The organism is Allobrachymonas chironomi DSM 19884, from assembly GCF_000374625.1.
GTDB lineage: Bacteria > Pseudomonadota > Gammaproteobacteria > Burkholderiales > Burkholderiaceae_C > Brachymonas > Brachymonas chironomi.
On sequence record NZ_KB894774.1, the window covers coordinates 1 to 56,686 of the forward strand.

A 56,686-nucleotide genomic window follows, 5' to 3' on the forward strand; every position below is an offset into this window, starting at 1 on the left:
GACAGTCCATGCGCCGTCTTGCCATCAGCAGCAAGCGCACGGAATTCCACGTTCAGCGGCAGACCGATCAGGCGTTTTCCACTCGGGATGATCTTCACCAGCTTGGACAGCTTCGGTGACTGCATCACCATCTTGCTTGCCAGGCTGAACACCAGGGCGGCTTGATCGCGTGACATGGCTCCACTGACGATCTGGCTGTTTTGCTTCGCCTCCGGCCCAATCAGATGGGCCAGCAGCAGACCAGCAATAAGGCCACTCTTGCCGTTTTTGCGGGCAATCGATAGATAAGCCCGGCGAGTACCTTGCTCGTTGTCATAGACAGCACGGATAAACCCCTTCTGAAAATCGGCCAGCAGCAGCGGCTTGCCCACATGCGCACCCTCCGGGGTCACACAATGGCGCTCGATGAAGGCAATCACACGCTCAGCGCGGGTCATTGCAAACCCATCGGGATCAGATCATCATCCTGCTCGGCACGCGCTTCACGCTCGGCAGTGGCAGCGTTCACCATGTCGGCAGCACGTCCTACTGTTGCCGTCGGATGCACGGCCACCGAACGGGCCAGCGCCATCGCCAGACGCGTCAGCTTCGCGTGCTCATCAGAACCGACCTCCATCCCTTGAATGGCAAAATTGACACGCGCCAGATTCGCGGCCAGCACCAGGTCAGAATCTGTCCAGGTATCACGCGGGCGGCTCGTCACAACGGCCTTCCAGAACGGTTTGCAGGCTTCGGGCAGGGCTACATACTCGGGCGGCTCGATAGGAGCACTGGCAGCATTCTGGTGCGCTTGCAGGGCTATTTCGCAGGTCGAACTGGTACGCTTAGGTGTTAACTTCATGATTGCCTATTTTTTAAGCAGATTCCATTGATTCAAGGGGTACCGTGCGGTTCGTGCGCCTCGGTTGCTGGCGATTTCTTGAGAATCGCTATCATCTGCACCCATGGGCCACCCAGCGGAATACCACTTTCATCGTATCCAGTCGGCAGCTTGCCGGTCGCAGTCTTGATGCTGTGACACTCGTGCGCAAGGCCCATCAGGTTGTCCATGCTGTTGTTGGTCGGATCACCGTCCACATGGTCAACGTCCGTGCTCGGAGCACCACAGCCACAGCAGCACAGCGGATCACGCGCCAGGACAGCTTCGCGCAAATGCCTCCACGCCTTGCCGTTCAGCGCCAGCGTGCGGCCTGTCTCCAGTTGGCGCGCCTTCAGCGTCTTGGGTGCAAACAGCCTCATTTCGGCGGCTCCATCGGCTTGAACAGGTCGGACTTGATCGCGGGCAGGTTCTCCAGCTTGCGAACCTCGGCAATCGTCATCCATCCGGAATTGATGGCCTTCTCATAGAAGTTGGCACGGTTGGCGGCATCACCGCGCAACAAGCCTTCTGCACCGAATTCCGCGAAATAGATGCGCCGGCCTGCACTGCTCAACAGTTGGCGGCTGATAGCCCCCTCCCATGCGCTCATGTGGCGTTGCAAGCTGTGCACGACAAACCAGCGGTTCATCTCCACGCTGTTGCTGAAGTTCGCATGGCTCAAATCACCGATCAGGACGGGCGGCACCTTGAACACGCGGGCCACCTCCTGCACGCTGAATTGACGCGCTGCAATCCACTCGGCATCTTCCAGCGTCATGCACATGTGCCGGAAATCCGTACCGGCCTCCAGAACAGGAACACGGCCAGCATTCGCTGCACCGGCATATTGCGCCTGCCAGGATGCTTTCAGTGCTTCGCGCTGCTCGGGCTTCAGGACACCGGGGACATTCAGCGTACCGGACAAGCGGGTACCGTTGTCGAAACTGGATTGACCGTGCTCCTGTTCGGACAGCGCCAGCGCGAACACGCCACGCGCTGCGGCAATCGGGGACAAGCCCACCAGCGGGTCACCGCCAGCACGATGGCGCAGATGAAACACCTCATCAGGCAATAGCTTCTCGCTTCTGCCGTCAAGATTGATGTACTCGTACCCGGCAATCACATCACCATGGCGCTTGATGTTCACGCGATCCGGGGCCAGCGGGAACAGACTTCTGACCTGACCGTCATGCCCTCGGGTGATGCGTGCATAGCCGTTGCCGTGCAGCAGCATGGATGCCGTCAGCCACTCGACGAATTCCTGCGCACTCTGGTACTCATTCGGCGCGTGATGCAGCACCGCGTACAAGGGATGCGAGTCGGCACGCTCGCGCTCGTCACCGTCGCGCTTGTACAGATGCAGCGGCAGGGAACCCACCGCCTCCGAGATCACGGACACAGCCGCATAGCACGCGGCAAGGGACTGCGCAGCATCTACTGTCACGGTACCTGTTCGCTTGGCAAGGAAGTCAGACCAGTACGGGTCAAAGTTCCGTTGCTCGATGCCCAGCAGGGACTTGATGCGGTTCATCATTTACACGTCTCCAGCCACATGCGGGCAGGTGTACGGGCCTGCTTCATGCGCAGGGCCACCGATGTTTGCGGATAGGCGGGCCAGGACTGCACCACGCACACTTCGTGCAATTCCACCTCGCGCAGCTCGCGGGTGTCGCCTGTCCATACCTCATCTGCCGGAACGAAACCGAAGGACATGCCACCCAGATCGCCACGCGCTGCCAGGGCAGCAAGATCACGTCCGGCAGTCGTGTCCGGCAGCGTCAGCGTGAAGGCCAGACCGTGAGAATCCTCCGACAGCGCCAGCGTGCCGGACGATGTGCGACCCAGCACGGTCTTTGGATCATGGTCAGCCAGCGCCAGAACATCGCGGCCACTCTCCAGCGAACGGATGAAGGCACCGGGTGCAATGCGCTCGATGAAGTCACCCACACGGGTATCAGCGTTGAACACGGCGGCATAGCCGGTCAACGTGCGGCCACTGGCTTGCAGGCCAGTCGCCATTCGGTGTTCGATGTTCGGCGCGGCCATGGCTTACACCACCAGGTCAGAAGCCAGCACGAAGGCTTCAGGGCGGCGCACCACCGCATCAGCCGTCATCAGGGCGCGAACCTGCACAGCACCACGGCTGTACGGGCCTTCTGCATACGGGTTCGCCAGAATCTGCACGCAGTCCCACACGCCAATCAGCAGTTGGCGGAAGTCACCCAGCAGGACTTGCCCGGTCGCACCGCTCAGCTTCATCTGGTTCGTGATCGCCACCGGCAGGTCAGCCATGCGGCCACCCTCCATCAGGTAGCTGGAACCGGCAGAAGCCGCTTTCAGCGTCGTGCGCAGCTTCGTGGCGCTCTGCGGCTCGGTAATCCAGGCATTCGGCGTGATGTTCTTCAGCCCCAGCCCGGCCAGCATCCCTTGCACAGCAGACCAGGACAGGGTCGCCAGCGTGCCGGTCTGGATGCCGGTCGTCTCCAGGATGCCCAGCGGCTCCTTGAGGCCGCCACCCGCCAGCAGTGACAGGTCAAACGAACAGGCCATGACTTCGCCCAGGTCGTTGCGCACCAGGACTTCGATACTCGGGCTTGACTGTTGCAGCAGTTGGCGGCTCAGCTCGGTGAGCGCACCGATGTGGCGCGGCTTCAGACCGATGGTGTCGAACGTCATGCCGGTATCGCTCAGGGCATCACCTTCAGCGATCCAAGCGGCAGACATGCCAGTCTTGTGGCGCGGGATCACCACATCACCGCGCAAGCCGGTCAGCACCGTGGCACCAAGACCCTGCACCAGACGGCTGTTGCGCAGCGGCCCCACAAACAAATCCTGTCGGAAGTCCTCGGGCACGATGCCTTCAGCGGTCGTAGTGGTCTGCGCGGCGCGGCTCTCGAATGCGGACAGCGGCAGGTGAACACCACGTTTGCCTGTGCGGCGCTCGACCTCTGCCGAATACTCAGCCGTGGCACCAGTCAGGGCACGGGATTCCACTTGGGCACGGATCGCCTCGAGGATGGACACGCCACCGGCCAGCTTCTGTTCGTGCTTGTCAGCACCCAGGGCGCGGCGCTCGGCATCTTGCAGATACAGGGCGCGTTCCTCTTGAGCCTCCAGCTTCTGCACTCCGCCCTTCAGGGCGTCAAAACGGGCAGTATCGTCACCGGTCATCTCGGCCTTGTCGGCCAGGGTACGCATTTCTGCCACCAGGGCAGCGCGGCTTTCGCGCAAATCGTTCAGTTTCATGGTTTTCTTTGCAAAGAAGTTGAAGGTGCTTAAATTTTAATCAATCTCTACCATAAACGCAACTCAGTTGCAATAGTGCGTCAGACGTGAAAAAGCCCACCAAGTGGGCAGGTGGGGGCATCCGTTCCATCCGTTCCCAATCGTTCCCGTCGGTTCCCACTGGCTTGGGAATGGAAGGATAGGAATGGGGGAAATTAATCCCCATTCCATCCGTTCCCTCCGTTCCTTACTATAGGGGAACGGATGAAATGGGAACGGATGAAACCGGCATCAGCAAGCGCCTTCGGAAACCCCCATTTCGACGGCATCACCGGCATCCCCGGGAACGGATGAAACCGACTTTTTCCAAGTCACAGGGATCACCATCTTGGCATCTGGCAAAACCCCTGCACTAGTGAACAGGTCGTGTTCCTCGGCAGTCAGGCAGATCAGATACGAATCGCGCCGGGGGTGCTGCTGCTGACCTCTTGGCACCTGAACTTGATGCAACCAGCCATCGGCTATAAGCGCTTGGATGGTGTCGGATACTGTTTGCGCTTTGCCAGACACCTTGCCGCGCAGGCCGCTGATGTTCAGCGGGTTGCCGATGTTCCAGGCGGTAGCCACTGCATCCATGATGGATTGCCGCATGTTGGCCACTGCGGCTTTTGCTGCGGCGTCCTTGGCCTTCTCGGCAGCGGCAGCACGATCACCGTTGGTTACTGGCTCCGGCCAGCCCCACCGCATATATACCCGTTCAGGGTCACCAAACACGTCCCGGCTCTCAACTTCAGCAGTTCCAGAGTCGAATTGCAATTCATTCCAGCGGGCTTCAAAACGGGTCTTGCCTCGCACCAGATACCGGGTGCCTTCATCCTCCACCATAAACAGGCTCTGGTTTGCATCTGCTGCAAATGCGCCAGCACCGCGCACGGAAAGCCCTTTCACATTGGTACGTGTCAGTTCGGTTTTGGCCAGATGTCCGATCAGCCACACCGGCAGGCCGTCGAACCCTTGTTTCAATACCGACATGGCACCGCTGGCCTCGGCGTTGTCATTCTCGCTCTCTAGCTCCAGCGTTGCCGCCATCGTATCGATCACCACCAGCGGCAGTACCATCACGCCCCCCACCTCGCGGGTAAACCTTGCGCGGTACACCACGCCGGCAGCGGCCACCATGGCGGGCGGCAAGCGCTTGGCATCCACTACGTGCAGACGCTCCTTGACTGCCTCCACCGTGATGCCCTTGCCGCCATACCGAACCACGCCAGCAATGATTCGCTCTAGCTGATTGGTGTCCTCGGTGATATACACCACATGCCGCCATTGTTTTGGAGCCAGCGGGTTGCCAGCTTCGTGCAGGCCAGCGGCGATCATCGCCAGCGGGGCAAGCCCGGTTGTTTTGCCCACGCCAGGCGCACCGGCAATGACGGCCACGCCAGCGGCGACAAAACCAGGGATCACCCACACAGGCGGCTTCGGCTCAAGATCAAAGTCCAGAAATTTGGCAAGCGGATGATGCTCGGGACTGTAGGCAAGTGCATCCTTCGCGCCGTTGCTCGTTTCTGCGGCACTTCTGGCAATGGATGCGACTTCAGTAGCGGGCAGTGGGGGTTGGCATTTTTCCGAGTTGTGCACCTGCAATGCGGCCTCGATGGCGGCAGCACTTATGCCGGCGCGGGCCAGGTCGCCACCTTTGCGGTACAGCGCATCATTGCGGCCACCCTCGGCAATGGTGTAAGTGTTTGCTGTCTGCTTGCTCTCCACCTTCGGCGCATTCGTGAGCATCTCGCGCCATACCGTCAGAAGCCCATCGGGCAGGGTCGGCAAGTTGTTGAAGTCACCATTGCCACCCCATTGATACGGTTTGCCGGTGTCCGGGTGAATGGTCGGCGGCAGCACGTCTTGGACAGCATCTGACCCCCCCTTGCCGGGCGCGCAGCGGAATTCCAGCATCATGGAACCATCAGGGCACTGCACCTTTTTTGTGGGTAGCGGTTGGCATCCATCGGGCAGCTTGTACAGCAGCTTGCCGCGGTTCGGGCGGCCAGAAACAATCTGCACGCCATCATCTGCATTCAGAAGCGCACTCAGGTCGATGCCCTTGATCTGGAGCCATTCAGCAGCTTGATGCAAGTCGTCCAGATCGATGGCACACGTCCGGGATGCCGTGTGTATCAGGCCCAGGCCATGTGCTTGTTTCGCGTCCTCCAGTCGGGCGGGCGTACCCCATTCCTTGTAAGTCGGGAACTTCCTGCCAGCGGAAATCAGGCACAAGCCAAAACCGGCGCAATCGTATTGCTCGGCGTAGTCGGCCACGGTTGCAGTGGTAGAATCGGCGTTGGAACTTTCTTTGACCGCCTCGGTGTCACAACCCAGGCGGTTTTCTTTTGGTTGGATCATGGTCAGCCCTCCAATTGCGCGGCGGCTTCGGCGTTGATCCAATTGTCAACATCTGACTTGCGCCAGCGTGACGTTTTTCCAAATTTCAGGGGGCGGGGGAATCTGCCTTGTCGGATAAGGCTATAGACGCGCGTACGGTTCAGCTCGGTGTACGCGGAAAGGGAATCAAAAGAAAGAAGTGCAGGGGGGTAGAAGTGAGATTGTCGCCGGTCTGACTCTCCATCATCTTCGCCGTCATCGTCGTCGTCGGACGCGCTCGGAGCATCATTGCCAGTGGTCTGGCTCTCTCCGGTTTCCTCGGCGCAGGGCGCGGCCTCGGACGGAAACCCGTTGGAAATTGCCAGATTGGGTTGATCACGAAAGACGGAACGGCCGAAACGGCGGTATACAGAATCCGCAACCTGCGGAAGTATTGACTCAAAAGATGGATCATTCAAAACGCGTTCAAGATGTTCAAGATGGGTCATTTTTCAATCTTTGCGTGTGCGGTTTCAATATCCGTTGCGTCTGCACACGGTAAAACACAACGGGATTAAATATACCTTGTTTTCTCGCTGGCGTCAGCCCGTCAACATCGCCAGCGCATTGGCAGCGTGATCGGCACGAAGATGCCCATAATGCTTTTCGATCATCGCCACGGAAGTGCCGGCCAGCTTCGCCACCGTCAGCAAGTCCAGGCCACCCACCACCAAATCAGTGATGACGCTGTGACGCAATGTATAGGCGGATGTGCCGGCGGGCATACCGGCCTTCTCGGCAGCTTCGCGGATCGGGCTGTACCAGCTATCTTTGTTCCATGCCACGCCATCGGCGCGGGTGAACAGCGGCACGGATGCCAGCTTGTTGGTGCTGGCAGCGTCGAATATGGCGGCGGTAGTTCCAGGCAGCTTGATATTGCGGTCTGCTCCGGACTTGTCGTGTCCGATGGTCAGCACCCTTAACGCCTTGTTGTAGTGCTTCACCGTGAGTTGCGCCAGCGCACCAGGGCGCAGGGGCAGGGCAGACATGCCGCGCAGGAACAGGGCAATGTCAGGGGCGGCAGCGGCAATCATGGCTTCACGCTGTGCCCGGTCAAGATAGATGTCCCGGCGCGTACCTGCCCCCTTGACCGGCACCAGCTTGGAGCGCCACGCAAAATCGCTTGTCACCCAGGCGTCAGCGTAAGCCAGATTGAGCGTCGCGCGGAAAACCGTCATGTCCCGGTTTAGCGTAGCCGCCGAACGTGGCTGACCTTTGCGGGGGCTATATCCCGTGATCGGGGTTTTTGCAACCTTCTTGCGCCAATCTTCGATGATGGCCGGCGTCAGCTTGGACAGTTCCAGGTCGGCAAGCTTCTTGTGGCGCAACACCAGATTCGCCAAACGGTTCTTGGCATCCTTCGCGGGCTTTTCGCCTTTCGTGCTCTCCAGGTGCTCAACATAGTGTTCACAGGCATCACGAACGGTCTTGGCAGCGACTATGCCGCCCTTGTCGGCGTGTTGCTGGCGCTCCATCGCCATCTTCATGGCCTCGTCAAACCGCTGATGATCCGGATACTCGTCCAGCGGCCCCAAACCTTGCTTGCTGTACTTGCCGGTTTCCCTGTCCGTCATGCGTACCCACCATGTCCCGGCGGTCTGTAGGGACATTTTGCGGAAGCCAATGTATAGTCCGGTGCTGGCGCGTTGCCAGTATGGTTCACGCTGCGGCTTGAGTTTGTTCCGTGCCGTGACTGTGCTGATGATCGTAGCCATGTGGGTAAAAAGTGGGTAAAACAATACCGCACAATCTACCACATGGCGGAACAGGTAAGCACCTAAGTTGTTGATTTTATTGTGCCGTTGTGTTTCACATTGTGCACAGACTAGCCTTCACACGGCAGGGGTCAGTGGTTCGAACCCACTATCACCCACCAAAAACAAAAACAATAACAAAAACAGGCGCTTACTGGAAACGGTAAGCGCCATTTTTGTTTTGCATGTGCGCTTTTCGGAGACACCCGACATGGATCAGAAGCAGATCGAACCACCCGAATCCGGTAATCAGACTCCAGACAGGAAAAGTCCCTGGAACTGGATTCTCCCCGCCATCGGCATCATCCTGGCGATCCAGATCCTCGGCCCGGTGGCCGGCCTGGCCGCGATCGTGGTGTATGTGGTGGTGTCGAAGTCCAAATTGGGCCGTTTCTGGGCCGCGGTGCTGGCTATCGTGACCGGGGTGGTGGTGCTGGCGGGGCTGATGCAGTTTCTGGGCATGGGGCCAGGCATGACTGGTTGAGCGCTGTACTTGGTAAAAATAATACTATAAGGTTCATTATTGTTCTAGGAATACCGATTGTGCTCTACAATAGATGTTATCTAAAGTTCTAGAGATAACAGCATGAAGCACGCACTTTCCATTATTCTTTTGTCCAGCGCCAGCCTGAGCGCTTGTACCGCCGTCACTACCGGCTATCGCCAGATCGACGCCAGTGTCAGTGCCGATATGGCACGTGAATCGGTTCGAATCCGGGAAGCCGAGCGCCAGGAGCGTGCCGAATTCCGTCAGGAAGATCGCGAATCCCTGATGGACCAGGCTGATGCCATCCAGCGGGCCACGGGCGGTAACGCTGCCGCCTATCTGGTGTATTGAGCGGGAGCAAGAACATGAGCTACCGTCTGATCACCACGGCACTGCTGGCCAGCCTGTTGGCGGCCTGCGCCACGGAAAATACCGCCAGCCATTACGCCACCGGTGATGATGCCGCCGTTGTCAAGCAGGGGCGCAATCGCAGTGTGGCGCAATTGTCCGAAAGCGAATTGCGCCAGCACCGCCGCCAGCGTGTCGATGCTGCCGAGGAAATGGCACTCGATGTCGTCAAGCGGCGCGCGCAGAACGAACAGCTGCAGGACGGACTGAGTACGGCCAACCGTGCGCTGGAAACCGTCAATGGTGTGATCGGCACCATCCGCAATCTGCGCTGGGGATTCTGAAAAATCCTTTCAGAACACACCCATGACCAGCCCGGCTGCCATGGCCTCTCCCAGTTCGTGGCAGCGTTCCAGCTCTTCCGGCGGAATCTGCTTGGGCGCCAGAATCGCTTCCGGCTCCTGCACATGGGTACACACAATGATCGGCTCGGCCACCGGCTTGAGCCTCCAGCCGGTGGCAATGCGGGCGATCTGCCGCGCCGCATTGCTGCCGTCACTGCCGGCGCAGATCAGCGTGGCATAGGGGCGGCCCTGGATCCGGTCCAGCGCCGGGTAGTAGCAGCGGTCAAAAAAGTCCTTCAGCATGCCGCTGATGCTGGCCAGGTTTTCCGGCGTGGCAAACACCAGGCCGTCGGCCTGCAGCACCTCATCGGACTGGGTGGCGCTGGCGTGCTGCAGTCGCACTTCCACCTCGCCAGCTGCCGCAGCGCCGGCCTGGAACGCCTGCGCCATCTGCAGCGTGCCGCCAGTCAGGCTGTGGTAGACGATCAGCAGGATCGGCATATGCGGCTGCGTCAACGTGTGGCCCAGGGCACGCGCGGGGCGATCAGGGGCGGGCCGTCAAAGCCATCGACCTGGCCAAAGCGGCCGTTGCCACTTTCCCAGTCCTGTTGTGCCTGGGCAATCGCTTCGCGGCTGTAGCCGACAAAGTTCCACCAGATGGTGGGGGTGGATGGCGGGGGTTCGCCGCCAATCAGCAGGGCGCGCGTGCCGGCAGGCAGTTGCAGCTGCAGGCTGTCATGGCCGGGTGGCAGGTAGAGCAGTTCATCGGCTGCCAGGGCCTCGCCGTTGACGTTGGCCGGCCCGGTCAGCGGCATCAGCCCGTATTCGAAATCGCGCTGCAGTGGCAGGCGCAGCGCCACGTCCTGTTGCGCCAGCAGGTCCACCCCCAGCAGCGGTGAGTGCACTTCCACTGGCGAACTGTAGCCCAGCCAGTCGCCTACCAGCAGGGTCTGTTCCAGTCCCGCCTGACACCAGTGCGGCAGCTCCGGGTAATGCTGGAAATCGGCCGGCATGTGCGCCAGCTCCTCGGGCAGTGCGATCCACAGCTGTGCCGTGTGCAGGTGCGTCTCGCCCGACGCCGATTCCTCGGTATGGCTGATGCCGTGGCCGGCGGTCATCAGGTTGACCTGGCCAGGACGGATCAGCTGCACATGGCCCAGGCTGTCGCGGTGCAGTACCTGGCCTTTCAGCATCCAGGTAAAAGTCTGCAGGCCGATATGCGGATGCGGGCCGACGCGCAGACCCTGTCCGGGGGCAAACGTAGTCGGACCGGCATGGTCCAGAAAGCACCAGGCGCCAATCGTGCGCTGCAGGCGCGAGGGCAGGGTGCGCGCCACGGTCAGGCCGTCGCCGAGCTCGGCCTTGCGTGGAGGAATGCGTTGCGGGGTCTGCATGGGGGGTGTTCTCCTGGGTCAGTGTCCGCCAAGGCCGTGTGTGCCGTGCACATGGCTTGCGCTGGACGTGGGGGTGACGGTGTCGGCATCCTGCCGGGCGGCGTGCTGCTGCAGCGTGCGCAAAATGCCGCATTCGCATACCTGGCGTGCCTCGCGGCAGGTTTCACGCAGGGCATGCAGCTGAATTTCCAGCGCCTGCAGCTCGCGGATGCGTGCCGCCACATGCGCGATATGCTCGTCGAGCAGATCGTTGATCTGGGCGCAGTTCTGCAGCGGCTCCTGCTGGAAGCGCAGCAGCGCCCGGATTTCGTCCAGCGTCATGTCGAGATTGCGGCAATGGCGTATGAAGGACAGCCGTTCCACATGCGCCGGCGTGTAGATGCGGTAATTACCTTCGCTGCGCGGTGGCGCATCCAGCAGGCCGCTGCGCTCGTAGTAGCGGATGGTTTCGGCCGTGGTGCGCGTGGCACGGGCCAATTCACCGATTTTCATGGCTCTCCTTGTGGCAGGCTGGCTGGTCTTGCATGTCCAGTGTCCGGCTTCCGCGATGACATGATCCCGGACGAGGTTTTTCTGTCTGGCTTGACCTTGACATGATGGCAAGGCTTACCCTAGACAGCAGTTTCCGACAAACACCACCATACAACAGGAAAGCCCGATGCCAGCCGAAAAAATCAGCCTGCCCGTGGAGGGCATGACCTGCGCCTCCTGCGTGGGACGGGTTGAGCGTGCCCTGAAAAAACTCCCCGGTGTCACCGATGCGGCCGTGAACCTGGCGACCGAGCGCGCCGATGTCACGGTCGACGGTGCGGACCGCGCCAGCCTGATTGCCGCGATCGAGAAAGCCGGTTACCAGGTGCCGCAGCAGACGCTGGAGCTGTCGGTGGCGGAGATGACATGTGCTTCCTGCGTGGCACGCGTCGAACGCGCGCTGAAAAAAGTGCCTGGCGTCAGCAGTGCCAGCGTCAACCTGGCGACCGAACGCGCCACCGTACAGGGCAGTGCCGATGCCCGGGCCCTGATCGATGCCATCACGCGCGCTGGTTACCCGGCCCGGCTGGCCAGCTCTTCGGCTGCCATGCAGCAGGAGCTGGAGCAGCGCAAGCAGGCCGAACAGGCGGCGCTGAAACGCGATCTGCTTCTGGCTGCCATGCTGACGCTGCCGGTTTTCATTCTCGAAATGGGATCGCACATGATTCCGGCGATGCACCACTGGGTGCAAGACACCATCGGCCTGCAGAACAGCTGGTATCTGCAGTTCGTGCTGACCACGCTGGTGCTGATCGGGCCCGGACGGCGCTTTTTCACCCTGGGTTTCCCGGCCCTGCTGCGCGGTGCGCCAGACATGAACAGTCTGGTCGCGGTCGGGGCCTCCGCCGCCTATGCGTTTTCCATCGTGGCGACTTTTTTCCCGCGCCTGCTGCCGGCCGGCACGGTCAACGTCTATTTCGAGGCGGCAGCGGTCATCGTCACGCTGATCCTGCTGGGCCGTTATCTGGAAGCGCGCGCCAAGGGCCGCACGTCCGAGGCGATCCAGCGTCTGGTCGGCATGCAGGCGAGGACGGCGCGGGTGCGTCGCGATGGCCGTGTGCAGGAGGTGCCGATTGCCGAGGTGCGTCCCGGCGATATCGTTGAAGTGCGTCCCGGCGAACGTGTGCCGGTGGATGGCGAGCTTGCCGAGGGGGAAAGCTGGATCGATGAAAGCATGATTTCCGGTGAACCCTTGCCGGTGCAGAAGCGCCTGGGTGCCAGCGTCACGGGCGGCACTGTCAACCAGACTGGCGCCTTTGCCTTCCGCGCCACGGCGGTCGGCGAGGCCACCATGCTGGCGCAAATCATTCGCATGGTGGAGCAGGCTCAGGGCGGCAAGCTGCCGATCCAGGGTCTGGTGGATCGCATCACCATGTGGTTTGTGCCGGCAGTGATGACGCTGGCCGTGCTGACCTTTCTGGTCTGGCTGATCTGGGGGCCGGAGCCGGCGCTCACCTTTGGCCTGGTCAATGGCGTGGCCGTGCTCATCATTGCCTGTCCCTGCGCCATGGGTCTGGCGACTCCCACATCCATCATGGTGGGCACCGGCCGGGGGGCCGAACTCGGCGTGCTGTTCCGCAAGGGCGAGGCGCTGCAGGCCTTGCAGGAAGTGCGGGTGGTGGCTTTTGACAAGACCGGCACGCTGACCGAAGGCCGTCCGGAGCTGACCGATCTGGTACTGGCCAGCGGTTTTCGTCGTGAAGCGGTATTGCCGCTGCTGGCCGCCGCCGAAGCCAGATCCGAACATCCGATTGCGCGCGCCATCGTGGCTGCCGCTGACGGCATGGATCTGCCCGAGGTCAGCCGATTCGATTCCGTCACTGGCTTCGGTATCGCGGCCGAGGCGGGCGGTCAGCGCGTGGAGATCGGAGCGGATCGCTACATGCAGCAGCTCGGCCTGCAGGTGGATGTCTTTGCCGACGAAGCCCGGCGCATGGGGGACGAAGGCAAGTCGCCGATGTACGCGGCGATCGATGGCCGCCTGGCCGCCGTCCTGGCCGTGGCCGACCCGATCAAGCCGAGCACGCCAGCCGCGATCCAGGCGATGCACGCCATGGGCCTGCGCGTGGCCATGGTGACCGGTGACAACCGCCGCACCGCCGATGCCATCGCGCGCCAGCTCGGCATTGACGAGGTGGTGGCCGAGGTGCTGCCGGAAGGCAAGGTGGCCGCCATTCAGCAGCTGCGCCAGCACGGCAAGCTCGCCTTTGTGGGCGATGGCATCAATGACGCGCCAGCACTGGCCGAAGCCGATGTCGGCCTGGCAGTAGGTACCGGCACCGATATCGCCATCGAAGCGGCCGATGTGGTGCTGATGACTGGTCGCCTGACGGCAGTGTCCGATGCGATTGCATTGTCCCGTGCCACCATGCGCAATATCCGCCAGAACCTGTTCTGGGCCTTTGCCTACAACACGGCACTGATTCCGGTGGCAGCCGGGGTGTTGTACCCGGCTTTCGGCATCCTGCTGTCGCCGGTATTTGCCGCCGGGGCCATGGCGCTCAGCTCGGTGTTCGTGCTGGGCAATGCGCTGCGCCTGCGGCGCTTCCGGCCGGCAGCCGCCTGATCAGAGGGATGCCGGGGCGATGCCCTGGTGCCCTTCCATGGGCAGATCCAGCATCAGTGCCCTGGCCTTGTGGATCAGCAGGTCATCGAAGGAGTAAAACCCCTTGTCGCAGCTGGCCAGCTCTTCCAGTGCAAAGGCGGCACCGGTACCGAAAGCCTCGCGGCGGATGGAGTCGTGGATCAGACGCACGGTCTGGTGCGGGAAGCCGAAAATCACCTCGTGATGGCCCACGATGCCGCCCACGCGCAGCGAGGTCACATTGCTTTCCTCGATGTTCAGGCTCTGGGCAATCTTGCGTGCCGTGCCCGAGACTTCCGGCTTGTCACGGAAATGCTGCTCCACGATTTCGACATCGGCAAATGGTGCAATGGAGCGCAGCATCTTGGCCGCCAGCAGCAGGATGTTGATGCCCAGCGTGATATTGGGCGAGCTCATCACGCGCGTATCTTCGCCCAGGCCGCGCAAATACGCCAGTTGTTCCGGGCTGTAGGCCGAGATGGCCGTGACCAGTAGAATCTCGCGCTGGCGCACCTTTTCGGCATAGCGTTCCAGCGTAGAGGCATCCGAAAAATCGACGATGGCATCGACCGGATGCGTATCCAGCCACTGGTCCAGATCCAGTTCGTCCAGACCCATGACCGGAATGGCCGGCTGGCCTTCCATGTGGCCGCCAGACGGCGCCGAGCGGCGCATGATCCACTGCAGCGCATAACGCGGGTCTTCGGCCAGTACGCGGGCAACGGCCTGTCCGGCCTTGCCATAGCCCATCAGGCCGACTTTCATTTTTGCTTTGGGCATCGTGTGTTTCTCCTTTGCGTGACCGGGACTGCAACTCCGGTCTGAATGGGGGCATCACGGTGGGCGGGAACGTCCCTGGGGGTAGGGATCGGTTGGCATGCGAACCTTGCTGACACAGCACCGGCATGATTTGGCATCCCGCAATCGGGCGTTACCCTGTGGCTAGGATAAACGCCGGAAGCGCATTATGTGCGATAAGGCCGCTGCCTGACAGGTAGCCGGCGTCAGCCGCCAAGTAGGGCATAGATGTCGGAATTGGCCCAACAGATCATGCATATGGCAGAGCTTTCAGTCTGCTGCTGGTTCGCAATGTATATCTTTTTTCTAGGTGAAATTCCTCGGAAATTTTTTTGTAGATTGCAGAAAATTGCCTGCAATTGCCGCACGATGAGGGCCAGTTGACGTCAAATGCTGTTGGCAGGCGGTTCAGGTAGCGGTTCCCAGCCGCAGCGTCACACGGTCCACGGACTTGCCAAAAAAGTGCAGCCCCGAACCGCCTTCGGCCAGCAGATCCAGCAGGGCGTCCGGATCCCGTACCCGGGTGCCACCCAGCACCGTGACGCCGCGCCGCGCATAGGGCTGCGCCAGCAGGGTGGCCGTGGGGCCCACCACGGCCGCTTCGGCTCCGGGCTTCAGGCCTTGCAGCAGGGCATCCAGCGAGTCGTTGACCAGGGTGGTGCCGGTGGTGATGAACACATCGGCATGGGGCACCAGCTCGCCAGCCCGGTGGGCCGGCACGTAGTAGGGCATCTCCTCCGGTTGCAAGGTAGCCGGGTCCAGCTCCAGCACCTTGAAGTCCTGCCCCCGTTGCCGTAACTGCCGCAGATAGGGCGGAAAGGCGCCGACCAGCACCACCTTGTGCCAGGGTTGCAGTTGCAGCGCATCAAAGGCATCGCCCACGCCGGCGCTGACCCCTGCCGGCAGTCCTTCTTTCTGCCACAGGGTTTCGGCCAGGGCGTTGAGCGTGGCAATCGCCAGGGCGCGGCGCAGATCCTGGGGCCGATGCAGATCGCGCAGCAGGTCGCGGGCCAGCTGGCCGCGGCCATGGCGGGTCCGAGCGACGCCGCCACTACTGCCGTGCAAGAGGCGGCGCAGACCCCAGCACCCATCGCCGCAGAGGATGTCCAGGGCAAGGCCAACGAGACTGCCGAGGCCGTGGCGCAGGGCGAGGCCCAGCAAGCCGTTGGGCACAGCGCCCAGGCACCTGCCGAGCCTGCAGCGCCGGTCGAGCGGAAGACGCTCACTATTCGGAAAAATGCGCAGGGCGAACAGCCTGCATCTGTCGAGCCTACTGTAGAGCAAACCGCCGAAGCGCTGGTTGCACAAGCCCCCGTGGCGACCGAAACGCCCGCAGCCCCTGCGGCTGCCCAGGCCCCGTGGCGACCGAAGCCCCAGCAGCCCCTGCGCCTGCCCAAACACCTGCAGCGGTCGAAGCCCCAGCAGCCCCTGCCCCTGCCCAAAAACCTGCGGTTGCCCAGGCTCCTGCAGCGGTCGAAGTCCCTGCGCCTGCCCAGGCCCCTGCGACCCCCAAGTCACCCAACGCAGCCAAGCTGAAGACGCGTCTGGCGGCGGAAGATGTATGGCCAGCGGCGGACAAGGACCACGCCACGCAGGAGGAGCGATCCCTGGACGTGGTGAACGCCAGGTACGGCAACTCCCCAGCCATCGACAAGGTGCGTGCCATGGTGGCTGTAGTGCGCGGGCGCACGGCGACTACCGGCATCGGCAAGCGCACGGTCAACAAGTACCAGGACCACGAAGGCAACGACATCGCCATGACGGCTATTGCCGCCAAGATCAACGAGCGCCTGAAGGTGGCAGAAGGCTCGCCCGGTGCGGTGACCGCTTCCTTGGTAAAGGCCAACCTGCCCCAGGTGATGTCCGACATCGAGCACTACGCCACCATCAACGTGTTCGAGCCGGGAACCCGCAGCGCCCCCGTGCAGGAGACTACCGTGGGCGAAGATGGCATGCCCACCTTCGTCGGCGACTACATGCGCTCCGAGGGAATCCCCGCCAACCAGGTAGCCTCTACCTGGGCCAACGTGCAACGTGCCGGCAAGGCTGAAGGGCTAGTCCAGGAGGCGGAGCAGTGGCGGCGAAGCCGAGGGTACGAGGTTGACGCTGCGGACTCCCATGTCGCAGATGGTGGCGCAACGGTGGCCGCAGAGTTCGAGGCGCTTGCGCAAGGACAGGAGCAAGGGCGTCCTGACAGCGACGGCGCAGTCTCCGACACGGACACGGACCCCAACGTCAACATCTCCAGCCACGGGCGCGGGGAAGGTGCCATCGGGGTGGACAGCGCCGAATACGCGCAGATGCAGCGCCAGCTCGGCACGCCTGCCGAGCAGAAAGCCCTACAGGCCAAATGGGACACGGCCTCTACCATGCACGCCCCGATTCACGAGCGCACCGGCTGGTCCGAGCGTGGGCCGAACAACGCGTCTGCGCTGAATATCGAAGGCCGGCTGGCGTTCAAGGGGGCCACTGACAAGGGCATGGACCTGGGCAAGGCGTACAAGCTGGCGCTTGCCGTGTCCGAGGCGACCGCATCCGAGCAGCACAACCGAGGCAACCTCGGACTTGGCGAGGCCAGCGGCGAGGCGAGTGCCCGCACGCTAGAGGCCCACACGCCCGAGGAAGCCACGGCCATGCTCAACCAGCAGCTGCCTGCTACTGGGGTGACGCCTGCGCAGCTGGACACGCTGCGGGGCCACTACGGCCTGCCCACGACGGGACAGGCCACCATCGAGCCGGAGCTGGGGGCCAAACTCCAGCCGGACATCGTGCGCCTGGGCCTTGAGGGCAAGACGGCTTTCAAGAACACCGCGCCCGAGGTCAAGACGCCGCTGTTCAGCCTGGGCGCAGGCCGCGACGGCGCTGGCAGCCGCGTGGGGGTGTTGTCTTCCGGGGTGGAAGGCGAGTTCTCCGGCCAGTGGGGTCAGCAGCCGCTGGTCAGCGCCGAGGACATGCCCAAGGCTGAGCGCCTGGCCGCCAGGGCCTTCGTGCCCAGCGCCAACACCGTGCGCAACAGTGCCAGGGAGAAGATCAAGACCGCCAGTGAGGCTGGTGATTACGAGGCCGTTGCGCAAGCGCAGGCTACCCTGGACGCCACGCCGAACCTGTCCGGCGAGGAGAACTCCCGTGCCAAGGCGGCTATCGCCAACGCGCTGAACTCGCCGTCTGCCAACATCGTGCGCTGGGGCCGGGACAACGTCACTGACGTGATCTTCGATGACCTGGGCAAAGGCAACGAGGGTCTGTACTCCCCGACAGAAGGCAAGGTATACGTCACGCGTGACGCTCTGGCTGACGACTCGCCGGAGAACAAGGCGCACGCCACGGCCACTACCATCCACGAGTTCAGCCACGCCTTCGACTATGGTGCGGGTGATGGCGATTACGCCAGCTCGCTGCCGACCAGCCCGTTCAACGTGCGCGTTGGCGCTGACGGCGGGTTCGAGTTTGGCGCTGCGGCGCAAGAGCTGTACGATGCTTCCCAGGGCATTGACCTGGACTTGGTGAAAGCACTGGATCAGGCGTTTGGCGCTGTTAGCTCGCACCTAGCGGGTGAGCGGGTGGTGGGTGAGGACAAGAACCCTGTGGTTGCTGCCGGACGGTCTGCCCGAGAGGCTTTTGCCCGCGCCGTGGAACTCTACAACCGCGACCCGGCTCTGTTGAAGACGGACGCTCCCATAACCCACGGTATTATCGAAAGCATCAACCGCGCCGAGAGCAAGGAACAGGCGCAGAACATTCTGAGAGGCGACAATGGAAAACAACAAGGTTCAACCGCTGCCCGTGGAGGAGGTGGAAAAGATGCCTCCAGCCGCACGGTTGCGGGCGATCAGAGCGGTGTTCAAGGTGGAAGTGGATACGTGGTCCAGCACGCACAACAACCCGGAGCTGCAGCTGATGTGGAAGCACATGATGGAAGCGCTGTTCAACAGCCTGACAACGGGCAAGCTGGACCCGCGCCTGATAGTCAAGCCGCTGGGGTGGGCAGCGAAGCAGCAGGACGATCTGGAAGCCAGGGGGCTGATCCGGTAACAACCGCCGTAGCCCGCGACCTGGGCTTCGACTCGGTGGATGAGATGCCGCCCGTCACCCGCGTCGAGGGGATGAAAGGGTGGATCAATTCTGTCATGCAGCACAAGTGGCGCACCAAGCCTGGCGTGCTGGGCATGGTCACGCCTGAGCAGCTGGGCAAGGTGTTCAAGCACGCCCAGGTCAAGCGCTTCACGGATACCAACAACCGCATGGCATCCCGCCTGCATGAAATCCAGCAGGCTGCCGGCAGGATCATCAAGCATTGGGATGGGTTGGCGCGGCGTCATGGCAAGGTCAGTTTTCCAGCCGGTTTTAAAACGGGGTTCCAGTTGTGAGCCAAACCTTAGCAGAGGGGGTGGGGGTAGGGGCGTTGGTCCCACCCCCCGGTGGGCAGGGGGGTCTGAAAAATTCACCCGGCCAGCAGGCCCAGCCCCGGCAGCAAGCGCATTCTGCAGCGCAGCAGGTGTTAGTTACTCCACCCAGTGCCAGTAAAGCGCCAGCCTAACGGCGTTAGTAATAGCACTAACTTATTAATAGACGTGGGGTTATAGCGGTTTGATATAAGAAAATAGTAGTTGGAGCCCGTTGCGCTGGGTGGCACACTGCCTGCAGTAACAACCAACGAACGAGAGGAACCCCATGCATCAGGATCAAGCCGCAATCGTCACGCACCTGTCACGCACCCAGCTGGTGCATCGTCTAGTGGAGTGGCAGTTATTTTTCCTGACTGGTGAGGAATCCACAGGCCGCCTGTCCCCCTGCGATGACGGTCTGCCCTTTGACCTGCTGGCCGATGCGGCACACGGCACGGATGACCCCATGCTGCAGGAGCTGGCCGATATGGTGGACGGTCTGGCAGCGTTGCACTGTGCCGCACTGGATGCCATAGAAGCCGCGCAGGCGTGACGTTCTGAACCCTGAAGGGGTAGCCCCAGCCCCTGCACCTAACGGCCCCTGTGGCCGTTTTTTCGTTGGTGGCACCGTGCCGCACCAGAAGCTGGCGAACGTTGCAGTAACGAGACAAACGAAAAATATTTTCCGCGTGGTGGCACTGGTGCCGGAAAGTGCCCTGTCCGTTATAGACACTATATAGACACTGACGGGGTAAAACAGCCTTAGAACGGAACAAGGGCCTAGCCCTTGTGAGGCTAAGCCCTTGATTTTATTGGTCGGCGTGGCGGGATTCGAACTCGCGACCCCTTGCACCCCATGCAAGTGCGCTACCAGGCTGCGCCACACGCCGAAGACATAGATTATAGGCTGTTTTTGAGGATTTTTACAACAGGCTGAAAAAATCTTGTGCGGCTGAATGTCAGGACAGAAAACCGAGGATGGCCTCGAGCTCCTTGCGCAGGCTGCCGACATCGGTAATGGGGGGCAGATCAGTGCTCTTGACGTCGGGATGCGCGGGCAGGGACGCGGGCTTGGCAGCGACTGCTGCGGCGGCGGCAGACTTGCTGCTGTTCTTGCTCATCTCCAGCTGGTGTCGCGCACCGCTGATGGTGAAACCCTGTTCATACAGCAGATTGCGGATCTGGCGCACCATCAGCACTTCGTGGTGCTGGTAGTAGCGGCGGTTGCCGCGGCGCTTCATGGGTGTGAGCTGGGTGAACTCCTGCTCCCAGTAGCGCAGCACGTGCGGCTTGACGCCGCACAGCTCGGCCACCTCACCAATGGTGAAATAGCGTTTCGCCGGAATCGGGGGAAGTTCGGTACTGCTCATCTGCCTGTTTCTTGGACAAAAACCCCATCATCATACGCCAAAGCTGACGCAACGCGGGGACTTGGCTGCCACACTCCATGTGCTGCGTGAAGCCGCCTGCTCAGTCTTCGTCGCCGGGGGAGGGTTCGTCACCCTGCACGATGGCCTTGAGCTTGTTGCTGGCATGAAAGGTCACGACACGGCGTGCCTCGATCGAGATCAGCTCGCCGGTACGCGGGTTGCGTCCCGGGCGCGGCGACTTCGAGCGCAGCTGGAAGTTGCCGAAGCCGGAGATCTTCACGTCATTGCCCTTGACCAGTTCCTGCACGATCAGGTCGAAGAAGGCATCGACCATGTCCTTGGCCTCGCGCTTGTTCAGACCGATGTTGTCGAACAGCTTTTCGGCGAGCTGGGCCTTGGTCAGGGTCGGGGTTTCGAGGGAATCGAGAGCAATATTCATTGTCGTGCAACAAGAAGGTCAGGGCGTAATGGTAGCGTGTTCTGCGATCAGCCGCGCTGACGTGCGTCAAGGCTGTCGATCAGCTGGTTCAGCACCGCCAGGCGGGCCTGCTCCAGCGCCTCGTCCGTCAGGGCGGCGGCATCGTTCTGCAGCAGCAGGCGGATTGCCACGCTCTTCTCGTCGGCAGCCAGCCAGTCCACGGTCTGGCCGGCCTTGGGGCGGAAAATGTCGAACACGCTGGCGCTGCGCAGCAGGCCCTGGGTGGGCGCAGCCTGCGCTGCGGCGATCAGCTGATCGTGTGTGACCGATTCCTTCACGATTACGGCAACGTCGCGTTCGGCGGCCTGGTACTTGGGCACCGGCTGCGACTTCGGCAGCGGACGCTGCAGCACGGCTTCCCAGTCCAGCTCGAACAGCACCGGAGCCTGCGGCAGATCGTAGGCCTGGCGCCAGCGCGGGTGCAGTTCGCCCAGCACACCGATCTCGCGGCCATCCAGCAGGATGCGGGCGCAGCGGCCCGGGTGCAGTGCCGGATGCTCGGCGGCTTCGAAAACCGGACGCTGCGGCGCCAGCAGCGCTTCCACATCGCCCTTGGCATCGTAGAAGTCGGCTGCACCTTCCTTGGCATTGCTCCAGTGCGGCACGTTCAGCGGGCCGTAGGCCATGCCGGCAACGCGCATCGGCTGGTCGAATCCGGCCACGGTGGTATCGCTGTCCACCACGGTATCGTCGCGCAGGAAGATGTGACCCACTTCGAACACGCGCACACGACTGGCCTTGCGGTCCAGGTTGAACTTGACCACGTTCAGCAGCGAGCCGATCAGCGAGGTACGCATCACGCTCATCTGGCTGGCAATCGGGTTCAGCAGGCGGATCGGCTGGTCATTGCCGGCCAGCTCGCGTTCCCAGCGTTCCTCGACAAAGCTGTAGTTGATGGTTTCCTGATAGCCCAGCGCGGCCAGCTGGCGGCGCACGGCAAATGGATTGCGGCGGGTTTCCAGCGGTGCCTTGGGTGTGATCGGGGCCTGTGGCGGCGTCGTCGGCAGCTTGTCGTAACCGATGATGCGGATCACTTCCTCGATCAGATCCTCTTCGCAGGACAGGTCAAAGCGGTAGCTCGGCGGCGTGACGGTGATCAGGTTGCCGTCGAGTTCGCTCGGCAGGCCGAGGCCGCGCAGGGCAGACAGGCATTGTTCGGCGCTGACCGGCATGCCGATGACCTTGCTGGCGCGGTCCACGCGCAAACTGACGGGCCTGGCCTGCGGCATGGCCGGCTGCACATCGCTGGCCGGGCCGGCCTGGCCACCGCAGATCTCAAGGATCAGCTGGCTGATGCGCTCCACCACCTGCAGCGTGCGTGCCGGGTCGACACCGCGCTCGTAGCGATGGCCGGCATCGGTGCTGAAGTTGTAGCGGCGCGAACGGCCGGCGACGGCCTTGGGCCACCAGAAAGCGACCTCGACATAGACGTTCTGCGTGTCATCACCGACGGCAGAGGCATCGCCACCCATGATGCCGGCCAGCGATTCCACCTCGCGGGCATCGGCAATCACGCCGACCTGGCTGTCCAGAGCCACCGTGTTGCCGTTGAGCAGCTTCAGCTGTTCGCCTTCACGGCCCCAGCGCACGTTCAGTTCGGAGCCGTGGATCTTGTCGCGATCGAAAATGTGCGAAGGCTGGCCCAGTTCGAACATCACGTAGTTGGAAATGTCCACCAGCGCCGAGACGCTGCGCTGGCCGCAGCGCGCCAGACGATCCACCATCCAGGCCGGGGTGGCAGCTTCGGTGTTGACGCCACGGATCACGCGACCGCTGAAGCGGCCGCACAGGTCGGGCGCTTCCACCGTGACCTTGACGGCATCCTCCGTGCTGACGGGGACGCTGGCTTCCGGCAGCGCTTGCAGCGGGGCTCCGGTCAGGGCAGAAACTTCACGCGCGACACCGTAGACGCTCAGGCAGTGCGCCAGATTGGGTGTGAGCTTGAGCGTGAACAGGGTGTCGTCCAGATCCAGATAGGTGCGAATGTCCTGGCCGATCGGTGCATCGGCCGGCAGTTCCAGCAGGCCGCCGTGGTCTTCGGACAGGCCCAGCTCACGCGCCGAGCACAGCATGCCGAAACTCTGCACGCCGCGCAGCTTGCCGACCTTGATCCTGAACGGCTTGCCGTCTTCACCGGGCGGCAGTTCGGCACCGACCGTGGCGCAGGGAATCCGGATGCCGGGGCGGGCGTTGGGTGCGCCGCAGACGATCTGCAGCAGTTCGCCGGTGCCGGCATCGACCTTGCACACGCGCAGGCGATCGGCATCGGGATGCTGTTCCGCATCCTTGATTTCGGCCACCACGATGGACGTGAAGGGCGGAGCCACCGGGCGCAACTCCTCGACTTCCAGACCAGCCATGGTCAGGGTGTCGGCCAGCTGTTCGGTGCTCAGGGACGGGTTGCAGAATTGACGGAGCCAGGATTCGGGGAATTGCATGGGATATTCAGGACAGGAATGCGGTCAGCGGGGAGGACGAAGGTGCGGCCAGCCGGATCAGCGGAACTGGCTCAGGAAGCGCACGTCGCCATCAAAGAACAGGCGCAGGTCATTCACGCCATAACGCAGCATGGTGAAGCGGTCCAGACCCATGCCAAAGGCAAAGCCGATGTACTGCTCCGGGTCCAGGCCCATGTTGCGGATCACGTTGGGGTGGGTCTGGCCGCTGCCGGCCACTTCCAGCCACTTGCCGGCCAGCGGGCCGCTCTGGAACTGGATGTCGATCTCGGCGCTGGGCTCGGTAAAGGGGAAGAAGCTGGGGCGGAAACGCAGCACCAGGTCATCGCTTTCGAAGAACTTGCGGCAGAACTCGGTAAACACCACCTTCAGGTCCTTGAAGCTGATGTTTTCGCCGACCCACAGGCCTTCGCACTGGTGGAACATGGGCGAGTGCGTGGCATCGCTGTCCACGCGGTAGGTGCGGCCGGGGGCAATCACGCGCACCTCGGGGATGCGCTGGCCGGCGTCCAGCAGGTTCTGGTGACGCTTGACGTGCTGCACCGCATGGCGGATCTGCATCGGGCTGGTGTGGGTGCGCAGCAGGCTGCCTCCTTCGACATAGAAGGTGTCGTGCATGGAGCGCGCCGGGTGGTCTTCCGGCGTGTTCAGCGCAGTAAAGTTGAACCAGTCGGATTCGATTTCCGGGCCACGCGCCACTTCAAAGCCCATGGAGCCGAACAGCTGCTCGATGCGCTCCATGGTCAGCGTCACCGGGTGCAGGCCACCGGCACCGCGCTGGCGGCCGGGCAGGGTGACATCCAGTGCTTCGGCCTGCAGCTGCGCCTGCAGCTCGGCCTCGGCCAGCGCCTGGCGGCGTGCCGTCAGCGCGGCTTCGATCGCCTGTTTGGCCTGGTTGATGGCGGCACCACGGGACTTTTTCTCGTCCACGCTGAGCTGGGCCATGCCCTTCATCAGCTCGGTGATCTGGCCGGACTTGCCCAGGAAGCGCGCCTTGGCGTTTTCCAGGTCGTTCGGGGTAGTGGCTTGATCGAAACTCTGCTGCGCGCTGGCAACGATGGCTTCCAGGTCGTTCATGAAGGATTCTTGCAATGGTGGCAGCGCGGCGGCGCTGCCTGGGTCTGACAAAGGAAATACGGGGTGGTGCTGCAGGGCAGCACGCCGCGAAACGGCATGCAGCCATTGTCGCCGCATTGGGTGACAGATGGGTGGATGCGGTCTCTTGGTACGGAGACAATGAAAAAGGGCTGGACCCTTGTGCAGGACCAGCCCTTTGCTTTGGCCAGCGGGTTCGCCGGGCGTCAGTTGGCAGGCAACAGGCGTCGCGGGGAACCCGTCGTGACTCAGGCTGCCAGCTTGGCCTTGACCTGGTTCACGATGCTGGTGAAAGCAGCCGCATCATGCACGGCGATATCGGCCAGCACCTTGCGGTCGATCTCGATGGCGGCTTTCTTCAGACCATTGGTGAACTGGCTGTAAGTCAGGCCATTGGCACGGGCAGCGGCGTTGATACGGGTGATCCACAGCTGGCGGAACACGCGCTTCTTGTTGCGGCGGTCACGGTAGGCATACTGGGCAGCCTTCATGACTGCCTGCTTGGCTACGCGATAGACGTTACCACGACGACCACGGAAACCCTTGGCCAGGGCGAGGACTTTCTTGTGACGGGCACGTGCCGTTACACCACGTTTGACGCGAGGCATATTATTTCTCCTTGTTCGTCAGTTGATTACAGGCCTTGCTTGGGCAGCATCTGTGCCATGTGACCCATGTTGGTCTCATGGACATCCACTGCGCCGCGCAGGTGGCGCTTGTTCTTGGTGGTCTTCTTGGTCAGGATGTGGCGCTTGAAAGCCTGGCCACGCTTGACGCTACCACCCGGACGAACGCGGAAACGTTTTTTCGCGCTGCTCTTGGTCTTCATCTTGGGCATTGGAATGCTCCTTTTTTGTTGTGCTCGTGAGGCGGAATGTCACCTTGACATCCTCTTGCTGGCCCCGAGCCACTTGTTGTTGCCGATTCCGTTGCCGGAACGACTGAATGGCAGACCGCTTGCGCCGCCTGCCAGACGGGGTGCGACAGCCTTACTGGCCGTCGGCTTCAGCTGCAGGCGCGTCGGCGGCCTGCGGCTTGGTGTCCTTGGAACTGCTTGCCTTCTTGCGGCCAGGTGCGATCATCATGATCATCTGGCGGCCTTCCAGCTTGGGGAACTGTTCTACCACGATGCTGTCGCCGAGTTCGTCACGGATGCGCTGCAGCAGGTCCATGCCCAGCTGCTGGTGCGTGATCTCGCGGCCGCGGAAGCGCAGCGTGATCTTGCACTTGTCGCCGTCTTCGAGGAAGCGGCGGATGTTGCGCATCTTGATGTTGTAGTCGCCATCATCGGTGCCGGGGCGGAACTTGACTTCCTTGACATCAATGACTTTCTGCTTGGCCTTGGCTTCGGCAGCTTTCTTCTGTTCCTGGTACTTGAATTTGCCGTAGTCCATCAGGCGGCAGACCGGTGGATTGGCCGTGGCGGCAATTTCCACCAGGTCCACATCCAGGTCTCCGGCCATGCGCAGGGCTTCCTGCAGGGAAACGATGCCGAGAGGCTCGTTGTCCGGGCTGGACAGGCGTACTTCAGGAGCCGTGATTTCACGGTTCAGACGGTGCTTGCGTTCTTCACGGTGGCGGCGGTCACGATATTCGGTAGCGATGGTAGATATCCTTTTTTCAGTTACGGTCAATCACGCAAGACAGGCGACCACCCATTGCTGGCTGGCCACCGAAAGCGGTCAGACAGAAGGGGTTTCTGCCTGCAGGGACTTGCGGGCGATGTCCTGCTGGAGCAGTTCAGTGAATGCATCCACCGACATCACGCCAAGATCCTGGTTGCCTCTGGCGCGTACGGCTACGCTGTTGTGCTCTTTTTCCTTGTCGCCAACGACCAGGATGTACGGCAGCTTCTGCGTAGCATAACTGCGTATTTTATAGGTAATCTTGTCGTTGTGCAGGTCCGTGATGACCCGAATGCCTTGTTTTCGCAGCGTTTCTGCCACGTTTCGGGCGTAATCGGCCTGTGCATCGGTGATATTGAGCACGGCAACCTGCACCGGAGCCAGCCAGGAGGGCAGGGCACCCGCATATTGTTCGATCAGGATACCGATGAATCGTTCCATGCTGCCAACAATGGCGCGATGCAGCATCACCGGGCGGTGGCGGTTGCCGTCCTCGCCCACGAACTCGGCGTCCAGGCGTTCCGGCATGGAGAAATCGACCTGGATGGTACCGCACTGCCATTCACGGCCGATGGCGTCCTTCAGCGTGTATTCGATCTTGGGGCCGTAAAAGGCACCATCGCCGGGGGAGATCACGTAGTCGCAGCCGGAAGCGCGCAGGCTTTCCATCAGCGCATGTTCGGCCTTGTCCCAGACCTCGTCGGAGCCGATGCGCTGCTCGGGACGGGTAGACACCTTGTAGATGATGTTGCTGAAACCGAAATCGGCATACACCTTCTGCAGCAGGGCGGTGAAGGCGCTGCATTCGGCCAGGATCTGGTCTTCGGTACAGAAGATGTGGCCGTCATCCTGCGTGAAGGCGCGCACGCGCATGATGCCGTGCAGGCCGCCGCTGGGTTCGTTGCGGTGGCACTGACCGAATTCGCCGTAGCGCAGCGGCAGGTCGCGGTAGCTGCGCACGCCCTGCTTGTAGATCAGGATGTGGCCCGGGCAGTTCATCGGCTTGAGGGCGTAATCGCGCTTTTCCGATTCGGTGGTGAACATGTTTTCACGGTACTTGTCCCAGTGGCCGGTCTTTTCCCACAGCCCCTTGTCGAGCAACTGCGGCCCCTTGACTTCCTGGTAGCCGTTGTCGCGGTAGACGTTGCGCATGTATTGCTCCACCTGCTGCCAGATGGTCCAGCCCTTGGGGTGCCAGAACACGGTGCCGGGGGAGTGCTCGTCGATGTGGAACAGGTCGAGTTCGCGTGCCAGCTTGCGATGGTCGCGCTTTTCGGCTTCTTCCAGCATGTGCAGGTACTGCTTGAGCTCGTCCTTGCTGGCCCAGGCGGTGCCGTAGATGCGTTGCAGCATCTCGTTCCTGCTGTCGCCGCGCCAGTAGGCACCGGCCACCTTCATCAGCTTGAAGTGCTTGAGCTTGCCGGTGCTGGGCACGTGCGGGCCGCGGCACAGATCCTCGAAAGCGCCTTCGCGGTAGAGGGAGACATCTTCGTTGCTGGGGATGCTGGCGATGATCTCGGCCTTGTAGTCTTCGCCCATGCCCTTGAAGTAGGCCACGGCCTCGTCACGCGGCAGCACACGGCGCTGCACCGGCTCGTCCTTGTTGGCGAGCTCGGTCATTTTCTTCTCGATGGCGACCAGGTCTTCCGGGGTGAAGGGGCGCTTGTAGGAGAAGTCGTAGTAGAAACCGTTGTCGATCACCGGGCCGATGGTGACTTGCGCATCCGGGAACAGTTCCTTGACGGCATAGGCCAGCAGGTGGGCGGTGGAGTGGCGGATCATGTCCAGGCCGTCGGCGTCCTTGGCGGTGACGATGGCCAGGTTGGCATCCTGCTCAATCAGGTAGCTGGTATCGACCAGCTTGTCGTCCACCTTGCCGCCCAGGGCGGCCTTGGCCAGACCGCTGCCAATGCTGGCGGCGACATCGGCCACGGTGACTGCCTGTTCGAAACTGCGCTGGGAACCGTCGGGAAGAGTGATCTGGATCATGGTGTGCATCAATGAGGGCAAGAAAAAAGCGCGGGGTGCCGCGCTTGTGGGGGAGGGTTTTCCGGGTCAGGCCGGGAAAACCGGGCGCGCAGGCAGCTTGCCGGCAGCCGTGGTGCGGTTGCCGTGCGTGGATGTGGTGCTAGTTCGCGGTGTCATAACCCGTACTGCCTTTCCTGCTCTTGTAGGTTGAAGGGAATACCTGCATTTTACCCCGTCTGTGCCAGACTGGCATGACACGGCCTGCATGGGCGTGGCAAATGTGTACAAATCATGACCCGCGGCCGGATGGGCTCCGGTACACTTGCGGCATCGGGTGCCTGCAGCCAGCGCACCCTTGATGATGAAAGCAAGAGAAATCCTATGGCACATTACGATCCCCCCTTTGAAATTCATGTGCACGGCGAGGTCTCTCTGCACCCCGAGGTGACGACTGACGATGTGGCAGAGGCGCTGCGCCCGCTGTGGCAGTACGCCGGTGCGCGTTCGCTGGCCGAAGGCGCTGCCAGTGCCTACGACGAAGAGCCCGGTATCCAGTACGACCAGCGCCAGAACCTGTTGCGCATGTGCTGGACGGTCCGCGGCGACGAGGCGTTTCGTCGCAGCATTGATGACATGTGCATGAACCTCAACGAGCTCGCCAGTACCGGCGCGCCCATCGAGGTCACCTTTTACGATACCGAATATGACGACGAGGACAGTGAGAGTCGCGGCGAGGAAGCACGCGATGATTTCATGATCGTGTTCGTCGGGCCGACGCCTGCGGCCATCATGCAGATCCAGCGCGATCTGCTGGTGCAGGACGTGATTGCCGTGATGGAGCGCCATTTCGACAGCAGCGAGCTGCGCGGCGTGGTCGAGGAAGTGGACAAGCTGTTCACGCAGCGCTTTGACGCGCTGGTCGAATCGCTGGAGCTGGGCAAGCCGCCGAGCGGCTCCGGCCCGGCCGGGCATCGCGGAAACGGCCGCAACAAGCGCCACCTGCACTGATCGTCCATGTTCGCCTTGCTGCCTGACGGGGCGCTCAGGCCCGGAGTGCGCCGGCGCGAGGTGTTTGGCTGGGCACTCTACGACTTTGCCAATTCCGGCTACACCACGGTGGTGCTCACGGCGGTGTTCTCGGCCTATTTTGTTTCGGCCGTGGCTGGCGCTGCCAGCTGGGCCACGCTGCTCTGGACGCTGGCGATCGGTCTTTCGAACACGATCGTGATGCTGCTGATGCCGGCGCTGGGGGCCTGGGCTGACCAGAGCGCGGCCAAGAAGCGGCTGCTGATGCTGGTGACGCTGCTGTGCGTGCTGTCTACCGCCGCGCTGGCGCTGGCGCAGCCGGGCATGGTGCTGCTGGCCGTGCTGCTGACCGTCATCTCCAATATGTTCTACAGCATGGGCGAATCGCTCACGGCGGCGTTTCTGCCGGAGCTGGCGCAGCCAGAGGCGATGGGGCGAGTCAGCGGCCTGGGCTGGGGCTTGGGCTATGCCGGCGGCATGCTGACGCTGGCGGTCTGCCTGGCCTTTGTGCTGTGGGCGCAGGCCCAGGGCATGCCGGCGGGCGAGTACGTGGCCATCACCATGCTGATCACGGCGGCGCTCTATGGCCTGCCGGCACTGGGCACGTTTGCACTGTTGCGCGAGCATGCACAGCCCCGGCCGCAGACGGCGCGCACCGGCATCGCGCAGGCATTGGGCCAGCTGCGCGACACCTGGGCGCAGACGCGGCAGCTGCCTGATCTGCGTCTGCTGCTGGGCAGCACCGTGTGCTATCAGGCCGGGGTGGCAGTGGCGATCACGCTGGCGGCCATTTATGCCGAGCAGGTGATCGGTTTCGAGTCGCAGGAAACCATGATCATGGTGCTGGCGCTGAACCTGGCGGCGGCGCTGGGGGCACTGCTGTTTGGCCAGCTGCAGGACCGCATCGGTCACCGGTTGGCGCTGGGGTTGACGCTGCTGGGCTGGATCGCGGTTTGCCTGTTGGCGGCATCGGCCACGGGCAAGCCGCAGTTCTGGGTGGCTGCCACGGTGGCCGGGCTGTGCATGGGTAGCAGTCAGTCGGCCGGGCGTGCCATGGTCGGGCTGTTTGCACCGCCACGGCAGCTGGCCGAATACTTTGGCCTGTGGACTACGGCGACGCGGCTGGCCAGCATCCTCGGGCCGATCAGCTATGGGCTGATCACCTGGGTGGCTTCGGGCAACCAGCGCGTGGCGATCCTGGCCTGCAGCCTGTTTTTCGTGGCCGGCCTGGCATTTCTGTGGCCAATGCGGGTGCAGCGTGGCCGGCAGGCGGCGCTGGCGGCCTGAGACCGCTTGGCCGCTTCAGAACTGTACCTGTTCCACCCGGGCCTCGTGGATGCCCAGCCACTTGTCGGCGGCGAGTGCCAGCCGTTCGGGCGCGGCGGTGCAGAGCCAGGACAGCTGGCGCTGGTGGCCGCTGTCCGGTTCCGGGAGGGTCAGCCGGGTTTTTTCCAGCAGACGGCGCGTCTGCAGTGCTACCGACTCACCGGGATCGATCAGGGTGACGTCCGGCCCGACCAGCTTTTGCAGTGTGCGTGCCGCAAACGGGTAGTGCGTGCAGCCGAGAGCCAGGGTGTCAATGCCCTGTACCGGATCCTGGCCGACAAAGGGCTCCAGCGCCTGCACATAGGTGGCGCAGAGCTGCTGCACCAGCGCCAGTCCGGCCGGGCCATCCAGCGCATTCTCGATTGCCAGTGCCAGCCCGTTGCAGGCCTGCACGCGCACATCGTGCTCGCCGCGCCAGGTGTGCAGCAGCTGCTGGAACTTGCTGCTGGCCACCGTGCCATGTGTGGCCATGATGCCGATGTGGCCGGTGCGGGTGAGGGCGGCAGCCGGCTTGATGGCTGGCTCGATGCCGATCAGTGGCAGCGTCGGGTAGCGGAGGCGCAGCTCCTGCGCCGCCTGTGCCGTGGCGGTATTGCAGGCCACCACCAGCGCCTTGATGTGGTAGCGCTCTACCAGATAATCGGCGATGGCAAAGCTGCGTGACTGGATCTCGTCGGTGCTGCGTTCGCCATAGGGTGCCCAGGCGGTATCGGCCAGGTAGACCATGTCCTCCTGCGGCAGCACGTGCAGCAGCTCGCGCAGCACGCTGAGCCCGCCAACGCCGCTGTCGAACACGCCCACCGGCTGGCGGGAAAAATCGGTCTCGCTCACCATCTGCCGGGGCTGGTCAGGCGGCAGGCGCGATGGTCAGGTCGATGCTGCCCACGCCTTCGACTTCGCCATGCAGCTGGTCACCCGGCTGCACCGGGCCCACGCCTTCGGGCGTGCCGGTGTAGATCAGGTCGCCGGGCTGCAGCGTGTAGTAGCGCGACAGGTCGGCAATCACTTCGCGGATGTTCCAGATCAGCTGGTTCAGATTGCCGGCCTGGCGCTGCTCGCCGTTGAGCTGCAGCGTGATCGCGCCTTGCTCCAGCACCTGCTCCGGCATGGGCACGATGGGAGACAGCACGGCGGCACCCTCGAAGTTCTTGCCGGTGTCCCAGGGGCGGCCCTTGTCACGTGACTGGTATTGCAGATCGCGGCGCGTCATGTCAAAGCCGCAGGCATAGCCGTAGATGTGCTGGTGCGCATCGGCTTCATCGATGTTGCGGCCCGCCTTGCCGATGGCCACGACCAGCTCCATCTCGTAGTGCAGATTGCTGGTGCGCGGCGCGTAGGGCAGGCTGCTGCCAGACGGGATCAGGTGCGCATTCGACTTGACGAAGTAGAAGGCCGGATCGACCGCCTTGTCGACGGTAAAGCCCATCTCGATGGCGTGTGCCAGGTAGTTGCGGCCAACGCAGAAAATGCGGTTGACAGGGAAGCGGCGGCCGTCACCGGCAATGGCTGCCGAGGCGACCGGGGGTGGCGGGAAAAGATAGGTGTCCTGGGTCATGGCATGGCCTCGCAAGGGGGAAAAGGGCGGTAGCCGGAAGGCCACCGCCCGGAGCGCTCCGGCAACAGAGCGATCAGGCGCTGGTGATGTCGATGCCCTTGAATTCGCCAGTGGCGATGCGCTTTTCCCACTCGGCCGGGCCGGTGATGTGGGCGCTGGTGCCGCCGGCGTCTACCGCCACGGTGACCGGCATGTCGACCACGTCGAATTCGTAGATGGCTTCCATGCCCAGATCCTCGAAGCCGACGACCTTGGCCTGCTTGATCGCCTTGGACACCAGGTAGGCGGCACCACCCACGGCCATCAGGTAGGCCGACTTGTGGTTCTTGATGGATTCGATGGCGACCGGGCCGCGCTCGGCCTTGCCGATCATGGCGATCAGGCCGGTCTGCTCCAGCATCATGTCGGTGAACTTGTCCATGCGGGTGGCGGTGGTCGGGCCGGCGGGGCCGACCACTTCATCGCCCACCGGATCGACCGGGCCGACGTAGTAGATCACGCGGTTGGTGAAGTCGACCGGCAGCTTTTCGCCCTTGGCCAGCATGTCCTGGATGCGCTTGTGGGCGGCATCGCGGCCGGTCAGCATCTTGCCGTTGAGCAGCAGGGTCTGGCCCGGCTTCCAGCTGGCGACTTCTTCCTTGGTCAGGGTGTTGAGGTCGACGCGCTTGCTGGTTTCGGTGTTGGGCGTCCAGTTGACCTGGGGCCACAGATCCAGGCTGGGTGCCTCCAGGTAGACCGGGCCGCTGCCGTCCATGACGAAATGGGCGTGACGGGTCGCAGCGCAGTTCGGAATCATGGCTACCGGCTTGGAGGCGGCGTGCGTGGGGTACATGGCGATCTTGACATCCAGCACGGTGGTCAGGCCGCCCAGGCCTTGTGCACCAATGCCGAGTGCGTTGACCTTTTCGAACAGCTCCAGACGCAGCTCCTCGACCTGGTCCAGCTTCTCGCCCTTGGCGGATTTTTCCTGCAGCTGGTACATGTCCAGATCTTCCATCAGGCTTTGCTTGGCCAGCAGCATCGCCTTCTCGGCGGTACCGCCGATGCCGATGCCGAGCATGCCCGGCGGACACCAGCCGGCACCCATGGTCGGCACGGTCTTCAGCACCCAGTCGACCAGGCTGTCGGACGGGTTCAGCATGACGAACTTGGTCTTGTTCTCGGAGCCGCCGCCCTTGGCTGCGACGGTCACGTCCAGCTTGTCGCCGGGCACCAGCTCGACAAAGATCACGGCAGGCGTGTTGTCCTTGGTGTTCTTGCGCGCGAAGTGGGGATCGGCCACGACGGATGCGCGCAGGCGGTTTTCGGCCAGGTTGTAGCCACGGCGCACGCCTTCGTTGATGGCGTCATCAAGCGAACCGCTCAGGCCCTCGAAGCGCACGTCCATGCCCACCTTCAGGAACACGTTGACGATACCGGTGTCCTGGCAGATCGGGCGATGGCCGGTGGCGGACATCTTGCTGTTGGTGAGGATCTGCGCCATGGCGTCCTTCGCCGCAGGGGATTGCTCGCGCTCGTAGGCGCGCGCCAGGTGCTGGATGTAGTCAGCCGGGTGGTAGTAGCTGATGTACTGCAGCGCGCCAGCAATCGATTCGATCAGATCGTCCTGCTTGATGATGGTCGTCATGTGTGTCCTCGTTATGGGTATGGAATGGGCTTGCCTGGCGCGTGGCCGGGCAACATGACGGATTTTAGCGCTTGGTGCAGGGGATGGTGATCGATTGGGGCTATGGGCGGGATAACGTGGAGCCGGCGGTGACAGTGCGCAAAAAACCGCCATCCGGAAATGGCGGTGGCTTGCCTGCAGACTGGTGCCGGCTCAGGTGGCCGGCCGCTTCAGCCACAGCGGAAAGCGTCGCTTCTTCTCCGGCAGCACCTCGGCCACCCGGGACGTGACCGGCCCCGGCAGCGCCGGCACATGGCCGGCCTCGAGGCAGACGCGCACGCATTCGCGGATGTGCTGCTCGCCCAGATAGCGCAGCGCCGCATAGCCCAGCGAGGCGGCGGCCACCTGGCCGGCAATCGGCACGTAGCGCACGGCCTGCTTGGTGGTCAGGCGCACGCCCACCATCTTGATGGCGCGCAGTACCAGGTCACGCGTGACCATGCGGCCGACCATCACGGCACCCACGGTGGCGATCGCCTTTTGCAGTTTCTCCTGACGCTCCGGATCCATGCGGCTGATCTGCTCCGGTGTCAGGCCGAAGGCCTGGTTGATCTGCGGGATCAGCTTGCTCATCAGCGTGGCATCGACAAACAGGTCCATGCCCGGAATCGGCACCATGCTGGTCACGGCACCAGTCATGGCCTTGCGGTGCAGCATGGCGCGCGAGCGCCTGACGGCCTTTTCCAGTGTCGGGTGGCCCTGTGCCATTTCCAGTGCATTCATGTTGCAGACTCCTCAAGCGGTGGTGAACAGCGGATTAGATGGGTCAGGATGCCTGCAGGTTCAATATCCGGGACAAATCCTGCTGTAAGCAGATGCTATTTTCCGGCCGATCACGTGATGCAGTGCACGGATTTACACTTGGATCATCACCCACTGTCCGATTGTTCATGCGAGCCCTTGCCCTGTATGCCGGCCCTGCCGCGCTGCGCCATATCCAGCAACATGGTCTGCAGCCCAGGCACGTGCTCGCGCTGCCGGCAGCAGCCGGTGGTCCCAAGGGGCTGATGTTGCTACGGCTGGACCGCTTCCTGTTTGGTGACTGGTTGCCGCAATCGCAGCAGCCGATCGACCTGATCGGGGCCTCCATCGGCGCCTGGCGCTGGGCCGCGGCCTGCATGCCCGATCCGGTGGCGGCGCTGCAGGAACTGGAGCGCATCTATGTGCAGGGCGACTTTGGCCAGCAGCCGGGCGAGCGCACGGTGGCACCGCAGCAGGTCAGCGCCGCCTTTGCCCGCTTTCTGCAACAGATGTTCGCCGGACACGAGCAGGCCATTGTGCAGAATCCGCGCTATCGCCTGCATGTACTGGCTTCGCACGGGCGCGGCCTGCTGCAGCGGGAAAGCGGCCGCTGGCAGACCGCCGGCGGCTATCTGGCCGCTTGGGCTGGCAATGCCGTGCAGCGCCAGATGCTCGGGCGCTGGCTGGGGCGGCTGGTGTTTTCCAGCGGCGGTGCGGTATTGCCGTTTGGTGATGACCGATTCCCCACGCAGCAGATTCCGCTCGATGCCGGCAACCTGCTGACCGTGCTGCAGGCCAGCGGGTCGATTCCGTTTGTGCTGCAGGCGGTGCACGATATTCCGGGTGCGCCGGCGGGTGCCTGCTGGGATGGCGGCATTACCGATTACCACCTGCACCTGCGCTACCGTGGCGGGCAGGGCGGCGAGAGCGGCATCGTGCTCTATCCGCACTTCCAGCGTGCCGTGATTCCAGGCTGGCTGGACAAGCCGTGGCGCTGGCGGCACGGCAGCACGGCTGCGCTGGACCATGTGCTGCTGCTGGGCCTGCGCCCGGAATGGGTGGCCACGCTGCCGCGTGGCAAGCTGCCCGACCGCAGCGATTTCCGTTTTCACCTGGCCGATCCCGCTGCGCGCATGCGCGACTGGAACCAGGCCATTGCCGCCAGCGAGCAGCTGGTGGATGAATTTGCCGCCTGGCTGGAGCATCCCGATCCCGGCCAGGTTTTGCCTCTTTGACATGACCATGCAAGTCCCTGATCCCCGTATCGATCCCCACGCCTGGGCGCGCCTCAAGCCGCATGTGCGCGAGCTGCTGATCCGCATCAACCGCCACCCGCGTCCGCCCATGGAAAGCCTCCCGGCAGAGCAGGCGCGGGCCGCTTACGCTGCCGGTTCCGGCGTGCTGGAAATCCCCGCGACACCGCTGCCGCGTATCGAAAACTTCACGATTCCGGCGCGCGACGGCTACCTGCTGCCGGCGCGTCTGTACGCGGCCAGCACCGAAGCGCAAGGCGTGTTGCCGGTCCTGCTGTTCTTCCATGGCGGCGGTTTTCTGGTGGGCAGTGTCGATACGCACGATACGCTGTGTCGTACGCTGGCAGCGCAGAGCGGCTGTGCCGTGGTCTCGGTCGATTACCGCCTCGGGCCGGAGCACCAGTTCCCGACCGCCTTCGAGGATGCCTGGGACAGTCTGGCCTGGCTGCACGACTATGGTGCCGTGCTCGGCCTGGACCCGGCACGCCTCGCCGTGGGTGGTGACAGCGCTGGAGGCACGCTGGCTGCCGGCTGTGCCGTGCAGGCGCGCGATACCGGTCTGCCACTGCGCCTGCAGCTGCTGTTCTACCCGGGCATGCAGGCGGCGGCGCTGACGCCATCGCGTGCCCGCTATGCCTACGGTTTTCTGCTGACCGAGCCGCAGATCCAGTGGATGTTCAACAGCTATGTCGGTAGCGAGGAGCAGTTTCTGGACTGGCGCTTTGCCCCGGTCCATGCCCACGATGTCGATGGCCTGGCCCCGGCCTGGATCGGTCTGGCCGAGTGCGATCCGATTGTCGATGACAGCATGATGTGGGCGGACCGCTTGCGCATGGCCGGCGTGCCGGTCGAGCTGGAGATCTACCACGGTACCATCCACGAATTCATCAAGATGGGCCGGGCGCTGCCCGAGGCGCTGGAGGCCCATCGCGATGCCGCTGCGGCCTTGCGCGCAGCGCTGCTGCCGGAGCTGCGATGAAACCGCTACCCGACCATGAGTGCCAGTTGGGCGGCTGGTTCGTGATGCGCCAGGCTGCCATGCAGGTGCGCGATGCCGTCTTCGTTCAGGAGCAGGGTTTTACGCCGCAGGAAGAGTACGACGAACTGGATGCGGATGCGCTGCATATGGTGATCCGTCTGCCGGATGGTGCCGTCATCGCCACGGCGCGTCTGCTGCAGGAGCCGGTGGCTGCCGATGAGCCGCCAACCGGCCGCATTGGCCGTGTCGCCGTGCTGAAGGAGTGGCGCGGTCAGGGCTGGGGCCGCATGCTGCTGCTGGTGCTGCAGGATGAGGCGCAACAGCGCGGTGACCAGCGTCTGGTGCTGGGCGCGCAGCAGGTGGCCGCACCGTTCTATGCCCGTCTCGGCTACCAGCCCACGCCATATACCTATGATGAAGGCGGCATCCCGCATGTGCAGATGGTGCTGGACATGACAAAGCCGTCATGATGCCGGACGAGAATCACCGGCATGTCCGCACCCTCCCACCATCCTTCGACTGATTCCCGCTGGCAGCGCAGCTGGCAGGTGCTGCTGGTGTTCCTGCGTCTGGGCCTGACCTCGTTTGGTGGGCCGAGTGCGCATCTGGGCTATTTCCGCGAGGCCTTTGTGCAGCGCCTGCGCTGGCTGGACGAGAGGGCGTATGCCGATCTGGTGGCGCTGTGCCAGTTTCTGCCCGGCCCGGCCAGCAGCCAGGTCGGCATGGGGATCGGTCTGATGCGGGCTGGCCACCTGGGCGCTCTGGCAGCCTGGATCGGTTTTACGCTGCCTTCGGCCATCGTGCTGATGCTGGCGGTGCTCGGCATGACGCAGTGGGGCGGCCTGCCGTCCGGGTTGATGCATGGCCTGAAACTGGCGGCCGTGGCCGTGGTGGCGCATGCCGTCTGGGGCATGGCACAGGCTTTCTGTACCGGCTGGCGACAGCGCCTGCTGATGCTGCTGATGACGCTGGCCGTGCTGCTGACACCACAATGGCCGGCACTGGTGATCCTGTTCCTGCTGCTGGCAGGTCTGGCCGGCTACATGTGGCTGCGTGCGGCGCCAGCACAGCCGGGTCAGGCCATGGCCATACCGCTGTCGCGCAAACAGGGCATCTTCTGGCTGCTGGTGTTTGCCGTGCTACTGGCGCTGGCCTGGCTGCCCTGGCTGGATCTCCATGCCAGCCTGGCGGCAGCGTTCTACCGCGCCGGCAGTCTGGTATTTGGTGGCGGTCATGTGGTGTTGCCCTTGCTGGAAACCGAAGTGGTGCAGCGCGGCTGGCTCGATGCCGACATCTTTCTGGCCGGTTACGGGCTGACGCAGGCCGTACCGGGGCCGCTGTTTACCTTTGCCGCCTTTCTTGGCGCGGCCATGCAGCCACCGCTGGGGGGATGGTGGGGCGGCCTGCTGGCGCTGCTGGCGATCTTCCTGCCGGCCTATCTGCTGATCGTGGGGGCATTGCCGTTCTGGGAACAGTGGCGACATCTGTCCGGTCTGCGCGCAGCGCTGCAGGGCGTCAATGCCGCGGTGGTCGGGCTGCTGCTGGCCGCGCTGCTGCAACAGGGGACGCTGGCACTGCGCCAGCCGCTCGATGTGGTCTGGGTGCTGCTGGTCTGGCTGTTGCTGTGGCGACGCCTGCCGCCCTGGCTGGTGGTCCTGCTGTCCGGCCTGGCCGGACAGGTGCTGTCGCAGCTGGCATAAGCTTATGTCCAATCTGTCCGTCCCGGCAGCGGGGTGGACTGGCGGAAAGTGCTAGCATCAGAAACTTTCCGCCATTCCGCGATACCCCCTTGCCCCGAGGAGATTCCCATGACGCTGGACCCATCCAAGCTCAAGCCCGAAACCCAGGCCCTGCACGCCGGCTACAAGTCCGATCCGACCACGCGCTCTGCCGCGGTGCCGATCTACCAGACCACCTCCTACACCTTTGACGACACCCAGCACGGCGCCGACCTGTTCGACCTCAAGGTGGCCGGCAACATCTACACCCGCATCACCAACCCGACCAGCGGCATCCTGGAGCAGCGCATTGCCGCCATGGAAGGTGGCGTGGGCGCGCTGGCCGTGGCCTCCGGCATGGTGGCCATCACCTATGCCATCCAGACCATTGCCGAGGCCGGTGACAACATCGTCAGCTCGGCGCGCCTGTATGGTGGCACCTACAACCTGTTTGCCCACACGCTGCCGCAGTACGGCATTGAAGTGCGCTTTGCCGATCCCGACCGTCCGGAAGACTTTGCCGCCCTGATCGACGACAAGACCAAGGCCGTGTTCTGCGAATCGATCGGCAACCCGCTGGGCAATGTGACCGATTTCGAGAAGCTGGCCGAGGTGGCGCATGCTGCCGGCGTACCGCTGATCGTCGACAACACCGTGCCCAGCCCCTACCTGTGCCGTCCGTTCGAGCACGGTGCCGATATCGTGGTGCACTCGCTGACCAAGTACATCGGCGGCCATGGCACCAGCCTGGGCGGCATCATTGTGGACAGCGGCAAGTTCCCCTGGGCCGAGCACAAGGCGCGTTTCAAGCGCCTGAACGAGCCCGAGGTCAGCTACCACGGCGTGGTCTATACAGAGGCCCTGGGTCCGGCGGCCTTCATCGGCCGTGCGCGCACCGTGCCGCTGCGCAACATGGGCGCGGCAATCAGCCCGCTCAACAGCTTCCTGATCCTGCAGGGCCTGGAAACGCTGGCACTGCGCATGGACCGCATCGGCCAGAACGCCATCAAGGTCGCCGAGTTTCTGCAGAAGCACCCCAAGGTCAACTGGGTCAACTACGCCGGCCTGTCCAGCCACAAGGACAACCCGCTGGTGCAGAAGTACATGGCCGGCAATGCTTCCGGCATCATGAGCTTTGGCGTCCAGGGTGGCCGCGAAGCCGGTGCCCGTTTCCAGGACGCGCTGCAGCTGATCCTGCGCCTGGTCAACATCGGTGACTCCAAGACCCTGGCCACGCACCCGGCCAGCACTACGCACCGCCAGCTGTCGTCCGAAGAGCTGGAAAAGGCCGGTGTGTCCGAAGACATGATCCGTCTGTCGATCGGCATCGAACATATCGATGACCTGATTGCCGATCTGGAGCAGGCGCTGGCTGCGGCCTGATGCGGCCCGAGCCGGAGCGTTCGCGCTCCGGGCAGACAAAAGGCGAGGGGTCTCCTCGCCTTTTGCCGTTTCAGGGGCTGGCCGGATCAGCCGCCGCGGCGCATCACCTTCTCCACCTCATCCGCCAGATCGATCACCGACTGGGCGTAGTAGCTGCTGTTGTTGTAGCGCGTGATGACGTAGAAATTCTGCGTGCCGGCGCGGTAGCTGGAGGGCGCGTTGCCGTTTTCCAGCTCGATCAGGGCCAGCTTCTGGTCAAAGCCGCGCGGCAGCTCGACGATCGCACCCAGGTCGGCAAACTGTTGGGGCGTGAACGTAGGCACGATGTCGGGGCCGAGCAGGGTAGGCAGCTGCAGGCGGCTGCTGTCAAAGCGCACATCGAACACCGGCTCCAGCCCGGTGATCCAGCCGTACTGCTTGAAGTAGTTGGCAACCGAGCCAATCGTGTCGGCGGTGTTGCTGATCAGGTCGATATGGCCGTCATCGTCAAAGTCCACGGCATGTTTCGCCCAGCTCGAGGGCATGAATTGCGGCAGGCCCATGGCACCGGCATAGCTGCCGCGCAGCGCCAGCGGATCATCGCGGTTGTCCCAGGTCAGTTGCAGATAGTGGTCCAGTTCGCCCCGGAAGAAGGCATGGCGATCGACGGCGCGCGGGTGCGCCTGCGGGAAATCGAACGTCAGCGTGGACAGCGTATCGATCACGCGCATGTCGCCCTTGTTGCGACCGTAGATGGTTTCCACGCCGATGATGCCGACGATGTACTTCACCGGTACGCCATATTCGCGCTCGGCGCGCAGCAGCGTGGCGGCGTTCTGCTGCCAGAAGTTGACACCGGCGCGGATGCGGATCGGCTCGACAAAGCGGCTGCGGTAGACGCGCCAGTTGCGGCGCACGCCGCGGCCGGCCGGCAGGATCAGGCGCGGTACGCTGGACAGGTAGTTGGCGTTGCCAATGGCATTGCGCACATAGGTTTCAGGCAGGCCGGTGCGGCGTGCAATTTCCGGAACTTGCGCCATGGCATCGGCACGCTGGGCATAGCTGCCGTTCAGCGCGATCGGCTGTACCTGGCCGCTGCGGGCACGGCGCGGCTGGGCATGGCTGGCTGCCGGCTTCGGCTGGGCCGGGCTTTCTGTCCTGGTCGAGCTGCAGGCAGACAGGCCGAGTGCAGCGGTGCCGGCCAGGGCACCGAGCAGCGCCAGGCGCTCGCGTTGGGGAAGGGCAGGGGAAGAGGGACGGGATGCAGTCATGGTCGGGCCGGTCGGCATGGCAGTAGAGTTCCCAGCAGTGTAGCGGATGCCAGCCGGCGACTGCCGGCACGTCTGCAGTCTAGGGTTTCGCATGATTGTCACTTGTTCAACAATCTACTAAACTCGGAAAGATACAAAATGTTAACAAGCGACACCGGAGACAGACAATGGGTGCCACGGGCTACTATTTTCATAACGATTGCAAGCTGCACAACATGGGCGAGGGCCACCCCGAAGCCCCTGAACGCTTGGACGCCATTGAAGACCGCCTGCTGATTACCGGCGTTGCCGACGCCCTGGAGCGCCGTCAACCCAACCCGGCCAACCTGGCCGAGATCAAGCTGGCACATCGCCGCATCCATATTGCGGCCATGCGTGGCATGAGCGAATGGCTGGAAGAAGACGACGTGGCGGCCGGCACTACGCAGCACTTCTCGCTCGATACCGACACCTCCATGAACAGCAAGACCTACCGTGCCGCGCTGCTGGCTGCCGGTGCTGCGGTCGAGGCGGTGGATGCCGTGCTGGCCGGCGAACTCGAAAACGCCTTCTGCGCCGTGCGCCCGCCCGGCCACCATGCCTGCGGCGACAAGGCCATGGGCTTCTGCTTCTTCAACAACATCGCCATTGCCGCCAAGTATGCCGTCGCGCGTCACGGCCTGGAGCGCGTGGCCATCATCGATTTCGACGTGCACCATGGCAACGGCACGGAAGACATCGTGGCCGGCGATGATCGCATCCTGATGGTCAGCTACTTCCAGCACCCGTTCTATCCCGAAGGGGGTGCGCTCAAGAGGGACAGCAACCTGCTCAACGTGCCGGTGCCGGCCTACACCAAGGGCATGGACATCCGCGAGGTGGTGGATGGCATCTGGATTCCGCGCCTGGAGGAATTCAAGCCGCAACTGATCTTCATCAGCGCCGGTTTCGATGCCCACCGTGAGGACGACATGGGCCAGCTGGGTCTGGTCGAGGCCGATTTCCAGTGGATCACCAAGCGCATCAAGTACGTGGCGCAGCGCCACTGCGAAGGCCGCATTGTCAGCGTGCTGGAGGGGGGCTACAACCTGAGCTCGCTGGCACGCAGCGTCGAGGCTCACGTGCGCGTACTGGCAGACGTCTGACGCGGCACGCGCAGCGCGCAGGACAAGGGCTGGCCCTATACACAGGCCGGCCCTTGCTGTTTCTGCGGCCGGTCGCAACGCCTGCAGGGCGGCAGCAGGGTATGTGAGAATCGGAGTTTCTCGCAACAACACCTGTCATGGCCGCAAGCATGCAGAACGCCCAAGCTTTTCTCGAGGACTGGATTCTCTGGTTCGATACCATCACAAGACCTGATGTGCTGCAGCAGCTCGGACTGCTGTTGCTGATGGGCGTGATCGCCTATGCCGTAGTGCGTCTGTTGCGCAACCGGCTGGAATCGATCTGGCCGGCCAGCGAAGAGCGCCGCAGCCGTTCCGTGCTGTTCGGTCAGAAACATTACGATGGCGTGCTGTTTCCGTTGCTGTGGCTGCTGCTGGGCTCGGCTGCGCCCTGGCTGCTCGGGGTGGAGATGCAGTATTCGGTCTACCGTGTGGCCTTGCCGGTCCTGCTGGCGCTGGCGCTGATCCGGCTGGTGGCCAAGCTGCTGCGCCTGGCGTACGAGGAAACGCGCTGGGTGCGGCTGGTGGAAAACACGCTGTCCTGGGTGGTCTGGATCCTGATGGTGCTGTGGATGTTCGGTGTGCTGCCGGTGATTCTGGAGCAGCTCGAGCTGATCAGTTTCAAGATCGGCAGCAGCCAATTTACCGTGCTGTCCTTTCTGCAGGGCGCCTTGCTGATTGGTGTGGCGGTGATGCTGTCGTTCTGGCTGGCTTCGCTGATCGAGCGCCGCCTGCTGCGCCACGCCATGGGCAATGAGCTGTCCATGCGCAAAATCGCCAGCAACATGATTCGTGCTGCGCTGCTGGTGTTTGCGGTGATGCTGGCCATGTCGCTGGTCGGCATCGATCTGACCGTGCTGTCGGTGCTGGGCGGTGCGCTGGGTGTCGGTATCGGCCTGGGCTTGCAGAAGCTGGCATCGAATTATGTGAGCGGCTTTGTACTGCTGGCCGAGCGCAATATCCGCATTGGCGATTCGGTGGTGGTGGATGGCTTCAGCGGCAAGGTCACCGATATCCGGGCACGCTACACCACGATCCGTTCCCTGTCCGGGGTGGAAGCGATTCTTCCGAACGAGATGATGGTGACGCAGCGTGTCGAGAACAACTCGCTGCACACGCGTGCACTGACGGTGTCGACGACCGTGACGGTAGCCTACGACAGCGACGCAGAGCTGGTGCGCCGCCTGTTGATCGACGCAGCGCGGGATGTGCCGCGTGTCATCGGCGAGGCCAGCGCCAATTTGTCACGATTCAGCCCGGAGGGTCTGGAGTTCAGCCTGGGTATCAAGGTAGAAGATCCGGACAACGGCACCGCCGGCCTGTTCTCAGAAATCAACCGCCGTTTTCTCGAACGCGCGCGCGAAAATGGCATAGAATTTCCTCAGCCCAAGCGTCTCTTTCCCGTACCCGGGGCAGATGCTGTCTTGCCGCCTGGCGATACCCTGTCCAGGCTGGCTGTGCTGGCCGAAAAGGCCGGTGGACTGGATGCACTTTTGAGTCAGATCGAAAAAAGCACGATCGTTCGCATAAAATCCGCGCAATAGCCGAAAACTTCAGTAGAATGGTGTTTCGTTGACGCGTACGTCAACTATGCACACTTGCGAATGAATGAAGCATTTGCGTGACAAGTTTCAATAATCAGGAGATCACTTCATGAAAGCACTGGTCGCAGTCAAGCGCGTGGTTGACTACAACGTCAAGGTTCGCGTCAAGTCCGACAACACGGGCGTGGATATTGCCAACGTCAAGATGAGCATGAACCCGTTCGACGAAATTGCGGTGGAAGAAGCCGTTCGCCTGAAGGAAAAGGGCATCGTGACCGAGGTCATCGCCGTGTCCTGCGGCCCGACCCAGGCACAGGAAACCCTGCGTACCGCCATGGCCATTGGTGCCGACCGTGGCATTCTGGTCGAGTCGGCCGAAGAGCTGCAGCCGCTGGCCGTGGCCAAGCTGCTGAAAGCGGTTCAGGACAAGGAACAGGCTGAGCTGATCATCCTGGGCAAGCAGGCCATTGATGATGATTCCAACCAGGTTGGCCAGATGCTGGCTGCGCTGCTAGATCTGCCGCAGGCCACGTTCGCCAGCAAGGTCGAAGTGGCCGATGGCAAGGCCAGCGTCACGCGTGAAGTGGACGGCGGTCTGGAAACCCTCTCGATCAGCCTGCCGGCCGTGGTCACCACCGACCTGCGCCTGAACGAGCCGCGTTATGTCACGCTGCCCAACATCATGAAGGCCAAGAAGAAGCCGATCGACACCATGAAGCCGGAAGACCTGGGCGTGGACGTGACGTCCCGCCTGAAGACGCTGAAAGTGGCCGAGCCGGCCAAGCGCAGCGCCGGCATCATCGTGCCCGACGTCACCACGCTGGTCGACAAGCTCAAGAACGAAGCCAAGGTCATCTGATCGGGCCCCACAGCAAGAATCACAGGAGATAAGACATGACCGCACTCGTGATCGCAGAACACGACAATGCTTCCATCAAGGGCGCTACCCTGAACACCGTGACCGCCGCTGCCCAGTGTGGTGGTGAAGTGCACGTGCTGGTGGCCGGCAGCAATGCCGCTGCTGCTGCCCAGGCGGCTGCCCAGATCGCCGGCGTGAGCAAGGTGCTGCACGCTGATGGCGCTTCCCTGGCCGAAGGCCTGGCCGAGAACCTGGCCGCCCAGGTGCTGGCCGTGGCCGGTGATTACAGCCACATCCTGTTCCCGGCCACTGCCAGCGGCAAGAACGTCGCTCCGCGCGTGGCGGCCAAGCTGGACGTGGCTCAGATCAGCGACATCACCAAGGTTGATAGCGCCGATACCTTCGAGCGCCCGATCTACGCCGGCAACGCCATTGCCACCGTGCAGAGCACCGATGCCGTGAAGGTCATCACCGTGCGCTCCACCGGCTTTGACGCCGCTGCAGCTACCGGCGGCAGCGCTGCTGTCGAATCCGTGGCGGCTGCTGCCGACAGCGGCAAGTCCAGCTTCGTTGGCCGTGAAGTGACCAAGTCCGACCGTCCCGAACTGACCGCCGCCAAGATCATCGTGTCCGGTGGCCGCGCCCTGGGCAGCGACGAGAAGTTCCAGGAAGTGCTGACGCCGCTGGCCGACAAGCTGAATGCTGCCATTGGCGCCTCCCGCGCTGCCGTAGACGCCGGCTACGCGCCCAATGACCTGCAGGTTGGCCAGACCGGCAAGATCGTGGCTCCCGAGCTGTACATCGCGCTGGGCATTTCCGGTGCCATCCAGCACCTGGCCGGCATGAAGGACAGCAAGGTGATCGTTGCCGTCAACAAGGATCCGGAAGCGCCGATTTTCAGCGTGGCCGATTATGGTCTGGTGGCCGACCTGTTCACCGCCACCCCGGAACTGGTCAGCAAGCTGTAATCAGCAGTCAGACCTGAATCAAGGAAAGGCCGCTTCTTGACCGGAGCGGCCTTTTTTGTTCGGCTGTTGTCCTATACTGAATACAACCCGTTACCTCACTCATACAAGGAGAAAATGCATGAGCTATACCGCCCCGATCAAGGATATGGTCTTCAACATGGAGCATCTGGCTGGTCTTGATGCCTTGGCGCAAGCCATTCCCGAGTTCGCTGATGCGGGCGTGGAAACGGCGCAGGCCGTGCTGGAAGAAATGGCCAAGCTCAACCAGGACGTGGTTGCACCGCTGAATTTCGAGGGTGACAAGAACCCCAGCTCGCTGAGTGGCGACGTGGTAACCGCCACACCCGGCTTCAAGGAAGCCTACCAGCAGTTTGTCGAAGGCGGCTGGCAGGGTCTGCAGCACCCGGTCGATTTTGGCGGCCAGGGCTTGCCCAAGACCATTGGTGCAGCTTGCGGCGAAATGACCAACGCGGCCAACATGAGCTTTGCGCTGTGCCCGATGCTGACCGACGGTGCCATCGAGGCCCTGCTGACGGCAGGTTCCGACGAGCTCAAGCAGACCTATCTACCCAAGCTGGTGTCCGGCGAGTGGACCGGTACCATGAACCTCACCGAGCCGCAGGCCGGTTCCGACCTGTCGCTGGTGCGCAGCCGCGCCGAGCGCAACGACGATGGCACCTTCAAGGTGTTCGGCACCAAGATTTTCATCACCTGGGGTGAGCATGACATGGCCGAGAACATCATCCACCTGACGCTGGCCCGCGTAGCTGGTGCGCCGGAGGGTGTGAAGGGCATCAGCCTGTTCGTGGTGCCCAAGTTCATGGTCAATGCCGATGGCAGCGTGGGTGAGCGCAACGATGTGCACTGCGTCAGCATCGAGCACAAGCTGGGCATCAAGGCCAGCCCGACCTGCGTGCTGCAGTTCGGTGACAACGGTGGCGCTACCGGTTATCTGGTGGGTGAAGAAAACCGTGGTCTGGAATACATGTTCATCATGATGAACGCCGCGCGTTACGCCGTGGGCGTGCAGGGCATCAGCATTGCCGAGCGCTCCTACCAGCACGCGGTCAACTATGCCCGCGAGCGCGTGCAGAGCCGTCCGGTGGACGGTTCCGCCAAGGAAGCCGTGGCCATCATCCAGCACCCGGACATCAAGCGCATGCTGATGACCATGCGTGCCTACACCGAAGGTGCACGTGCACTGTCCAGCGTGTCTGCTGCTGCCTTTGACGCTGCCCACCACCATCCCGATGCAGCCGTGCGTGAAGAACAGCAGGCGCTGTACGAGTTCACCGTGCCGCTGGTCAAGGGCTTCAGCACCGAAATGAGCCAGGAAGTGACCAGCCTGGGCGTGCAGGTGCACGGTGGCATGGGCTTCATCGAGGAAACCGGTGCAGCGCAGTACTACCGCGACAGCAAGATCCTGACCATCTACGAAGGCACGACCGCAATCCAGTCCAACGACCTGGTGGGCCGCAAGACCGTGCGTGACGGCGGCGAGCTGGCGAAGAAGGTGGCCGGCATGGTGGCACAGACCGAAGCCGAACTGGCCGCCAACGGCAGCGAGAACGCCCTGGCTGTGCAGAAGACCCTGAGCGCTGCCCGCGAAGCCGTGCTGGAAGTGGTGGACTTCATGGTTGCCAACGGCAAGAGCAACCCCAATGCTGCCTACGCCGGCAGCGTGCCCTACCTGATGCTGACCGCCAACATGGTCTGCGGCTGGCAGCTGGCCCGTTCGCTGCTGGTGGCCGAAGGCAAGCTGGCAGCTGGCGTCGCCGCTGACGACAACTACGGCGAGAAGTTCTACCAGGCCAAGGTGCAGGTGGCACGTTTCTACGCTGACCACATCCTGAGCAAGGCTCCGGGCGTGGCACACAGCATCGTGGCAGGTCATGCTGCCACCAACGCCATCAACGTGGATCTGCTGTAATCGGCAGGGCCAGGCCACTCCGCCAGGAGTGGTCATGCGCGCTTTCCATCCCCAGTCGGCTTGCCGGCTGGGGATTTTTTGTGCTGGCTGCGCTCCGGTGCTCAGCCGGCGCTGCGCTCCAGGATCTGGCGCGCCAGCGCGTCGATGCCGGCCTCCGACAGGTCATCGGTGCTGAAGCCGGGCCAGGGGCGTTCTCCCGTGTAGTTGCCCCCTTGCGAGGCGCGATACAGCGGGTCATAGTGCAGATCCAGTAACTCGCCCACCAGCGTGTCCCACTGGCTCTGGGCAGCCAGTGCTTTCCAGCCGTCGACCACGGCGCGGCCCTGGCGTTCGCGCAGCTTGTCCAGGCGCTGTTCCAGCCAGGGCAGGTTGCGGCAGGCATAGTCGTAATCGCGCAGCAGAAAGCTGACACGCGCCGCGCGCGTGGCCTCGATGTCCAGGCAGGGCGAGGCGCGCATGCGCTCGATCAGCGGCTCCGGAATATGCAGGTTGCCGACCTTGCGGCTCTCGGCTTCCACAAAAACCGGACGCGCCGGATCCAGCTGCTCCAGGGCCTGCCAGACGGCTGTCTCGAAGCCTTTCTGGCTCGGTTGCGGCTGGCCGGGCAGCGAACCCAGCACCGATCCCTTGTGGCTGGCCAGGGTTTCCAGATCCAGGATCTGGCCGCCCCGGGCGCCAATCGCCTGCAGGATGCGTGTCTTGGCGCTGCCGGTGGCTCCGCAAATGATGTGAAGTGACAGCCGGGGCGCGAGCAGCTGGGTCTGCTCCATCACATGCTGGCGGAAGGCCTTGTAGCCGCCCTCGAGCTTGTGCGCCTGCCAGCCGATCTGGCGCAGGATGATCTGCATGGCACCGCTGCGCATGCCGCCGCGCCAGCAATAGATCAGCGGCCGCCAGTCCTTGGGCATATCCAGCATGCCCTGCTGGATATGCGTGGCAATATTGGCGGCAATCAGCGCACCGCCAATCTTCTTGGCCTCAAACGGCGAAACCTGCTTGTAGATGGTGCCGACCTGGGCGCGCTGCTCGTTGCTCAGTACCGGGCAGTTGATCGCGCCTGGCACATGGTCTTCGGCAAATTCGAGCGGGGTGCGCACATCGATGATGGTGCTGAAGTTGCCAATCTCGGAGGCGGGAACAAGCCAGGAATTTTTCATGTGAGTAGCCGTGTCGGTGCAACCCGTTATCTTAAGTCGTATCATCCCTGAGAGAAAGACTGTGACAGGATTCACCATGACAACAACTCCCCGATTGACTTCCCTGGCGCACGGTGGCGGCTGTGGCTGCAAGATTGCGCCTTCGCTGCTGCGCGAGATCATGTCGCATGTACCTGCCGGCGTACTGCCGCCGCAGCTGCTGGTCGGTACCGAATCGTCCGACGATGCCGCCGTCTACCAGCTCAACGACGAACAGGCCGTGGTGGCCACCACCGATTTCTTCACGCCGATCGTCGACAAGCCGCGTGACTTTGGCCGTATTGCCGCCACCAATGCCATCTCTGATATCTATGCCATGGGCGGCCAGCCGCTGCTGGCCCTGGCGCTGGTCGGCATGCCGATCGACAAGCTGCCGGTGGAGACCATCAGCCAGATCCTCGAAGGCGGTGCCTCCATCTGTGCCGAAGCCGGCATTCCGGTGGCCGGCGGCCATTCGATCGATGTGGTCGAGCCGATCTATGGCCTGGTCGCGATTGGCCTGGTGCATCCGCAGCGCATGAAGAAGAACAGCAGCGCACGCGCCGGAGATGTGCTGATTCTGGGCAAGCCGCTCGGCATTGGTGTGCTGTCGGCCGCACTCAAGAAGGACATGCTGAGCGAGGCCGGCTATGACCTGATGGTGCAGTACACCACGCAGCTCAACCGCGTCGGCACGGCACTCGGCCAGCTGGAGGCCGTGCATGCCATGACCGATGTCACCGGCTTTGGCCTGCTGGGCCATCTGCTGGAAATCTGCCGTGCAGCCCGGCTGCGCGCCGACCTCGGCTTCGATGCCGTTCCGGTGATTCCCGAGGCGCTGGAGCTGGTGCAGCAGGGCATTTCCACCGGGGCATCTACGCGCAACTGGGCCAGCTATGGCGGTGAAGTCGTGCTCGAGACCGGCATGCCCGAATGGCAGCAGAAGCTGCTGACCGATCCGCAGACATCGGGCGGCCTGCTGGTGAGCTGCGCACCGGAAGCGGCAGCGCAGGTGCTGGCGACCTTCCACGATGCCGGCTTTGCGCAGGCGGCCATCGTGGGGCATCTGACCGAGGGCAATCCACAAGTGAACGTTCGTTCGATTTTGTGATATCGTGATACCGAACCGGACGCCTGCAGGGTGACCGGTCTTTCCTTTATCAGCAGCACGGAACTGCCATCCAACTGGAGACAAGACACATGGGCCGATCCCTCCCCGGCGCGCTGGCGCGCGTGAAATTCCCGGTCATCGCTTCGCCGATGTTCATCATCAGCAATCCACAGATGGTGATTGCGCAGTGCAAGGCCGGCATCGTCGGCTCGATGCCGGCGCTGAACGCGCGTCCGGCCTCGCAGCTGGATGAGTGGCTGGCCGAGATCACCGAGGCGCTGGCAGCCCACAACGCCGCCCACCCGGAAGCACCGGCTGCGCCGTTTGCCATCAACCAGATCGTGCACAAGAGCAATGCGCGCCTGATGGAAGACATGGCGCTGTGCGTCAAGTACCAGGTGCCGATCATCATCACCAGCCTGGGCGCGGTGGAGGAGATCAACCAGGCGGCACACAGCTATGGCGGTGTGGTGATGCACGATGTGATCAACAACCGCTTTGCTCGCAAGGCGATCGAAAAGGGCGCCGATGGCCTGATCGCGGTGGCCACCGGTGCTGGCGGCCATGCCGGCGTGAAAAGCCCGTTTGCCCTGGTGCAGGAGTTGCGCCAGTGGTTTGATGGTCCGCTGGCATTGAGTGGCTCGATTGCCACCGGTGGGGCGATTCTGGCGGCACAGGCCATGGGGGCCGACTTTGCCTATATCGGCAGCCCCTTCATTGCCACGGAAGAAGCACGTGCCAGCGATGCCTACAAGCAGTGCGTGGTAGACAGCAACTCCGACGATATCGTCTATACCAATCTGTTCACCGGTGTGCACGGCAACTACCTGGCACCGTCGATCCGCGCCGCCGGCCTGGATCCGGCCCATCTGCCCGAGGCCGATCCGAGCAAGATGGACTTTGGCAGCGGTGCCGCCAAGGCCTGGAAGGACATCTGGGGGTGCGGTCAGGGCATTGGTGCGGTCAAGCAGGTGCAGCCGGTGGCGCAGTACGTGGCCCAGCTGCGGCGCGAATATGCGCAGGCGCGTGATGCCCTGCTGAATACCTGATCCGCAACACCATCGCTCAATCAAAGACAAGGCCCTGCAGCATGCATGCTGCAGGGCCTTGTGCATGGGGCTTCATCGATCAGGAGAAGAAGTCCTTGGCCTTGTCGAACCAGGATTTTTCGGTCGGGCTGTGCTTGCCGCCGCCTTTTTCCAGCGATTCGTCCAGCTGCTTGAGCAGCTTGCGCTGGTGTTCGGTCAGCTTGACCGGCGTCTCGACCGTGATGTGGCAGTACAGGTCGCCATTGGCCGAGGAGCGTACGCCCTTGATGCCACGGCCGCGCAGGCGGAACTGCTTGCCGTGCTGGGTACCTTCCGGAATGTCGATCACGGCCTTGCCGGTGAGGGTGGGGACCTCGATCTCGCCACCCAGCGCGGCCTTGGTGAAGCTGATCGGCACCACGCAGTGCAGGTCGTCGCCGTCGCGCTCGAACACCTCGTGCTTGCGGATGCGGATCTCGATGTAGAGATCGCCCGGCGGGCCGCCGTTCGGGCTGGGCTCGCCATTGCCGGCGCTGCGGATGCGCATGCCGTCGTCGATACCAGCCGGGATTTTCACTTCCAGCGTCTTCTGCTTCTTGATCTTGCCCTGGCCGTGACAGCTGGTGCAGGGCTCGGGAATGATCTTGCCGGAGCCGTGGCAGTGCGGACAGGTCTGCTGCACGCTGAAGAAGCCCTGGCGCATCTGCACCACGCCGCTGCCACCACAGGTGGTGCAGGTCTTGCTGCTGGTGCCGGGTTTGGCGCCGGTGCCGTGGCAGGTGTCGCAATCGTCCCAGCTCGGGATGCGGATCTGCGCGTCCTTGCCATTGGCTGCTTCTTCCAGCGAGATGTCCATCGAATAGCTCAGGTCGCTGCCCCGATGCACCTGGCGGCCACCACGGCCACCGCGGGCCTGGCCAAAGATGTCGCCGAAGATGTCGCTGAAACTCTCGAAACCGCCGCCAAAGCCGCCGCCGAAACCGCCGGCACCCATGTTCGGATCGACGCCGGCGTGGCCGTACTGGTCATAGGCCGCACGCTTCTGGCTGTCGGACAGCATCTCGTAGGCTTCCTTGACCTCCTTGAACTTGGCTTCGGCCTCGGCCGCCTTGTCCCCCTGGTTGCGGTCAGGGTGGTATTTCATGGCCAGCTTGCGGTAGGCCTTCTTGATCTCGTCCTCGCCGGCGTTGCGGGGCACGCCCAGGACTTCGTAATAATCGCGTTTTGACATGGCTATTCCCGTAAGCCGGCAAGCTGTGCCGGCTGGAACACAAACGCCGCGTCACCTCCAATGGTGGGCGCGGCGCGACGTCCGTGGCAGCAGGGCAGGGCCTGGCGGCACTGCCCTGCAACTGACGGATCAGTCCTTCTTCACTTCCTTGACTTCGGCGTCGACCACGTCGTCGTCGGCAGCGGCAGCATTGCCAGCCGGCGCTTCGGCAGCGCCAGCCGCAGCGGACTGGTCGGCGTAGATCTTCTCGCCCAGCTTCTGGCTGGCTTCCATCAGGGCGTTGGTCTTGCCTTCAATGGCTTCCTTGTCGTCGCCCTTGATGGCTTCTTCTAGATCCTTGATGGCGGCTTCGATCTTGTCCTTCTCGCCGGCGTCCAGCTTGTCACCGTACTCGGCCAGGCTCTTCTTGACGCTGTGCGCCATGGCATCGCCCTGGTTGCGGGCCTGCACCAGCTCGACCTTCTTGTGGTCTTCGGCGGCGTTCAGCTCGGCGTCCTTCACCATCTGCTGGATCTCGTCCTCGCTCAGGCCGGTGTTGGCCTTGATGGTGATCTTGTTTTCCTTGCCGGTGCCCTTGTCCTTGGCGCTCACGTGCAGAATGCCGTTGGCGTCGATGTCGAAGGTCACCTCGATCTGCGGCGTGCCACGCGGAGCCGGGGCAATGCCTTCCAGGTTGAACTCGCCCAGCAGCTTGTTGCCGGCGGTCACTTCACGCTCGCCCTGGTAGACCTTGATGGTCACGGCAGGCTGGTTGTCTTCCGCGGTCGAGAAGGTCTGCGCGAACTTGGTCGGGATCGTGGTGTTCTTCTGGATCATCTTGGTCATGACGTTGCCCATGGTCTCGATACCCAGGGACAGCGGCGTCACGTCCAGCAGCAGCACGTCCTTGCGGTCGCCGCTCAGCACCTGGCCCTGGATGGCAGCACCCACGGCCACGGCCTCGTCCGGGTTGACGTCCTTGCGCGGCTCCTTGCCGAAGAACTCCTTCACGGTGTCCTGCACCTTGGGCATGCGCGTCATGCCGCCGACCAGGATCACGTCGGAAATTTCATTCACGCTCAGGCCGGCGTCCTTCATGGCGATCTTGCAGGGCTCGATGGAGCGCTGGATCAGGTCTTCCACCAGGGCTTCCAGCTTGGCGCGGGTCAGCTTGATGTTCAGGTGCTTGGGACCGGAAGCATCGGCCGTGATGTACGGCAGGTTGACATCGGTAGCCGTGGTGCTGGAGAGCTCGATCTTGGCCTTTTCGGCAGCTTCCTTCAGGCGCTGCAGGGCCAGCACGTCCTTGCTCAGATCCACACCCTGTTCCTTCTTGAACTCGGTGATGATGTAGTCGATGATGCGTTGGTCGAAGTCCTCGCCGCCCAGGAAGGTGTCACCGTTGGTGGACAGCACCTCGAACTGCTTTTCGCCGTCGACATCGGCAATCTCGATCACCGACACGTCGAAGGTACCGCCGCCCAGGTCATAGACCACGATCTTGCGGTCGGCCTTGTCCTGCTTGTCCAGGCCGAAGGCCAGGGCCGCTGCGGTGGGCTCGTTGATGATGCGCTTGACGTCCAGACCGGCGATACGGCCGGCATCCTTGGTGGCCTGACGCTGGCTGTCGTTGAAGTAGGCCGGCACCGTGATCACGGCTTCGGTCACGGGCTCGCCCAGGTAGTCCTCGGCGGTTTTCTTCATCTTGCGCAGGATTTCGGCGCTGACCTGCTGCGGGGCCAGCTTCTTGCCCTGGGCCTCGACCCAGGCATCGCCGTTGTCGGCCGCCACGATGGCGAAGGGCAGCATGTCGATGTCCTTCTGCACTTCCTTTTCGGCAAACTTGCGGCCGATCAGGCGCTTGATGGCGAACAGGGTGTTCTTGGGGTTGGTGACCGCCTGGCGCTTGGCAGGTGCGCCCACCAGCACCTCGCCATCTTCCAGATAGGCGACGATGGAGGGGGTGGTGCGTGCGCCTTCGGCGTTTTCGATCACGCGCGTGGTGTTGCCTTCCATGATGGACACGCAAGAGTTGGTGGTGCCCAGGTCAATACCGATGATTTTTCCCATGTTGATGTGCTCCTAGATACGATAAGTGGCAAGGGCAGGCCGGATGGGGCTGCTGCGCGTTGCCGTCTGGTTCAGATATGTGGTTGTCCGGCTGCTTTTCAAGGCCGCATGTGCATCATCCGGCCTGTCACAAACGGCTTCAGGCGGGGCTGACCATGACCAGTGCCGGGCGCAGAACACGATCGGCAATCAGGTAGCCCTTTTGCAGTACATTGACAATGCTGTTGGGCTCCAGGGTCACGCCCTCGGGCGCGGGAACCACGCTGATGGCCTGGTGCAGGTTGGGATCGAACTTGTCGCCTTGCTGCGGGGCAATGGCCAGCACCTTGTTGCGTTCCAGCGCGCTTTGCAGCTGGCGCAGGGTGGCGTCGGTGCCTTCGCGCAGTTGATCGGCCGTGCCATTGGGAATTGCCAATGCGGCCTCCAGGCTGTCCAGTACCGGCAGCATGCTTTCGGCAAAGCTTTCGATGCCGAACTTGCGTGCCTTCTGCACTTCCTCGTCGGCGCGGCGGCGGGCATTCTGCACCTCGGCCTGGGCGCGCAGGCACTGGTCTTGCAGCTCCTGGACCTGGGCCTGCAACGCGGCAGCATCCATGGCGGACTGGGCCGCATCGGTGGTGTTGCTGGTGGCTTGCTGCAGATCGGGCTGCTGGGAATCGGGCTGTGGATCTTGTGTGTGGGTCATGGCTCGAAGAAGTTGGGTCAGACAATGGCAGCCGCAGCTGCACGACAAGGGACAAAATGGGGGCGGGCAATGCGGTTTCAAGAGGCGCAGCCATAGTCCGGATGGCACCAGACAGATGTATGGGTGTACCATGACCCATGCCCATTGCCATGCTGCGTAACCGTCTTGCACACCATTTGACTTCGTGGAGTCTCTGGCATGGCCTGCTGGCCTTGCTGGCCATTTTGCTGGGTTCGCAATTGCAGGTGATCGTCGAGCTGGGTGCCGGTTTGCCGGCGCATTGGCAGGCAGTGCTGCACATGTTGGCGACACCGCTGCAGTTGATCGGGTCGGTCGTGCTGGCACTGGCATTGCTGGCCTGGGCAACCGGCCAGTGGCCCACGGCAAGAGATCTGGCCTTGCGTCACGGACTGGGCCGGCAGGAGCTGCTCCTGTTGGCAGCGGTCTTTGTCGTGACCCATGTCCTGTTCTGGATGCTGGCCTGGGGCACTTCCACCGAGGGGCAGGCGGCCGCACTGTTCCGGGAGATGGGTCTGGGTCAAGGCACTGGTCAGGATCTGGCGATTCTGTTTAGCGCCGTGATTCTGGCACCGGTGTGCGAGGAGATACTGTTTCGCGGCATCATGTTGCGCGCCGTGCATGACCATGTGCAGCGGCGTGGCTATCGGCATCTGGCCGTGGTACTGGCGCTGGTGGTCAGTGCAGTGGCCTTTGCCATGCCACATCTGGGCGATTCGCTGGTAGGCCGCCTGGCACTGGCCTATCTGGTCACGGGTCTGGCTTTTGGTCTGGTCTATCTCTGGACCGGCTCCCTGACCGCCGCCATGGTGTCGCATGCCCTGCAAAGCTGCTATGCCTTTGGCTCCGTGCTCCTGTTCGGAAGAGGGGAGAGTGAGGTGTCGATACTGGCCTATGTGCTGGTGCTGGGTTGTCCCGTGTGGGTGTATTTGTGCGCGCGTGCGCTGCAGCGGGTGTGGCCTGCAGGACAAGCACAACAGGCTTGATTGCGGCCGCTCCCACCGGGGCAGGCGGTTGCCTGCCCCGGTCATATCAGCCCTGCAGCCAATCGCGCAGTTTGCTGCTGCGCTGCACTGAGCCATACAGCAACACTTGCAGTTGCAGGTGGTGGGCGTTTTCCCGATGCTGCCGGTGCAGGGCGAGCACTTGAGCCTGCCGGTCAAGGGGAACACGTAGCACACGCAGATAGTCGGGCGTGGAGGGCGGACAGCCGTGCTCGCACATATGGCGCTGGTACAGGCGGGTCATGGCGGACAAGGCGCTCATGGTCGAGGCCGGGTAGGGGCAGTCCTCCAATCCGCGCAAGGACGGAGGAGATTGCTCCATGGCTTGGTGCACCCGCTTCATATGATCCGGAAAACGCTGTCCGAACGGCTGGACATAGCTCAAGGCGGCGCACTCCAGCAGGGTGTGGCCGGCTTCGCAAATGCTGGCCAGGGTATCTGGATGGCGGCTGGACTTGCCGGAGTGCTTGACCAGGTTCATGGCCTTGCGCCAATGGGTCAGGAGCAGCATCTGGGCGCCGAATACCATGTCGCGGTACAAGGTTTCCAGGTAGTAGCCCAGTTCATCTACTTCGCGCAGCGGCATGCACAAGGCTTGCTGCAGGGCCAGCAACTGGTATTGCAAGGCACGCACATCGTCGCCATGGGCCTGCAGGGCCATTTGCTGCAGGGGGTGACGTTCGATCAGGCTCGCCAGCCAGCCTGTATTCAGCTGCTCTCCTCGCAGTTCGGTATCGATGCAGTCGACTGGCAGTTGGCAACGCTCCACCAGCACCATGCGCATGCGCTCGCGGCAGAAGCGGATTTCCTTCAGCGCCAGCTCCATCAACCGGTGCAACTGCTGCAGCATGGGCAGCGGCACATGCAGGGTTTGCAATTGCTTTTGCACCTCCGCATGCAGCTTGGTCAAACGTTCGTTATCC

The 56,686-nt window shown here is 62.9% G+C and carries 53 protein-coding genes and 1 tRNA gene (1 of these 54 cut by a window edge); 21 read left to right on the forward strand and 33 right to left on the reverse strand.

Annotation, left to right across the window (positions count from 1 at the left end):
* From C513_RS13215 to C513_RS0109995, 9 genes are all read right to left on the reverse strand, one after another.
* On the reverse strand, positions 1 to 437 hold a 437-nt coding region (locus C513_RS13215; protein ID WP_033395031.1), incomplete at its 3' end, for a terminase large subunit domain-containing protein.
* Complete coding sequence (locus C513_RS0109965; protein WP_026320739.1) at positions 434 to 841, reverse strand: hypothetical protein; 408 nt, start codon at positions 839 to 841, stop codon at positions 434 to 436. The genes C513_RS13215 and C513_RS0109965, both read right to left, overlap by 4 nt.
* A 32-nt stretch (positions 842 to 873) precedes the next feature.
* Positions 874 to 1,239, reverse strand: coding sequence for an HNH endonuclease (locus C513_RS0109970; protein WP_018715868.1), 366 nt, complete (start codon positions 1,237 to 1,239; stop codon positions 874 to 876).
* A complete protein-coding gene (locus tag C513_RS0109975) occupies positions 1,236 to 2,393 on the reverse strand; it encodes a phage portal protein (protein ID WP_018715869.1) in 1,158 nt (385 codons plus the stop codon). The genes C513_RS0109970 and C513_RS0109975 overlap by 4 nt, the downstream gene beginning before the upstream one ends.
* Entirely contained in the window at positions 2,390 to 2,905 is a 516-nt protein-coding gene (locus C513_RS0109980; protein WP_018715870.1) for an HK97 family phage prohead protease, read from the reverse strand. Before C513_RS0109980 ends, C513_RS0109975 begins: the two co-directional genes overlap by 4 nt.
* Positions 2,906 to 2,908: 3 nt before the next feature.
* Entirely contained in the window at positions 2,909 to 4,105 is a 1,197-nt protein-coding gene (locus C513_RS0109985; RefSeq protein ID WP_018715871.1) for a phage major capsid protein, read from the reverse strand.
* Between the two features lie 270 nt (positions 4,106 to 4,375).
* On the reverse strand, positions 4,376 to 6,487 hold the full coding sequence (locus C513_RS0109990) for an AAA family ATPase (protein WP_018715872.1): 2,112 nt from the start codon (positions 6,485 to 6,487) through the stop codon (positions 4,376 to 4,378).
* 2 nt (positions 6,488 to 6,489) lie between these two features.
* Positions 6,490 to 6,954, reverse strand: a complete 465-nt coding sequence (locus tag C513_RS14160; RefSeq protein WP_083927392.1) for a helix-turn-helix transcriptional regulator — start codon at positions 6,952 to 6,954, stop codon at positions 6,490 to 6,492.
* Positions 6,955 to 7,047: 93 nt separating this feature from the next.
* On the reverse strand, positions 7,048 to 8,220 hold the full coding sequence (locus tag C513_RS0109995) for a tyrosine-type recombinase/integrase (RefSeq protein WP_033395032.1): 1,173 nt from the start codon (positions 8,218 to 8,220) through the stop codon (positions 7,048 to 7,050).
* 250 nt (positions 8,221 to 8,470) lie between these two features.
* On the opposite strand from C513_RS0109995, the gene C513_RS0110000 reads away from it, so the two are divergent.
* The 3 genes from C513_RS0110000 to C513_RS0110010 all read left to right on the forward strand — a co-directional run bounded on the left by C513_RS0110000 (position 8,471) and on the right by C513_RS0110010 (position 9,438).
* Positions 8,471 to 8,743, forward strand: coding sequence for a hypothetical protein (locus C513_RS0110000; protein WP_033395033.1), 273 nt, complete (start codon positions 8,471 to 8,473; stop codon positions 8,741 to 8,743).
* A gap of 102 nt (positions 8,744 to 8,845) precedes the next feature.
* Positions 8,846 to 9,097 carry a hypothetical protein gene (locus C513_RS0110005; protein WP_026320742.1) on the forward strand — a complete coding sequence of 84 codons (252 nt, stop codon included), beginning with the start codon at positions 8,846 to 8,848 and terminating at the stop codon, positions 9,095 to 9,097.
* 14 nt (positions 9,098 to 9,111) lie between these two features.
* Positions 9,112 to 9,438, forward strand: a complete 327-nt coding sequence (locus C513_RS0110010; RefSeq protein ID WP_018715876.1) for an NGK_0946 family protein — start codon at positions 9,112 to 9,114, stop codon at positions 9,436 to 9,438.
* 9 nt (positions 9,439 to 9,447) lie between these two features.
* Here the strand turns inward: C513_RS0110010 and C513_RS0110015 are convergent, their stop codons facing one another.
* The 3 genes from C513_RS0110015 to cadR are packed head-to-tail and all read right to left on the reverse strand — an operon-like array spanning position 9,448 to position 11,324.
* The gene (locus C513_RS0110015; RefSeq protein WP_018715877.1) at positions 9,448 to 9,939 is read right to left on the reverse strand and encodes a flavodoxin family protein; all 492 of its coding nucleotides are present in this window, start codon (positions 9,937 to 9,939) and stop codon (positions 9,448 to 9,450) included.
* Positions 9,940 to 9,950: 11 nt separating this feature from the next.
* The gene (locus C513_RS0110020) at positions 9,951 to 10,832 is read right to left on the reverse strand and encodes a pirin family protein (protein WP_018715878.1); all 882 of its coding nucleotides are present in this window, start codon (positions 10,830 to 10,832) and stop codon (positions 9,951 to 9,953) included.
* 18 nt (positions 10,833 to 10,850) lie between these two features.
* Positions 10,851 to 11,324 carry a Cd(II)/Pb(II)-responsive transcriptional regulator gene (gene cadR, locus C513_RS0110025; RefSeq protein ID WP_018715879.1) on the reverse strand — a complete coding sequence of 158 codons (474 nt, stop codon included), beginning with the start codon at positions 11,322 to 11,324 and terminating at the stop codon, positions 10,851 to 10,853.
* 166 nt (positions 11,325 to 11,490) lie between these two features.
* Between cadR and C513_RS0110030 the strand changes: the two genes are divergently transcribed.
* Complete coding sequence (locus C513_RS0110030) at positions 11,491 to 13,929, forward strand: heavy metal translocating P-type ATPase (RefSeq protein ID WP_018715880.1); 2,439 nt, start codon at positions 11,491 to 11,493, stop codon at positions 13,927 to 13,929.
* Here C513_RS0110030 and C513_RS0110035 read toward each other — a convergent pair whose 3' ends face one another.
* Both C513_RS0110035 and C513_RS13220 read right to left on the reverse strand, forming a co-directional pair.
* Positions 13,930 to 14,727 (reverse strand): 4-hydroxy-tetrahydrodipicolinate reductase, encoded by a 798-nt coding sequence (locus C513_RS0110035; RefSeq protein ID WP_211215738.1) that lies wholly within the window; start codon positions 14,725 to 14,727, stop codon positions 13,930 to 13,932. It abuts the gene before it with no gap.
* 426 nt (positions 14,728 to 15,153) lie between these two features.
* Positions 15,154 to 15,918, reverse strand: coding sequence for a DUF364 domain-containing protein (locus tag C513_RS13220; RefSeq protein ID WP_245552824.1), 765 nt, complete (start codon positions 15,916 to 15,918; stop codon positions 15,154 to 15,156).
* Positions 15,919 to 16,103: 185 nt separating this feature from the next.
* Between C513_RS13220 and C513_RS14430 the strand changes: the two genes are divergently transcribed.
* Positions 16,104 to 19,112: a hypothetical protein gene (locus C513_RS14430; protein WP_169335122.1), complete on the forward strand. Its 3,009-nt coding sequence runs from the start codon at positions 16,104 to 16,106 to the stop codon at positions 19,110 to 19,112.
* A 304-nt stretch (positions 19,113 to 19,416) separates the two neighbouring features.
* Positions 19,417 to 19,683: a hypothetical protein gene (locus C513_RS0110050; RefSeq protein WP_018715884.1), complete on the forward strand. Its 267-nt coding sequence runs from the start codon at positions 19,417 to 19,419 to the stop codon at positions 19,681 to 19,683.
* Between the two features lie 260 nt (positions 19,684 to 19,943).
* Here C513_RS0110050 and C513_RS0110055 read toward each other — a convergent pair.
* The 9 genes from C513_RS0110055 to thrS all read right to left on the reverse strand — a co-directional run bounded on the left by C513_RS0110055 (position 19,944) and on the right by thrS (position 28,143).
* A tRNA-Pro gene (locus tag C513_RS0110055) sits at positions 19,944 to 20,020 on the reverse strand.
* Between the two features lie 69 nt (positions 20,021 to 20,089).
* Positions 20,090 to 20,500 carry a MerR family transcriptional regulator gene (locus C513_RS0110060; protein ID WP_018715885.1) on the reverse strand — a complete coding sequence of 137 codons (411 nt, stop codon included), beginning with the start codon at positions 20,498 to 20,500 and terminating at the stop codon, positions 20,090 to 20,092.
* Between the two features lie 100 nt (positions 20,501 to 20,600).
* Entirely contained in the window at positions 20,601 to 20,939 is a 339-nt protein-coding gene (locus C513_RS0110065; RefSeq protein WP_018715886.1) for an integration host factor subunit alpha, read from the reverse strand.
* A gap of 47 nt (positions 20,940 to 20,986) precedes the next feature.
* Positions 20,987 to 23,416 (reverse strand): phenylalanine--tRNA ligase subunit beta, encoded by a 2,430-nt coding sequence (gene pheT / locus C513_RS0110070; RefSeq protein WP_018715887.1) that lies wholly within the window; start codon positions 23,414 to 23,416, stop codon positions 20,987 to 20,989.
* A 57-nt stretch (positions 23,417 to 23,473) separates the two neighbouring features.
* Entirely contained in the window at positions 23,474 to 24,511 is a 1,038-nt protein-coding gene (pheS, locus tag C513_RS0110075) for a phenylalanine--tRNA ligase subunit alpha (protein WP_018715888.1), read from the reverse strand.
* Between the two features lie 266 nt (positions 24,512 to 24,777).
* The gene (gene rplT, locus C513_RS0110080) at positions 24,778 to 25,137 is read right to left on the reverse strand and encodes a 50S ribosomal protein L20 (protein WP_026320743.1); all 360 of its coding nucleotides are present in this window, start codon (positions 25,135 to 25,137) and stop codon (positions 24,778 to 24,780) included.
* Between the two features lie 26 nt (positions 25,138 to 25,163).
* Positions 25,164 to 25,367 (reverse strand): 50S ribosomal protein L35, encoded by a 204-nt coding sequence (rpmI, locus tag C513_RS0110085; protein WP_018715890.1) that lies wholly within the window; start codon positions 25,365 to 25,367, stop codon positions 25,164 to 25,166.
* Between the two features lie 151 nt (positions 25,368 to 25,518).
* Entirely contained in the window at positions 25,519 to 26,142 is a 624-nt protein-coding gene (gene infC / locus C513_RS0110090) for a translation initiation factor IF-3 (RefSeq protein ID WP_076342735.1), read from the reverse strand.
* Between the two features lie 69 nt (positions 26,143 to 26,211).
* Entirely contained in the window at positions 26,212 to 28,143 is a 1,932-nt protein-coding gene (gene thrS / locus C513_RS0110095) for a threonine--tRNA ligase (protein WP_018715892.1), read from the reverse strand.
* Positions 28,144 to 28,503: 360 nt separating this feature from the next.
* Here thrS and C513_RS0110100 point away from each other — a divergent pair, with 360 nt between their 5' ends.
* Together C513_RS0110100 and C513_RS0110105 are read left to right on the forward strand one after the other, a co-directional pair.
* Positions 28,504 to 29,130, forward strand: coding sequence for a DUF6806 family protein (locus tag C513_RS0110100; RefSeq protein WP_018715893.1), 627 nt, complete (start codon positions 28,504 to 28,506; stop codon positions 29,128 to 29,130).
* Between the two features lie 6 nt (positions 29,131 to 29,136).
* A complete protein-coding gene (locus C513_RS0110105) occupies positions 29,137 to 30,435 on the forward strand; it encodes an MFS transporter (RefSeq protein WP_026320745.1) in 1,299 nt (432 codons plus the stop codon).
* A 15-nt stretch (positions 30,436 to 30,450) separates the two neighbouring features.
* On the opposite strand, the gene murI is transcribed toward C513_RS0110105, so the two are convergent.
* The 4 genes from murI to C513_RS0110125 form a co-directional block, all read right to left on the reverse strand.
* The gene (gene murI / locus C513_RS0110110) at positions 30,451 to 31,308 is read right to left on the reverse strand and encodes a glutamate racemase (RefSeq protein WP_018715895.1); all 858 of its coding nucleotides are present in this window, start codon (positions 31,306 to 31,308) and stop codon (positions 30,451 to 30,453) included.
* Between the two features lie 13 nt (positions 31,309 to 31,321).
* Positions 31,322 to 32,029, reverse strand: a complete 708-nt coding sequence (locus tag C513_RS0110115; protein ID WP_018715896.1) for a fumarylacetoacetate hydrolase family protein — start codon at positions 32,027 to 32,029, stop codon at positions 31,322 to 31,324.
* Between the two features lie 73 nt (positions 32,030 to 32,102).
* A complete protein-coding gene (locus tag C513_RS0110120; RefSeq protein WP_018715897.1) occupies positions 32,103 to 33,656 on the reverse strand; it encodes a fumarate hydratase in 1,554 nt (517 codons plus the stop codon).
* 192 nt (positions 33,657 to 33,848) lie between these two features.
* Positions 33,849 to 34,418, reverse strand: coding sequence for a hypothetical protein (locus tag C513_RS0110125; RefSeq protein WP_018715898.1), 570 nt, complete (start codon positions 34,416 to 34,418; stop codon positions 33,849 to 33,851).
* A 167-nt stretch (positions 34,419 to 34,585) separates the two neighbouring features.
* Between C513_RS0110125 and C513_RS0110130 the strand changes: the two genes are divergently transcribed.
* The 5 genes from C513_RS0110130 to C513_RS0110150 all read left to right on the forward strand — a co-directional run bounded on the left by C513_RS0110130 (position 34,586) and on the right by C513_RS0110150 (position 39,769).
* Positions 34,586 to 35,671 (forward strand): hypothetical protein, encoded by a 1,086-nt coding sequence (locus C513_RS0110130; RefSeq protein ID WP_026320746.1) that lies wholly within the window; start codon positions 34,586 to 34,588, stop codon positions 35,669 to 35,671.
* A 1-nt stretch (position 35,672) separates the two neighbouring features.
* On the forward strand, positions 35,673 to 36,668 hold the full coding sequence (locus tag C513_RS0110135; RefSeq protein WP_018715900.1) for an alpha/beta hydrolase: 996 nt from the start codon (positions 35,673 to 35,675) through the stop codon (positions 36,666 to 36,668).
* Entirely contained in the window at positions 36,665 to 37,138 is a 474-nt protein-coding gene (locus C513_RS13230) for a GNAT family N-acetyltransferase (RefSeq protein WP_051084436.1), read from the forward strand. The genes C513_RS0110135 and C513_RS13230 overlap by 4 nt, the downstream gene beginning before the upstream one ends.
* Positions 37,139 to 37,159: 21 nt before the next feature.
* The gene (gene chrA / locus C513_RS0110145) at positions 37,160 to 38,368 is read left to right on the forward strand and encodes a chromate efflux transporter (RefSeq protein WP_018715902.1); all 1,209 of its coding nucleotides are present in this window, start codon (positions 37,160 to 37,162) and stop codon (positions 38,366 to 38,368) included.
* 108 nt (positions 38,369 to 38,476) lie between these two features.
* Entirely contained in the window at positions 38,477 to 39,769 is a 1,293-nt protein-coding gene (locus C513_RS0110150) for an O-acetylhomoserine aminocarboxypropyltransferase/cysteine synthase family protein (protein ID WP_018715903.1), read from the forward strand.
* A gap of 86 nt (positions 39,770 to 39,855) precedes the next feature.
* Here C513_RS0110150 and mltB read toward each other — a convergent pair whose 3' ends face one another.
* On the reverse strand, positions 39,856 to 41,019 hold the full coding sequence (gene mltB, locus C513_RS0110155) for a lytic murein transglycosylase B (protein WP_156816092.1): 1,164 nt from the start codon (positions 41,017 to 41,019) through the stop codon (positions 39,856 to 39,858).
* Between the two features lie 167 nt (positions 41,020 to 41,186).
* On the opposite strand from mltB, the gene C513_RS0110160 reads away from it, so the two are divergent.
* The 5 genes from C513_RS0110160 to C513_RS0110180 all read left to right on the forward strand — a co-directional run bounded on the left by C513_RS0110160 (position 41,187) and on the right by C513_RS0110180 (position 47,462).
* Complete coding sequence (locus C513_RS0110160) at positions 41,187 to 42,143, forward strand: histone deacetylase family protein (protein WP_018715905.1); 957 nt, start codon at positions 41,187 to 41,189, stop codon at positions 42,141 to 42,143.
* Between the two features lie 149 nt (positions 42,144 to 42,292).
* The gene (locus C513_RS13235) at positions 42,293 to 43,705 is read left to right on the forward strand and encodes a mechanosensitive ion channel family protein (protein ID WP_156816093.1); all 1,413 of its coding nucleotides are present in this window, start codon (positions 42,293 to 42,295) and stop codon (positions 43,703 to 43,705) included.
* 109 nt (positions 43,706 to 43,814) lie between these two features.
* The gene (locus C513_RS0110170) at positions 43,815 to 44,564 is read left to right on the forward strand and encodes an electron transfer flavoprotein subunit beta/FixA family protein (RefSeq protein ID WP_018715907.1); all 750 of its coding nucleotides are present in this window, start codon (positions 43,815 to 43,817) and stop codon (positions 44,562 to 44,564) included.
* Between the two features lie 35 nt (positions 44,565 to 44,599).
* Positions 44,600 to 45,532 (forward strand): electron transfer flavoprotein subunit alpha/FixB family protein, encoded by a 933-nt coding sequence (locus tag C513_RS0110175; RefSeq protein ID WP_018715908.1) that lies wholly within the window; start codon positions 44,600 to 44,602, stop codon positions 45,530 to 45,532.
* A 118-nt stretch (positions 45,533 to 45,650) separates the two neighbouring features.
* A complete protein-coding gene (locus C513_RS0110180) occupies positions 45,651 to 47,462 on the forward strand; it encodes an acyl-CoA dehydrogenase (protein ID WP_018715909.1) in 1,812 nt (603 codons plus the stop codon).
* Between the two features lie 101 nt (positions 47,463 to 47,563).
* On the opposite strand, the gene mnmH is transcribed toward C513_RS0110180, so the two are convergent.
* The gene (mnmH, locus tag C513_RS0110185) at positions 47,564 to 48,619 is read right to left on the reverse strand and encodes a tRNA 2-selenouridine(34) synthase MnmH (protein ID WP_018715910.1); all 1,056 of its coding nucleotides are present in this window, start codon (positions 48,617 to 48,619) and stop codon (positions 47,564 to 47,566) included.
* 76 nt (positions 48,620 to 48,695) lie between these two features.
* Here mnmH and selD point away from each other — a divergent pair, with 76 nt between their 5' ends.
* Together selD and C513_RS0110195 are read left to right on the forward strand one after the other, a co-directional pair.
* Positions 48,696 to 49,748, forward strand: a complete 1,053-nt coding sequence (selD, locus tag C513_RS0110190; protein WP_051084437.1) for a selenide, water dikinase SelD — start codon at positions 48,696 to 48,698, stop codon at positions 49,746 to 49,748.
* Between the two features lie 89 nt (positions 49,749 to 49,837).
* A complete protein-coding gene (locus C513_RS0110195; protein ID WP_018715912.1) occupies positions 49,838 to 50,797 on the forward strand; it encodes an NAD(P)H-dependent flavin oxidoreductase in 960 nt (319 codons plus the stop codon).
* Positions 50,798 to 50,876: 79 nt separating this feature from the next.
* On the opposite strand, the gene dnaJ is transcribed toward C513_RS0110195, so the two are convergent.
* The 3 genes from dnaJ to grpE form a co-directional block, all read right to left on the reverse strand.
* Entirely contained in the window at positions 50,877 to 52,007 is a 1,131-nt protein-coding gene (dnaJ, locus tag C513_RS0110200; protein ID WP_018715913.1) for a molecular chaperone DnaJ, read from the reverse strand.
* A 129-nt stretch (positions 52,008 to 52,136) separates the two neighbouring features.
* On the reverse strand, positions 52,137 to 54,056 hold the full coding sequence (dnaK, locus tag C513_RS0110205) for a molecular chaperone DnaK (RefSeq protein ID WP_018715914.1): 1,920 nt from the start codon (positions 54,054 to 54,056) through the stop codon (positions 52,137 to 52,139).
* A 139-nt stretch (positions 54,057 to 54,195) separates the two neighbouring features.
* Entirely contained in the window at positions 54,196 to 54,741 is a 546-nt protein-coding gene (gene grpE / locus C513_RS0110210; protein WP_018715915.1) for a nucleotide exchange factor GrpE, read from the reverse strand.
* Positions 54,742 to 54,917: 176 nt separating this feature from the next.
* Here grpE and C513_RS0110215 point away from each other — a divergent pair, with 176 nt between their 5' ends.
* Entirely contained in the window at positions 54,918 to 55,745 is an 828-nt protein-coding gene (locus C513_RS0110215; RefSeq protein ID WP_169335123.1) for a CPBP family intramembrane glutamic endopeptidase, read from the forward strand.
* 46 nt (positions 55,746 to 55,791) lie between these two features.
* Here C513_RS0110215 and C513_RS0110220 read toward each other — a convergent pair whose 3' ends face one another.
* Positions 55,792 to 56,686, reverse strand: partial view of a hypothetical protein gene (locus C513_RS0110220; RefSeq protein ID WP_018715917.1) — the 3' portion only. Its footprint extends 272 nt past the window's final position; 895 of the gene's 1,167 nt are visible here — the last part of the coding sequence; its start codon lies beyond the right edge, outside the window; the stop codon is at positions 55,792 to 55,794.

Bases quoted from the DNA above. Each gene is read 5' to 3' on its own strand.
- C513_RS0109965 (WP_026320739.1), bottom strand. From the start codon at position 841: ATGAAGTTAACACCTAAGCGTACCAGTTCGACCTGCGAAATAGCCCTG.
- C513_RS0109970 (WP_018715868.1), bottom strand. From the start codon at position 1,239: ATGAGGCTGTTTGCACCCAAGACGCTGAAGGCGCGCCAACTGGAGACA.
- C513_RS0109975 (WP_018715869.1), bottom strand. From the start codon at position 2,393: ATGATGAACCGCATCAAGTCCCTGCTGGGCATCGAGCAACGGAACTTT.
- C513_RS0109980 (WP_018715870.1), bottom strand. From the start codon at position 2,905: ATGGCCGCGCCGAACATCGAACACCGAATGGCGACTGGCCTGCAAGCC.
- C513_RS0109985 (WP_018715871.1), bottom strand. From the start codon at position 4,105: ATGAAACTGAACGATTTGCGCGAAAGCCGCGCTGCCCTGGTGGCAGAA.
- C513_RS0109990 (WP_018715872.1), bottom strand. From the start codon at position 6,487: ATGATCCAACCAAAAGAAAACCGCCTGGGTTGTGACACCGAGGCGGTC.
- C513_RS14160 (WP_083927392.1), bottom strand. From the start codon at position 6,954: ATGACCCATCTTGAACATCTTGAACGCGTTTTGAATGATCCATCTTTT.
- C513_RS0109995 (WP_033395032.1), bottom strand. From the start codon at position 8,220: ATGGCTACGATCATCAGCACAGTCACGGCACGGAACAAACTCAAGCCG.
- C513_RS0110000 (WP_033395033.1), top strand. From the start codon at position 8,471: ATGGATCAGAAGCAGATCGAACCACCCGAATCCGGTAATCAGACTCCA.
- C513_RS0110005 (WP_026320742.1), top strand. From the start codon at position 8,846: ATGAAGCACGCACTTTCCATTATTCTTTTGTCCAGCGCCAGCCTGAGC.
- C513_RS0110010 (WP_018715876.1), top strand. From the start codon at position 9,112: ATGAGCTACCGTCTGATCACCACGGCACTGCTGGCCAGCCTGTTGGCG.
- C513_RS0110015 (WP_018715877.1), bottom strand. From the start codon at position 9,939: ATGCCGATCCTGCTGATCGTCTACCACAGCCTGACTGGCGGCACGCTG.
- C513_RS0110020 (WP_018715878.1), bottom strand. From the start codon at position 10,832: ATGCAGACCCCGCAACGCATTCCTCCACGCAAGGCCGAGCTCGGCGAC.
- cadR (WP_018715879.1), bottom strand. From the start codon at position 11,324: ATGAAAATCGGTGAATTGGCCCGTGCCACGCGCACCACGGCCGAAACC.
- C513_RS0110030 (WP_018715880.1), top strand. From the start codon at position 11,491: ATGCCAGCCGAAAAAATCAGCCTGCCCGTGGAGGGCATGACCTGCGCC.
- C513_RS0110035 (WP_211215738.1), bottom strand. From the start codon at position 14,727: ATGCCCAAAGCAAAAATGAAAGTCGGCCTGATGGGCTATGGCAAGGCC.
- C513_RS0110050 (WP_018715884.1), top strand. From the start codon at position 19,417: ATGCATCAGGATCAAGCCGCAATCGTCACGCACCTGTCACGCACCCAG.
- C513_RS0110060 (WP_018715885.1), bottom strand. From the start codon at position 20,500: ATGAGCAGTACCGAACTTCCCCCGATTCCGGCGAAACGCTATTTCACC.
- C513_RS0110065 (WP_018715886.1), bottom strand. From the start codon at position 20,939: ATGAATATTGCTCTCGATTCCCTCGAAACCCCGACCCTGACCAAGGCC.
- pheT (WP_018715887.1), bottom strand. From the start codon at position 23,416: ATGCAATTCCCCGAATCCTGGCTCCGTCAATTCTGCAACCCGTCCCTG.
- pheS (WP_018715888.1), bottom strand. From the start codon at position 24,511: ATGAACGACCTGGAAGCCATCGTTGCCAGCGCGCAGCAGAGTTTCGAT.
- rplT (WP_026320743.1), bottom strand. From the start codon at position 25,137: ATGCCTCGCGTCAAACGTGGTGTAACGGCACGTGCCCGTCACAAGAAA.
- rpmI (WP_018715890.1), bottom strand. From the start codon at position 25,367: ATGCCCAAGATGAAGACCAAGAGCAGCGCGAAAAAACGTTTCCGCGTT.
- thrS (WP_018715892.1), bottom strand. From the start codon at position 28,143: ATGATCCAGATCACTCTTCCCGACGGTTCCCAGCGCAGTTTCGAACAG.
- C513_RS0110100 (WP_018715893.1), top strand. From the start codon at position 28,504: ATGGCACATTACGATCCCCCCTTTGAAATTCATGTGCACGGCGAGGTC.
- C513_RS0110105 (WP_026320745.1), top strand. From the start codon at position 29,137: ATGTTCGCCTTGCTGCCTGACGGGGCGCTCAGGCCCGGAGTGCGCCGG.
- murI (WP_018715895.1), bottom strand. From the start codon at position 31,308: ATGGTGAGCGAGACCGATTTTTCCCGCCAGCCGGTGGGCGTGTTCGAC.
- C513_RS0110115 (WP_018715896.1), bottom strand. From the start codon at position 32,029: ATGACCCAGGACACCTATCTTTTCCCGCCACCCCCGGTCGCCTCGGCA.
- C513_RS0110120 (WP_018715897.1), bottom strand. From the start codon at position 33,656: ATGACGACCATCATCAAGCAGGACGATCTGATCGAATCGATTGCTGGC.
- C513_RS0110125 (WP_018715898.1), bottom strand. From the start codon at position 34,418: ATGAATGCACTGGAAATGGCACAGGGCCACCCGACACTGGAAAAGGCC.
- C513_RS0110130 (WP_026320746.1), top strand. From the start codon at position 34,586: ATGCGAGCCCTTGCCCTGTATGCCGGCCCTGCCGCGCTGCGCCATATC.
- C513_RS0110135 (WP_018715900.1), top strand. From the start codon at position 35,673: ATGACCATGCAAGTCCCTGATCCCCGTATCGATCCCCACGCCTGGGCG.
- C513_RS13230 (WP_051084436.1), top strand. From the start codon at position 36,665: ATGAAACCGCTACCCGACCATGAGTGCCAGTTGGGCGGCTGGTTCGTG.
- chrA (WP_018715902.1), top strand. From the start codon at position 37,160: ATGTCCGCACCCTCCCACCATCCTTCGACTGATTCCCGCTGGCAGCGC.
- C513_RS0110150 (WP_018715903.1), top strand. From the start codon at position 38,477: ATGACGCTGGACCCATCCAAGCTCAAGCCCGAAACCCAGGCCCTGCAC.
- mltB (WP_156816092.1), bottom strand. From the start codon at position 41,019: ATGACTGCATCCCGTCCCTCTTCCCCTGCCCTTCCCCAACGCGAGCGC.
- C513_RS0110160 (WP_018715905.1), top strand. From the start codon at position 41,187: ATGGGTGCCACGGGCTACTATTTTCATAACGATTGCAAGCTGCACAAC.
- C513_RS13235 (WP_156816093.1), top strand. From the start codon at position 42,293: ATGCAGAACGCCCAAGCTTTTCTCGAGGACTGGATTCTCTGGTTCGAT.
- C513_RS0110170 (WP_018715907.1), top strand. From the start codon at position 43,815: ATGAAAGCACTGGTCGCAGTCAAGCGCGTGGTTGACTACAACGTCAAG.
- C513_RS0110175 (WP_018715908.1), top strand. From the start codon at position 44,600: ATGACCGCACTCGTGATCGCAGAACACGACAATGCTTCCATCAAGGGC.
- C513_RS0110180 (WP_018715909.1), top strand. From the start codon at position 45,651: ATGAGCTATACCGCCCCGATCAAGGATATGGTCTTCAACATGGAGCAT.
- mnmH (WP_018715910.1), bottom strand. From the start codon at position 48,619: ATGAAAAATTCCTGGCTTGTTCCCGCCTCCGAGATTGGCAACTTCAGC.
- selD (WP_051084437.1), top strand. From the start codon at position 48,696: ATGACAACAACTCCCCGATTGACTTCCCTGGCGCACGGTGGCGGCTGT.
- C513_RS0110195 (WP_018715912.1), top strand. From the start codon at position 49,838: ATGGGCCGATCCCTCCCCGGCGCGCTGGCGCGCGTGAAATTCCCGGTC.
- dnaJ (WP_018715913.1), bottom strand. From the start codon at position 52,007: ATGTCAAAACGCGATTATTACGAAGTCCTGGGCGTGCCCCGCAACGCC.
- dnaK (WP_018715914.1), bottom strand. From the start codon at position 54,056: ATGGGAAAAATCATCGGTATTGACCTGGGCACCACCAACTCTTGCGTG.
- grpE (WP_018715915.1), bottom strand. From the start codon at position 54,741: ATGACCCACACACAAGATCCACAGCCCGATTCCCAGCAGCCCGATCTG.